46 protein-coding genes (1 of these 46 only partly in view) are annotated in these 57,671 nt (G+C 41.7%); 24 read left to right on the forward strand and 22 right to left on the reverse strand.

From position 1 onward, the window contains the following. Window positions 1-105 precede the first annotated feature (105 nt). Both C7475_RS00225 and C7475_RS00230 read right to left on the reverse strand, forming a co-directional pair. Entirely contained in the window at window positions 106-1,245 is a 1,140-nt protein-coding gene (locus C7475_RS00225; RefSeq protein WP_110049758.1) for a FecR family protein, read from the reverse strand. A gap of 14 nt (window positions 1,246-1,259) precedes the next feature. Then, entirely contained in the window at window positions 1,260-1,853 is a 594-nt protein-coding gene (locus C7475_RS00230; RefSeq protein WP_110049760.1) for an RNA polymerase sigma factor, read from the reverse strand. A 489-nt stretch (window positions 1,854-2,342) separates the two neighbouring features. On the opposite strand from C7475_RS00230, the gene C7475_RS00235 reads away from it, so the two are divergent. From C7475_RS00235 to C7475_RS00250, 4 genes are all read left to right on the forward strand, one after another. Then, a complete protein-coding gene (locus tag C7475_RS00235; protein ID WP_110049763.1) occupies window positions 2,343-5,699 on the forward strand; it encodes a SusC/RagA family TonB-linked outer membrane protein in 3,357 nt (1,118 codons plus the stop codon). 42 nt (window positions 5,700-5,741) lie between these two features. Continuing rightward, on the forward strand, window positions 5,742-7,268 hold the full coding sequence (locus C7475_RS00240) for a RagB/SusD family nutrient uptake outer membrane protein (RefSeq protein ID WP_158286369.1): 1,527 nt from the start codon (window positions 5,742-5,744) through the stop codon (window positions 7,266-7,268). Between the two features lie 933 nt (window positions 7,269-8,201). Further along, on the forward strand, window positions 8,202-8,660 hold the full coding sequence (locus C7475_RS00245; RefSeq protein ID WP_110049767.1) for a MauE/DoxX family redox-associated membrane protein: 459 nt from the start codon (window positions 8,202-8,204) through the stop codon (window positions 8,658-8,660). 151 nt (window positions 8,661-8,811) lie between these two features. Continuing rightward, window positions 8,812-9,309, forward strand: coding sequence for a peroxiredoxin (locus C7475_RS00250; RefSeq protein WP_110049769.1), 498 nt, complete (start codon window positions 8,812-8,814; stop codon window positions 9,307-9,309). 586 nt (window positions 9,310-9,895) lie between these two features. On the opposite strand, the gene C7475_RS00255 is transcribed toward C7475_RS00250, so the two are convergent. The 3 genes from C7475_RS00255 to C7475_RS00265 all read right to left on the reverse strand — a co-directional run bounded on the left by C7475_RS00255 (window position 9,896) and on the right by C7475_RS00265 (window position 15,719). After that, window positions 9,896-12,823, reverse strand: coding sequence for a S9 family peptidase (locus C7475_RS00255; protein ID WP_110049771.1), 2,928 nt, complete (start codon window positions 12,821-12,823; stop codon window positions 9,896-9,898). Between the two features lie 183 nt (window positions 12,824-13,006). Further along, complete coding sequence (locus C7475_RS00260) at window positions 13,007-14,377, reverse strand: thioredoxin fold domain-containing protein (protein ID WP_110049773.1); 1,371 nt, start codon at window positions 14,375-14,377, stop codon at window positions 13,007-13,009. Window positions 14,378-14,903: 526 nt separating this feature from the next. Next, window positions 14,904-15,719, reverse strand: a complete 816-nt coding sequence (locus tag C7475_RS00265; protein ID WP_110049775.1) for a site-specific DNA-methyltransferase — start codon at window positions 15,717-15,719, stop codon at window positions 14,904-14,906. Between the two features lie 997 nt (window positions 15,720-16,716). Here C7475_RS00265 and C7475_RS00275 point away from each other — a divergent pair. Next, a complete protein-coding gene (locus C7475_RS00275; RefSeq protein WP_110049779.1) occupies window positions 16,717-16,965 on the forward strand; it encodes a hypothetical protein in 249 nt (82 codons plus the stop codon). A 22-nt stretch (window positions 16,966-16,987) separates the two neighbouring features. On the opposite strand, the gene C7475_RS00280 is transcribed toward C7475_RS00275, so the two are convergent. Together C7475_RS00280 and C7475_RS00285 are read right to left on the reverse strand one after the other, a co-directional pair. Next, window positions 16,988-18,379, reverse strand: coding sequence for a RagB/SusD family nutrient uptake outer membrane protein (locus C7475_RS00280; RefSeq protein ID WP_233259736.1), 1,392 nt, complete (start codon window positions 18,377-18,379; stop codon window positions 16,988-16,990). Between the two features lie 23 nt (window positions 18,380-18,402). After that, on the reverse strand, window positions 18,403-21,729 hold the full coding sequence (locus C7475_RS00285) for a SusC/RagA family TonB-linked outer membrane protein (RefSeq protein WP_110049784.1): 3,327 nt from the start codon (window positions 21,727-21,729) through the stop codon (window positions 18,403-18,405). A gap of 352 nt (window positions 21,730-22,081) precedes the next feature. Between C7475_RS00285 and C7475_RS00290 the strand changes: the two genes are divergently transcribed. The 8 genes from C7475_RS00290 (at window position 22,082) to C7475_RS00325 (ending at window position 29,741) form a co-directional block, all read left to right on the forward strand. Continuing rightward, on the forward strand, window positions 22,082-22,645 hold the full coding sequence (locus tag C7475_RS00290; protein ID WP_110049786.1) for an RNA polymerase sigma factor: 564 nt from the start codon (window positions 22,082-22,084) through the stop codon (window positions 22,643-22,645). Between the two features lie 33 nt (window positions 22,646-22,678). Further along, window positions 22,679-23,833 (forward strand): FecR family protein, encoded by a 1,155-nt coding sequence (locus tag C7475_RS00295; protein ID WP_110049788.1) that lies wholly within the window; start codon window positions 22,679-22,681, stop codon window positions 23,831-23,833. A 346-nt stretch (window positions 23,834-24,179) separates the two neighbouring features. Further along, on the forward strand, window positions 24,180-24,404 hold the full coding sequence (locus tag C7475_RS00300) for a hypothetical protein (RefSeq protein ID WP_146217415.1): 225 nt from the start codon (window positions 24,180-24,182) through the stop codon (window positions 24,402-24,404). 463 nt (window positions 24,405-24,867) lie between these two features. Further along, window positions 24,868-26,442: a hypothetical protein gene (locus tag C7475_RS00305; protein WP_146217416.1), complete on the forward strand. Its 1,575-nt coding sequence runs from the start codon at window positions 24,868-24,870 to the stop codon at window positions 26,440-26,442. Then, complete coding sequence (locus C7475_RS00310; RefSeq protein WP_110049796.1) at window positions 26,439-27,167, forward strand: hypothetical protein; 729 nt, start codon at window positions 26,439-26,441, stop codon at window positions 27,165-27,167. Before C7475_RS00305 ends, C7475_RS00310 begins: the two co-directional genes overlap by 4 nt. Window positions 27,168-27,170: 3 nt before the next feature. Beyond that, window positions 27,171-27,419, forward strand: a complete 249-nt coding sequence (locus C7475_RS00315; RefSeq protein WP_110049798.1) for a hypothetical protein — start codon at window positions 27,171-27,173, stop codon at window positions 27,417-27,419. A gap of 106 nt (window positions 27,420-27,525) precedes the next feature. After that, window positions 27,526-28,965, forward strand: coding sequence for a hypothetical protein (locus C7475_RS00320; protein WP_146217417.1), 1,440 nt, complete (start codon window positions 27,526-27,528; stop codon window positions 28,963-28,965). Window positions 28,966-29,189: 224 nt separating this feature from the next. Beyond that, window positions 29,190-29,741 carry a hypothetical protein gene (locus C7475_RS00325; protein WP_110049803.1) on the forward strand — a complete coding sequence of 184 codons (552 nt, stop codon included), beginning with the start codon at window positions 29,190-29,192 and terminating at the stop codon, window positions 29,739-29,741. A gap of 1,230 nt (window positions 29,742-30,971) precedes the next feature. On the opposite strand, the gene C7475_RS00330 is transcribed toward C7475_RS00325, so the two are convergent. Further along, the gene (locus tag C7475_RS00330; RefSeq protein WP_110049805.1) at window positions 30,972-31,265 is read right to left on the reverse strand and encodes a hypothetical protein; all 294 of its coding nucleotides are present in this window, start codon (window positions 31,263-31,265) and stop codon (window positions 30,972-30,974) included. Between the two features lie 396 nt (window positions 31,266-31,661). Here C7475_RS00330 and C7475_RS00335 point away from each other — a divergent pair, with 396 nt between their 5' ends. The 3 genes from C7475_RS00335 to C7475_RS00345 all read left to right on the forward strand — a co-directional run bounded on the left by C7475_RS00335 (window position 31,662) and on the right by C7475_RS00345 (window position 34,110). Next, window positions 31,662-32,048, forward strand: a complete 387-nt coding sequence (locus tag C7475_RS00335) for a DUF6876 family protein (RefSeq protein WP_146217418.1) — start codon at window positions 31,662-31,664, stop codon at window positions 32,046-32,048. A gap of 111 nt (window positions 32,049-32,159) precedes the next feature. Further along, complete coding sequence (locus C7475_RS00340; protein WP_110049810.1) at window positions 32,160-33,248, forward strand: hypothetical protein; 1,089 nt, start codon at window positions 32,160-32,162, stop codon at window positions 33,246-33,248. A 58-nt stretch (window positions 33,249-33,306) separates the two neighbouring features. Continuing rightward, the gene (locus tag C7475_RS00345) at window positions 33,307-34,110 is read left to right on the forward strand and encodes a competence protein CoiA (protein ID WP_110049812.1); all 804 of its coding nucleotides are present in this window, start codon (window positions 33,307-33,309) and stop codon (window positions 34,108-34,110) included. A gap of 79 nt (window positions 34,111-34,189) precedes the next feature. On the opposite strand, the gene xth is transcribed toward C7475_RS00345, so the two are convergent. From xth to C7475_RS00360, 3 genes are all read right to left on the reverse strand, one after another. Beyond that, a complete protein-coding gene (gene xth / locus C7475_RS00350) occupies window positions 34,190-34,960 on the reverse strand; it encodes an exodeoxyribonuclease III (RefSeq protein ID WP_110049814.1) in 771 nt (256 codons plus the stop codon). Then, on the reverse strand, window positions 34,941-35,273 hold the full coding sequence (locus tag C7475_RS00355) for a hypothetical protein (RefSeq protein ID WP_110049816.1): 333 nt from the start codon (window positions 35,271-35,273) through the stop codon (window positions 34,941-34,943). The genes xth and C7475_RS00355 overlap by 20 nt, the downstream gene beginning before the upstream one ends. Before the next feature lie 112 nt (window positions 35,274-35,385). Then, window positions 35,386-35,748, reverse strand: a complete 363-nt coding sequence (locus C7475_RS00360; RefSeq protein ID WP_110049818.1) for a hypothetical protein — start codon at window positions 35,746-35,748, stop codon at window positions 35,386-35,388. An 821-nt stretch (window positions 35,749-36,569) separates the two neighbouring features. On the opposite strand from C7475_RS00360, the gene C7475_RS00370 reads away from it, so the two are divergent. Then, the gene (locus C7475_RS00370) at window positions 36,570-37,607 is read left to right on the forward strand and encodes a serine hydrolase (RefSeq protein WP_110049823.1); all 1,038 of its coding nucleotides are present in this window, start codon (window positions 36,570-36,572) and stop codon (window positions 37,605-37,607) included. 570 nt (window positions 37,608-38,177) lie between these two features. On the opposite strand, the gene C7475_RS00375 is transcribed toward C7475_RS00370, so the two are convergent. Together C7475_RS00375 and C7475_RS00380 are read right to left on the reverse strand one after the other, a co-directional pair. After that, window positions 38,178-38,639, reverse strand: a complete 462-nt coding sequence (locus C7475_RS00375; protein ID WP_110049825.1) for a hypothetical protein — start codon at window positions 38,637-38,639, stop codon at window positions 38,178-38,180. A gap of 292 nt (window positions 38,640-38,931) precedes the next feature. Beyond that, on the reverse strand, window positions 38,932-40,389 hold the full coding sequence (locus C7475_RS00380) for a S41 family peptidase (RefSeq protein WP_110049826.1): 1,458 nt from the start codon (window positions 40,387-40,389) through the stop codon (window positions 38,932-38,934). A gap of 315 nt (window positions 40,390-40,704) precedes the next feature. On the opposite strand from C7475_RS00380, the gene C7475_RS00385 reads away from it, so the two are divergent. Next, complete coding sequence (locus tag C7475_RS00385; protein ID WP_110049827.1) at window positions 40,705-41,136, forward strand: hypothetical protein; 432 nt, start codon at window positions 40,705-40,707, stop codon at window positions 41,134-41,136. A 25-nt stretch (window positions 41,137-41,161) separates the two neighbouring features. Here C7475_RS00385 and C7475_RS32735 read toward each other — a convergent pair whose 3' ends face one another. After that, the gene (locus C7475_RS32735; protein ID WP_146217420.1) at window positions 41,162-41,377 is read right to left on the reverse strand and encodes a hypothetical protein; all 216 of its coding nucleotides are present in this window, start codon (window positions 41,375-41,377) and stop codon (window positions 41,162-41,164) included. Window positions 41,378-41,462: 85 nt separating this feature from the next. Between C7475_RS32735 and eptA the strand changes: the two genes are divergently transcribed. Then, a complete protein-coding gene (gene eptA / locus C7475_RS00390) occupies window positions 41,463-42,992 on the forward strand; it encodes a phosphoethanolamine--lipid A transferase EptA (RefSeq protein WP_110049828.1) in 1,530 nt (509 codons plus the stop codon). A 151-nt stretch (window positions 42,993-43,143) separates the two neighbouring features. On the opposite strand, the gene C7475_RS00395 is transcribed toward eptA, so the two are convergent. Beyond that, on the reverse strand, window positions 43,144-44,265 hold the full coding sequence (locus C7475_RS00395; RefSeq protein WP_146217421.1) for a S41 family peptidase: 1,122 nt from the start codon (window positions 44,263-44,265) through the stop codon (window positions 43,144-43,146). A 573-nt stretch (window positions 44,266-44,838) separates the two neighbouring features. Between C7475_RS00395 and C7475_RS00400 the strand changes: the two genes are divergently transcribed. The 3 genes from C7475_RS00400 (at window position 44,839) to C7475_RS00410 (ending at window position 48,333) form a co-directional block, all read left to right on the forward strand. Next, complete coding sequence (locus C7475_RS00400; protein ID WP_110049830.1) at window positions 44,839-45,273, forward strand: hypothetical protein; 435 nt, start codon at window positions 44,839-44,841, stop codon at window positions 45,271-45,273. A gap of 54 nt (window positions 45,274-45,327) precedes the next feature. Then, a complete protein-coding gene (locus tag C7475_RS00405; RefSeq protein ID WP_110049831.1) occupies window positions 45,328-46,077 on the forward strand; it encodes a hypothetical protein in 750 nt (249 codons plus the stop codon). Window positions 46,078-46,452: 375 nt separating this feature from the next. Continuing rightward, the gene (locus tag C7475_RS00410; protein WP_110049833.1) at window positions 46,453-48,333 is read left to right on the forward strand and encodes an amidohydrolase; all 1,881 of its coding nucleotides are present in this window, start codon (window positions 46,453-46,455) and stop codon (window positions 48,331-48,333) included. A 205-nt stretch (window positions 48,334-48,538) separates the two neighbouring features. Here the strand turns inward: C7475_RS00410 and C7475_RS00415 are convergent, their stop codons facing one another. Both C7475_RS00415 and C7475_RS00420 read right to left on the reverse strand, forming a co-directional pair. After that, complete coding sequence (locus tag C7475_RS00415) at window positions 48,539-49,585, reverse strand: sialidase family protein (RefSeq protein WP_110049835.1); 1,047 nt, start codon at window positions 49,583-49,585, stop codon at window positions 48,539-48,541. 60 nt (window positions 49,586-49,645) lie between these two features. Continuing rightward, window positions 49,646-50,185 carry a hypothetical protein gene (locus C7475_RS00420; RefSeq protein WP_110049837.1) on the reverse strand — a complete coding sequence of 180 codons (540 nt, stop codon included), beginning with the start codon at window positions 50,183-50,185 and terminating at the stop codon, window positions 49,646-49,648. Between the two features lie 957 nt (window positions 50,186-51,142). Between C7475_RS00420 and C7475_RS00430 the strand changes: the two genes are divergently transcribed. Continuing rightward, a complete protein-coding gene (locus tag C7475_RS00430; RefSeq protein WP_158286371.1) occupies window positions 51,143-53,104 on the forward strand; it encodes a T9SS type A sorting domain-containing protein in 1,962 nt (653 codons plus the stop codon). Window positions 53,105-53,527: 423 nt separating this feature from the next. Further along, entirely contained in the window at window positions 53,528-54,067 is a 540-nt protein-coding gene (locus C7475_RS00435) for a hypothetical protein (RefSeq protein ID WP_110049842.1), read from the forward strand. Window positions 54,068-54,200: 133 nt separating this feature from the next. Here C7475_RS00435 and C7475_RS00440 read toward each other — a convergent pair whose 3' ends face one another. From C7475_RS00440 to C7475_RS00460, 5 genes are all read right to left on the reverse strand, one after another. Beyond that, window positions 54,201-54,857, reverse strand: a complete 657-nt coding sequence (locus tag C7475_RS00440) for a DUF4272 domain-containing protein (protein ID WP_158286372.1) — start codon at window positions 54,855-54,857, stop codon at window positions 54,201-54,203. Beyond that, window positions 54,844-55,110, reverse strand: coding sequence for a hypothetical protein (locus C7475_RS00445; protein WP_110049847.1), 267 nt, complete (start codon window positions 55,108-55,110; stop codon window positions 54,844-54,846). The genes C7475_RS00440 and C7475_RS00445 overlap by 14 nt, the downstream gene beginning before the upstream one ends. Window positions 55,111-55,351: 241 nt before the next feature. Continuing rightward, window positions 55,352-55,711, reverse strand: a complete 360-nt coding sequence (locus C7475_RS00450; protein WP_146217422.1) for a hypothetical protein — start codon at window positions 55,709-55,711, stop codon at window positions 55,352-55,354. A gap of 294 nt (window positions 55,712-56,005) precedes the next feature. Next, window positions 56,006-56,758, reverse strand: a complete 753-nt coding sequence (locus tag C7475_RS00455) for a hypothetical protein (RefSeq protein WP_146217423.1) — start codon at window positions 56,756-56,758, stop codon at window positions 56,006-56,008. Between the two features lie 227 nt (window positions 56,759-56,985). After that, window positions 56,986-57,671 carry the 3' portion of an NAD(P)/FAD-dependent oxidoreductase gene (locus tag C7475_RS00460; protein ID WP_110049853.1) on the reverse strand. The gene runs 601 nt beyond the window's last position, so only the last 686 of its 1,287 coding nucleotides appear in the window; its start codon lies beyond the right edge, outside the window; it ends in the stop codon at window positions 56,986-56,988.

Consider the following 57,671-nt stretch of genomic DNA (forward strand, 5'->3'; position numbering starts at 1 on the left):
AATCTGATGGCTATCCGACAGACTGTTTAACCTTACCTTATGAAGTCGGTTATAACCGCGGTGGATCCATGACTTGTTGTTTACACAAACCCATGTCAACAATAACTATTTTATGTGCAATACACCTTTCTTATCAAAATAGTACTTAGCGCCAGTGATCTTTGTTAGCTTGTCCAAAAATACAGTGATGGGCATTTTGCGATTAACTACACCGGTAAAAGTTTCCGTCATCAAAGCCGGGGAATCGAATTGTACCTCAACGCCAAACCAACGGGGGAGCACGCCAGATATTTCCTGAATGGTAGCATTTTCAAAATATAGTCGCCCTGACTTCCAGGCTAACGCTATGTCCTCATCAAATTTAGCAATGGATACCTTTTGATTTTTATAGACCGCCTCATAGCCAGGTGTAATGTTCGTTTCGGCCGATTGAGTCACAAGCCGCACAGAACCCTCCACTAAAGCCACCCTGGTAACCGCGGAATCGTACGTATTCACGTTAAAAGAGGTGCCGAGTACTCTAATCGTACTATTGGCGGCGTGGACCAGGAAAGGACGCGCTGCATCTTTAGCCACTTCCAGGTATGCCTCCCCATTTATAAAAATTTCGCGCGAACTTTTCTGAAATTTAAATGGGAATTTTATCTCCGTTTGCGAGTTCAACCATATTTTGCTGCCATCTGATAAGACGATCTTATAATCCTGACCTACAGGCACCCTCAAACTATTCATGGCAGTTAATACTGCCTCATTCCCCGTAGCATTATCAATCTTATAGGTCAGCGTCTTGGCAGAGTTTTGCAGCACACCGACATCCAATTGCTCACTGGTTGAATCACCTGTTAATGTATATACCTGGCCATTACTTAGTTGAAGCTGAATATTTCGGGAGGTGGTAGCCTGCGAAATGCCGGTTTTCTGAGGAGGAGAGGGCGCTTTAAAAATAGATATCGATACAACCACTGCACTGATTACGGCAGCTGCCAGCAATACGCTCCAGGCTATTTTTCTCCTATGGCTTTTGGGTTGAATTTCGTTAATATCCTTCCAGTTCCATTCATCTATTTTATTGAACCGGTTCTCGATATCTTCAGTTGAAATTCCCTCAACGGCATTTTTCCACTGCTGTTTAGCTGCATCGTTTGTTTTGAGTAACTCATCCAGTTGCTGAAGTTCAGCATCGGTCGCTTGGCCGGCGAGTTTTACGGCTATTAGATAATGAATATACTCAGTGGTCGGATGCATACTATCATAAAACACTATTTGTGAGATAACGGGCTATTATCATTCGAGATTTTTATGTTAAGATATTGCCTGAGCATTTTTAACCCCCGTATAAGATTATTCTTCACTGTGTTAGTGCTGATGCCCAGCTGATTCGCGATTTCTTCCCGCGACATACCCTGGAAGTATCTTAACTCTATGGCCTTTACACTCAAAGGCATTTGTTGACATGCGGCCCGAAGCGCATCGTTCAATGGTTCTGTGAAGTCCTGATCGTCCTGGTCTGAATCTGTAAGTTCATTAGCATTAAACTGGGCCAACATCTGATCATTTCTTCTCTTTTGGCGACCCGTATCCCTTATTAGATTTAAACAACGATTTCTGACACAATTGACCAAATAGGCTTTGAAACTGTAGGGTGCTTTTATTTTACGATATAGTTGGTGCTCAAAAAAGTCAATATAAAATTGCTGAACTAGATCCTTTGCAGCTTCTTCGTCCTTTAAGATCATGATGGCTGACACGGTCAGCAGTTTTCGATAGTTTTCGTAGATAAATGCAAAAGCCCTGGTGTCCCCGGCTTCCAAATGCTCTAAGAGCAGCTTCGCATCCTCTTCGTAGAATCTCATTGCAGATCAATTTATCTATCAAAATGGCAATACTTTCCATGACTAACGAACAGGATAAGGGGGATAAAGATATTTGATACAAACTTAATAAAAAAGTTATCAATAGATCAAAATAGAACCTTTTACTACGCTGGTGTAGTAAAAACGTATTCTATTTCGTAATAAATGAGGGAAGTGGAGGTTGGCAAAGCCAGATGTGCTTAAGTAGTTTGTCCCCGTTACACCATGTGGTTTGTTAGCTATGCATTAAAGTTAAAACATAAAATTGAATAAGTATGCAAACCGATTGTTAATGAGGTATTTATTGGAGCGTGGCTTCAACTGAGTCGTGCTGCAGAGGTGGATAATTTCAACCAAATAGCCCGGATTCGGTTTATTGGTGTTTTATTAGCAAAGGGAGCTAAAAATAGACCTACACCAACTATCAGGGAACAATGTAATACTGCCAGTGACAGTACAATAATTATTTATTGCTTAAACCAAAATCAAATGGCTAAACTGCTACAGGCCTGTAATATTTACAGGCTAATGCTACCGCTTATGTTATGCCTCATTTTATCATCTACCGCAAAGGCTACTACCGGTCAAAAAGATCCAACCATTACATTCTCATCCAAAGGTATCAGGTTGAAAGACCTGTTTAAAGAGATAAAGAACCAGACGGGCTTTTCATTGATGTACGCCAATCAGAAGGTAGAACTGGATCTGGACGAACGAGTAACGGTAAATTTTAAGAAATCGACTGTATCGGAAGTAATGGAATACCTGTTTAAGGGAAGAAATCTACAGTGGCAAATAGCGGACGAAAGTATATTACTAATGCCTAGAAAGGCAGATCGCAAAGAAAATAACATAAAGGTTGATACGGCAGGAATAATCCCCCTGTTATCCGGAAGGGTAACCGATGCAGATGGAAAACCTGTACAAGGAGCAACCGTACAGGTTAAAGGAACGCAACAAGGAACAACTACCGACCCAATGGGATACTTCATTTTAAAAGATGTTAAAAGGAATAATACCTTGCTTATAAGCTCAATTGGGTATGAACCAAGGGAATCGACAGTAAAAGATGGATCCATCCTGGTTAGAATGAATATTGATGTAAACAAGCTGGATGAAACTATAGTCATCGGTTACGGCACAACCACGAAGAGATTTAGTACAGGTAATGTGAGCGGTGTTAAAGCAAAAGATATTGAGAGGCAACCGGTCACAAATCCCATGCTAGCCATCCAAGGTCGTGTGCCCGGGTTATTTATCACACAAAACACAGGTGTGGCTAATGGCGCTGTGACTGTTCGTATTCAAGGACAGAACAGCATTAGGCCGGAAGCAAACGAGCCACTGATTGTAGTCGACGGAATCCCGTATCCTTCTGTGTTTACCAACACTGGCGGCGGAGGACCATTAACAGGTGGTACTAATACCGATGGGACCCCCTTAAGTTTCATAAACCCAGCAGAAATAGAATCCATTGATGTACTTAAAGATGCTGATGCTACTGCAATATATGGATCACGCGGAGCCAATGGTGTTATTCTGATAACCACAAAAAAGGGAAAGCCAGGTAAAACAAAATTGAGGATCGATTTACAACAGGGCTGGGGCAAAGTGCCTAAGAAAGTGAAGATGCTCGACTCCCGACAATATTTGGATATGCGCTATGAAGCTTTTAAGAACGATGGAATTGACTGGACAGATCCTTCTGTATCTGCAAATGATTTAAAACGTTGGGATACGACTCGCTACACGGACTGGCAAAAAACATTAATTGGTGAAACCGCCCAATACACTAACATCAACAGCTCTATCTCAGGAGGGACAGAAGGTGTACAATACCTTATAGGGGCAACTTATAATAAAAGTACGACTGTTTTTCCAGGGAATTTTGATGATAAACGAGGATCGGTACATTTTAGTGTGAACGCCGCTTCCCCGAATAAAAAATTTCAAGTTCAAATGTCAGGTAGTTATCTATTCGACGATAATCATTTACCTGAAATCGATTTAACGCAAAGAGCCATTCGATTAGAACCAGTTGCTCCGCCACTTTATAATACAGATGGTTCATTGAACTGGCAACTTAATCCTTCAGGAGCGGCGACATGGGAAAATCCGCTTGCTTATATTAAGTATAGAAAATATGAAAATAAAACGAGGAATTTGATAAGCAACTCAAAGCTGACTTATTTGATTTTTCCTGGGCTAGAGGTTGTAGGTAGTTTTGGATACAATAATTTACAATCAAGAGCATATACACCCAAACCTCTGGAAGCGATTCAGCCGAATAGACGTCCCACTACGCCCAGGTCTGCTTCATATGTAAATAAAGATATTAATTCATGGATTATTGAACCTCAAATTCTGTATAGAAAGACGTTGGGTATGGGAAAAATAGATGCCTTAATAGGTATGACAATTCAGCAAAATAATACTGAATTATTAGGCTTGTCAGCTTCAGGATATGCTAGTGATTATCAGCTAAAGAACCTTTCAGCAGCAACTACGATAGCAATTAGCCCTTTTGATGCTATATATAAATACAACGCTGTATTTGGCAGATTAAATTACAATTTCAGCAATAAATACATTGTGAATTTGACTGCTCGTAGGGATGGAAGTAGTCGCTTCGGTGAAAGAAACAGGTTTCATAATTTTGGAAGCGTGGGAGCTGCCTGGATATTTACCCAGGAAAAAATAATACAAAATAATATCCGTTTTTTGAGTTTTGGTAAGATCCGTTCGAGTTATGGAACAACGGGCAATGATCAGATCGGAGATTATTCATACTTAAACGCCTATTATAATACCTTTGCAGGCATTCCTTACCAAGGCACCGATGGATTAGGTCCTAATGCGCTTCCTAATCCATATATTCAATGGGAAGAAACACGGAAATGGCAGATCGGCGTAGATCTTGGTTTTTTCGATGATAGAATTATTGTCAACGGTACATATAGCATCAACCGTTCGTCTAATCAAATCACACAATTCCAACTACCGGACATGGCAGGTTTCCCTTCCATTATTAGTAATTTTCCTGCATCTGTTCAAAACACTAGTTGGGAGTTTTCACTCAATTCAACAAATTGGAAAACAAGAGAATTTATTTGGACTAGCAATGTCAATTTAACGATTCCAAAGAACAAAGTAATAAAGTTTCCCAACATAGAGGCGTCGCCTTACGCGTCCGGTTTTAATGGGGTCATTGTAGGTCAGCCGCTCGGAATCCAAAAAGTTCCTCGATACATCGGCGTTGATCAAGCAACAGGACTCTACATTCTGGCCGACAAAGAAGGTAAGCCGATTGGCGAACCAAATTATCCAGATGATTATATAGTTCTTGTTAACACTCTTCCGAGGTTCTATGGCGGTTTTCAGAACACTGTAACCTGGAAAGGTTTTGAAGTTGATTTTCTCTTCCAGTTTGTTAGACAATTGGGGGCAAAAAATTTGCTGTTTTCTAATGGTAGCCGAATTCCAGGATCGTTTTCCAGTTCATCAAGTAATCAACCCGTGACAGTGCTGAATCGGTGGCAAAAGCCCGGTGATAACGCTACGCATGCTCGTTACAATTCCGATCTTACGGTTATCCCCTGGGCAGAATATAGTGATGCAGGGAATTCATTTGCGGCATCTTATATACGATTGAAAAATATTTCATTGTCGTGGCGATTTCCATCCAAGTGGCTGGAGAAGGTTTCATTGCAAAATGTACAAATCTATTTTCAGGGGCAAAATATCGCCACAATCACAGACTTTACTGGTATAGATCCTGAGAGTAAGAATGCTTCAAGTCTTCCGCCGTTAAGAATAATGACAATTGGATTAAGGGTGGAACTGTGAAATATTTACGAGCAGCAAACTTTTCATTAAAAAGAAATGATCATGACTACGAATTGTATATTTAAGTGTTGTAGTTTTTTGATAATACAACAATGCAAAATTCGGGTAATATTGATTTGCTTTGCTATATTAGCCGAGATAGGATGTAAAAAACTAGTTGAGGTTCCTCCTCCTAACAACATTGTTGTGCAGCCCAATGTTTACACTGATAATGCTAGTGCTATTGCGACACTGACTGCTATCTATACCAATATGACCAACTCGTCCGGTTTCTCTTCTATTAGTAGCAGTCAAAGTATTTCACTACTTTCCGGATTGTCGGCCGATGAATTAACATTATATAGCGGAGTAACAAACCCAATTCATATCGGATACTATAAGAATTCATTGTCAGCAAATAATCTAACCAATGGCACGGGCTGGGAACACTGGACGCAGCTTTATAGTTTTGTTTTCCTTTCGAACTCAGCAATAGAGGGGTTAAATTCACAATCCGCTAACGCGTTGGACCCTGCTGTGAAAAAGCAGTTGATGGGTGAAGCAAGGTTCCTTAGAGCGTTCTATTATTTTTACCTTGTTAATCTTTTTGGCGACGTTCCGATAGCAATGACATCAGATTATAAGATAAATAGCTTGCTTGCACGTTCTCCAAAAACAGAAGTTTACAAACAGATTATAGCTGATTTATTAGAGGCCGAGCAACTGCTATCAGAAAACTACGTAGACGCCACGTTACTGAAAGGTTCAACGGAACGAGTTAGGCCAATCAAGTGGGCTGCGACAGCTTTGTTAGCGAGGGTGTATCTATACACCGGCAATTATTTAGGTGCTGAAGAAAAAGCGACGAACGTCGTTAATAACGCCGGCCTTTATAGTTTGCCTGCCTTGAACGATGCTTTTTTAAAAAATAGCGAAGAAGCGATCTGGCAACTACAACCCACAACATTATACTTCAATACGCAGGAAGCAATTACTTTCATCATCCCGTCTACCGGACCAACTGACGGCAATGATGCCACTAATCCTGTATACATAAGTCCTCAATTGTTAAATAGTTTTGAAGCAGGAGATGAACGAGGCAAAAATGGCAATTGGATTAATGTTACTACTGTTGGTACCAACACTTATTACTTCCCATATAAATACAAAAATGGAACTCAGGACCTTTCGATTACCAACCCTGATGCTCAGACTGAGTACCTGATGGTTCTACGATTAGGGGAGCAATATTTAATTAGAGCCGAAGCCAGGGCTCAACAAAATAATATTACAGGAGCACAAAATGACCTAAACGCAATCAGATCAAGAGCTGGTTTGATCGCCTCCCTAGCAAGTGACAAAGAATCTATATTGTCTGCCATCTATCACGAACGGCAAGTTGAGCTGTTTACGGAATGGGGACATCGATGGTTGGATCTTAAAAGAACTGGAACAATCGATGCTGTTATGGCAACAGTAACCCCGATGAAGGCTAACGGTGATCCCTGGAAAAGTTCGCAGCAATGGTATCCGCTGCCTCTTAGTGAGTTGCAAAGGGCTCCTAATCTCGTTCAAACTCCTGGGTATTAATGACTGCTGAATTCATCATTCTGTTAGCAGCTTTCTTCGGTGCTGGATTATCCCAATTATCGCACACCAATCAGTAGAAAAAAATAAAGGGCGGCCAAAATCTTACTTCGGGTCAGTCCTATGCCTTTCCGAGAAAGCAGTTACTCATACCTATTGCACGCGAATTGTGAAAAAGGAAATAATATAGAAGCATCGCGAGTCGCTCAAATTGCCGGGAACTGGCTGGATTCACTGAATCTGCTGGACGGAGACGATGGAAGTAATCGCGCGGATGCCCCCAATTGTCTACTATCTAGTTGTTGAATAACCGTTAGGACTGCTATTCAAGCAATCACTTCTGATACTTGCTATCAAATTGCAATAAAATAAGGACAATTTATGCCACTGCGGTTAGTTTACATTCAGCTACCCTTAGCTTTATAGTTAAATTGTAGGGGATAATTGCTAAAGGAATTTATACCAGTATCTCGATTAGGGATGAAATCGCAAAATTGACCACAACTAACGCTCCCTCGACTTAACTTTTGACCCAATTTATGGAGTATCTTTAAAATTGACCTATTGACGAACTAAATTTAAGAAGGTTTATGGCTATCGATCAGCTGGTATCCACGAATTAAGATCTTGAAATGGTGTTTGGGTTACATAGCTTGGCCCTTAAGCTATACGTCTTTGCCCATGCTCAGGCCTATTCAGATCTCAGCATTCTAATTCTAATATGCAAGAATCTGAAACGCGTCATTGAGTTGGAGTAGTGCCGGATTTCGTGTTGTATAACACAGGTTATCGGCGAATCCAAAAGTAGGTGTTTACATGCGATTATTACCTTCCAACCTTTCTCTGTCCCATAAGCTAAATACTTCTGGACGGACCTCCTCCGTTTTGCTGGTTCGATACAGTATCCAAATCAAATGATAACGAAAAGTACGTTTTATGAAAATAGGAAGAATAACAATTGAGGTTATCTCAGTTTTATACATAAGCCTTATGTTATACACTGCGGTCAGTAAGTTATCAGACTACAATCTATCCCGTGAAGAAATGGCAATGATGCCGCTTTTGACACCTATTGCTCATGTTGTATCCTGGCTGTTGCCATTCACCGAAATAGCTATTGCTCTTTTGGTTTTTATTCCAATAACCAGGATAAAAGGGCTTTACGTTGCAACGGCACTGATGACGTGGTTTACAGTATATATAATTTACATGATGACTAATTATGAACATTTGCCATGTTCATGCGGTGGTCTACTGCAAGCGCTTAGTTGGAAAGGACACCTGGTTTTTAATTCTATATTCATTGTACTAGGTCTAGTTGCCATTTTCTTATACAGGACAATACTGCAAGTAGATCAGGGACGCACATTACCTACTAGGTCTTCAGAAATTTGATCAAGTGTTTGGGATGACATTTCATCAAGACTGAAGGTTTGTCTGTTGTGTTTGTTTGTTGTGCTGATATCCTTTCAGTATATCATGGAGAATACATCTTTTGTGATAAGATTTAAACGGTTGTTGTCTCATTAATTTAAAATTAGAACAGATGAAAATAAAAATATTGGTTGTGATCGGACTGTGGTTTATTTCTTGCAAAGAAGAAGTTTACGTGCCTGTAAATACGGGGATGGAGAATGAACCTCTCACTGACTTCAGCATTTTACGGCCAGACAGTGTTACGTATTTTAATACCTCCAGTTTAAAGCCAGGAAAAAAGACAATTTTGTTTTGCTACAGTCCCACTTGTCCATACTGCCGGGCTCAGATGCGAGAGATGCTCAATAATATTGATAAATACAAAGATGCCCAACTACTCGCCGTTACCAGTGCAGATTTAAAATCCATGAAAAGCTTCATCAAATATTTCAAGTTAGAAAGTCATCCCAATATAATTAACGGGATTGATACAGGCAATGTTATGATAAAGATTTATAAAGCTTATAATGTGCCTTTTACTGCATTTTTTGACAAGGATAAAAGATTAACTGCAGCTTTTAGCGGCCGAATAACAAATCATACATTACTAGGCATTATTCATCCATAGACTTTTGTGCACACTAGTATAATAACAAATGCGGCTTGATCTACCTGTGTTTGTTGAAAAAATGGGGAAGCCGAAAACCTTAGAGTAGGCATAATTTTTAACTTTTAATTCCAAATAGTATGAAAAAATTCAAATTGATGTTTACTGCAGCTGCAGTATTCGCTATTGTTGGCACTGCTCTGGCTGTTAAGCCAACTTTCGGTACCAGGGTATGCCTTGCGACCATTCCTATGAGTGGTTCTTGCGCTAATGTAACATGCTCAGGAAGTCCTGTAATGAGAGATGTTGACGACGACACTAATGGAACACACTGCTACGCACAAGTTCCGTCAGGAAACTGTACTGGAGTAAGTTGCACGAGCGAAGCTATTATTTCAGTTGAAGATGGGAATTAAACAAAAATAGAATAGAAGTTGGCTATTGCACCAATCTTCAGATTGGTGCAATGTTATTTATTCACTTTAATGCTCCTACAACAGAATATATGTATTGTATATATACAGAACTGCCTACATTTCCAAAACCAAAATGTGAGTAAGTAGAAGGCATTTAACCATAATAATTATATATTGTCAGTCTAACCACATTAATTATCCTTCTTCTGTTTCCTCATATCACAGATCAAACAACTCTCACCACAGTTTGAAATCGAATCTAATTCATATCCATGTTCTAACTTTTTCGCTTTTGCGGGTATTCCATGTGTCATCCAGCGAGGTGGTAACTCATCTTTTAGGTAATGATCAAAAAATTGAGTGACGCGGATTGTTAAGTCTTTTTGATTAGCCACATTGTCTAAAGCATGGCCTTCTTCATCGTATTCCAGTAGCCAAACCCTTTTTTCCAAACGTCGCAGGGCAAGAAACAGCTCAACGGCTTGATGAAATGGAAGCGCCCAATCATTTTTACAATGAAATATCAATAATGGACTGGAAACCTTATCAGCTGTCATAATCGGGGACTGATCCAACCAGGACTTCGGATTACTCCATAGCGTACCCCTTCCTTCTTCATTGTCTGCATCATAGCGACTTGTATTGTCAGTCGGCTCACCTGTTAAGGATATTGTGCCACTTATCGCATCTGAGCCTCCTGCGCCCTCGAAAACAGCTGCGAAGATATTTGTATGTGTAAGGATATAATTAGTTAAACCACCTGCCATACTATGACCCGCTATCCCCATTTTTTGGCGGTCGACAAATGGGAATTGGGCTAGATATTCTGCAGCCCCTACGACAGTATTTAGGCCGCTCACTGAACGTGCACCCGGAGTGAAATAGATATCTGGCGTAAATACCAAATAACCGCGACTGACAAACCATGAAACTTGCACAGTACCCTCGTCTACTCGATATGGCGTCGGATACTGGTACAATCGGTGTGAAAGTTGTTTATAATAAGTAATTAAAAGCGGATACTTTTTAGTTGAATCAAAATTCTCCGGCTTGTAAAGAATGCCTTGGCTGGTTGTTCCATCCAATTGCTTAAATGAAATAAGTTCGCTAGTCAGCCAGTTATATTTTTGCTGAGGTGCTAAAAACGTCAGCTGTTTATAGTGCTTAAAATCTTTTGTCAAGTAATAGTTAGGAGCTTCGGTGGCATTTTCTCGTTTCACAATCCATATATCTTTCCCATTCGCTTTTTTAGGCGGCATACCTGCACGACCATTCAGATTAAAATGATGAGCATTGCCTGTCGTAAATCCAATACCATTAAGATCGAATATGTAGGGGCCCATGTAGAGTAATTCAGGATCACCAGACCTGTCGAGTTTTTTTCGAAAGAAACCATTTTGCTTACTTTTGATATTGTATGCCGTTAGTAATAGATGATCTGTAGAGTTTAATACACCTGCATTGTTATCCCGCGTAAGCCTAAATTTAATATTGTGAGAGCGGCCATATCCATTTGTGATGTTTACGGGTGCTTTTTTGCCTGCCAGGTCGACTTGCCATATGTCATAGCCGTCATAAATTAAAGCGGCCTCGTCACCAAGGATCCAGGCCGGAATCTCAGCCAAGAAATTCATTGCACGGGGATGTGGCAGGCTGTATTCATCTTCACCACCAAGCCGAACTGGAATAGTTGATGTAATATTTATCCGCTCACCGGTAATTAGGTTGTAGCTGAAGTAATTACTCCCTTGATCAATATCGAAGCCAATAGCATACTTCCCACCAGGTGAGAACATAAAGATTGGAGCCCTAGTGTCTAAATATTTTTTGGAGCCATCTTTGAATGAGATTAGCCAAATGCTATCCTTTTTATAATTTGATTTCCAAAACTGGTCACCAGCAACATCTCTCTGTACTATGGCGTAGTCTTCTGATATAGTTAGTATTTTTTCATAATCAGACGAAAGCATAACAACCTGACCACTGTTAACTCCTACTACAGCATAGGATCCTCTTTCGGGTCTTGATAGATGAGAAATTTGCGTAGGTTGCAAAATAGTATCTGCATAGCTCCAAACATTTATATTTGCGGCATTTTCAGGGATAGCACGCTTGTCTCTTTCTTTCAAGAGTGAAAAAGTAATGTACCTGCCGTTCGCAGTAAAACCAGGTGTGCCATAAATTTGAAAACCCGCACTAATACCAGCGGAAAGAGCATCAACCCTTTTGATAGCTTGCGGCATCGCAACATTGTAATACCATATAGAGTTGAAGTCCGGTTGACTGTCTTCGTGGACTGCAAATGTGATTTGCTTACCACTGTCATCCATTGCAACCCCAGTAATTCCAGTGTTATTTCCTTCATATATCGTTTTGACATTGTTATTAGCTAGGTTCAGCCATTGTAATTGTATCCTGTCATTTCCGTCGGTACTTACCTTTGTCTGTAACAATAGCACATCGCCTTCCTTACTCAAGGAGTAGCTAATTGCATCTTGAAAGCTCTGCTGCTTACCAGTAAGAAGGTTGCACAATATCACCTCATGACGTACAGTATTTAACTGCAACGCCAACCATCGACCGCGCTCATCAAAAGCATAGTTTTGAGTGGAATCAAAATGTTGCTCTCTGCCTGTCGGCATATGTCGCAATATAAGAGATGACTTATTTTTCGTTAAATAGGCCAGCCATTGGTTTGTATTCGCTTTCGGTTGACGCCAAGAAATAACATTATCAAGATACAGCGTATGCTTATCACCTATCGATAAAATACCTAGTGAATCATTAACATTGAATAAGTAATGCGCATTGTCATCCGTAAAATGCCCCTGCTTAGCGTTTGGAAACTCTTGTTTCCACGAATTATTAATTGCTTCAATTACCAGCGTGCTTCCATTCACCGGCACATTCATAAGTTCGTACACAAAAAAATTGCCGCTATTACTTATCTCCACTTCTTTAAAAGTAGATCTCCCTAGTGATGGCCAATGTTCAATAGCTGAAAAATCAACAGTTGGTTTTGTCGAAAATTGACCGTTATTAATCGAAGAAGTAGAAGTCTGAGAATATAGTTTCGCAATACAAAATATGAATATAAAACTCAGCAGCGGAAATTTCATTTTATGCAGTTTTTGTTGATATGCAAATGAGCAATGAGATACTACGCACTATTAACAATAAGAGAATTAATTAAAAGTTACGTAAAACTATCTTCGGACAAGGTATTAGAACGGCAAATAATCTTGTCCGAAATAGTCATTATCATGATTTAATAGAGCACATCCTAATACATTATCTAATACTTATAATGGGCGTTTCCAAGTGCGCTTGCCCTGTTTCATCATATAGAGACGTTCGCCTATTTCTTCTATGTCCGGTTTATAATTGTTTTTAACTGCTAATTCCAACGCTTTTTGTTGCCACAGGATAGCTTTCTCATTTTCGCCAACCTTATATAACAGGTTGGCATACGTGTCGGTGTAAAGCCCTGCGTAATCCCTTTTCACAACTTCCCGCATCCATTTAATCGCGGCTTTTAATAATTCCCTATCATCGAGCCATTTAAAGATTTCCCAGGCATAAGTATTTATCACCAGGTGCTCCATTAAGTCGATGTTGCTGCCTGGAAACATCTGAACGGTGTCAATACCATATTTTTCTAGCTTTAGGAAGTAAAATCTAGCCGCTTTTGGGAAATTTTTGTGTTGTAAATACCAGTTTTTCTTTGCGGTTATTAAATTTCTTTCTGCATAGTATTTGTTATACTGCTTTTTAATCGTTTTATATATATACTTCCAATCGGCCTCCACAGAATCCGTTATTTTTCCGTTCCACAGAACACCGCCAGGCTTATCTTCAATTCCATATTCTTTTAAAATTTCCTTATAGATTATCTGGTCTACAATTTTTGCTGCATAACCTGGATGACTCATGATTTCATCAACTCTTTTACCATCAGGATAGAATAATTTGAAGAATTTCGAATGGCTGTTAGTAATCGATGAAATAAATATAATGTTATCTTTTGTGTACCAGTTCTTATCGTCCGATTTTTCTAAATACATCTTGTAATCCTTATGCAGTTGCTTCGCTATTTCCAGATCATTCGTTTTTTTGGCTTGTTCAAACATGTAAAGCATCTGGCTATATTCCTTTTTACCCATTTTGTAGTCAGCTATGAGACTATCATATTTAGCAAAAGGGTCGTTATAGACTTTGCCTGGGCGCAAAGCGGTCTCGCCGATTTTAATTAAGTCCTGGGCGGGTTTATAGCCACTCTCTTTATGAACGATCAAAGCATCTGGGGATAGGAAAATAAAACTAGGAAAGATATCTATTTTGTATTGCTTAGTCAAGGCATCTGCCGTGTTGTACCATTGTTTTACATAATTCTCATCATTTTTAGTTTTGTCCATCTGTACTTTCACAGAAATGAAATGCTTATTAAAGTAGGCTCCCACGCTATCATTTACATACACCTCTTTGTCCATAGCCTTACAAGGCCCGCACCATGTTGTATAGCAATCAATAAAAATATATTTATTATCCTTTTTTGCTTGGGCCTTAATTTGCTCCCACGACAGATTTTCTTCGAATTTTATACCGGATGTATCTGTTTTGGCGAAAACGGTGGTGAAAGTTAAACACAGAATAAGCAGGGGATAAAAATTCATTCGTGCAACATTTTACGATTTGAAATACATGACAGTTCCATGGCTGATAATGACTTTCAACCTGATATCACATGACTTTTCAATATAACACCGAATTGCTGCAAGCGGGCTACTGGTCTGTTTTTTTAGTAAATGTTGAAGTGCGTAGTCCTTATTCTAATCATCGGTTGCCAAGCCTTCAACATGAATTGCATGATTAGGCCCGTGGAACAGGATTTCTGATGATCTTACACGAATCGCTGCAAAGATCAAGTTGAATTGTAATGAGAAGTGCGCAAATGTAACCCATAGCGTGCCTACCTACGGCTAATCCAGAACATTTGCAGACTGGCGATTTGAAAGAACAGTATCATAGACACTTTAACTCATTTTTATAACTTTTGCGATCTCCTATAGTCATACCAGGCTTGGACGGCACTATTAGATAAAGGGCTTATGGGGCTGCTTAGTCGACAAAGCGAAAACGATCTTCCGAATAGTAGATGCATTCACCTATCAAAAAACGCCCGATAGCTACCCTGGTATGTTACCGGCTATTTGCAGTTATGAACAATTTAAGTAAAGCCTCGTCATCACCTACTAATGAAAGCGGCTGAAATTTATTGATGCCAGATTCCAAGAAATAGACTATCCGCTCTTTTGAATACGACATTGATTTTTCTGAAATATCACAACCCATAAATAGGCAATGAAATTTGAGTGCAGCAATTGCTGATGAACCGCTGTCAAGAAACGGATCGCACACAACGAAATCCTTTTTTGCGCTGGCTATCAGCATCATTTCGAAAACTTCCGTAGGCTTCTGCGTAGGATACAAGGGCTTTACGACCCGTTTAATCTTCCAAATATCGGGTATGGCCTTTGAATTCAGCGCTCGTTTACCTTTACTGGAAAAGAGTATAAACTCGTGCCTTATACGGAAATAATGACCGAGGCCGATGTTTACTTTATCCCAACAAAGTATGTTTTTTACCTCGAATATGCCCCGGACAACCGGCGCCAGGGTCACTAGCGAATAGGAATCAAACATAATGTAGATGTGTCGATCATTCTTCAGGACTCTAAAACACTCCTGGAGGAAGATTCGATAATTATCCTCTGTATCGCGAAATTCCGCAAACCACTTTCCTTTATCCTTGCCCGCATCAGTATACCTTCCAAGGATTTTGCCACTACCTATTTTAAGCCGTTGGTTCATGCCTGAGTAGGCGGGATCGGTCACGATTAAGTCAACACTTTGATTCGGTAACTTTTTTGGAAAGCTAATTGCATCATTTTTAAAGAGTGAAATCCCTTGCTGTGCACATTCATAATATGGCTTATCGTCATTCGTATGCCCCATTCTGCAATCATTTTCTGCACACCCATTTCAAGCTGACCAGGCATTAAGAGGAGCTGCTTTTCAAAATTCGTTAGCAGACAATACTAAAATGGGAGTTTGGGGGACATACTAAAATTTCCGGGCTTTAGCGCGTGGCCGGTGTATGTTTATTTAAACATTTGTAAAAAGCTCAAATCGGAAAACGCGCCTGTAGGGTTACATATTTGGATCAAAGTCTTCGTGAGAAAGTTATCAAGAACCTAACGGTTTGTTTAACTGCGATGGAAACATTTGATCAAATGAATCTTGTTTCTGTGAAAATGTGCAGAGAATCAGCCTATCGTCCGATCAAAGCATACTTTGGGAAAGGAGAGTAGGAAGATAAATAGGATTACAAAGAATCTTATTTACCAGATGAACATCGCCATCAGATTGATAAAAAAGTTGATGTCGAAAAGAGGCGCGCAGCAAACCGCTCGCCTCTTTTCAGTTAGCCTAAAGTATATGTGGCGATATCAGATTCCCCCTCAATGGGAAATTATAAGTGATTTTAAAGAAGGGAATTTAGCTGGAAGTCAAACCATCGGCACATTGCCATCGGACAGTACATCAGTCGCCAAACCGTAACAAATAAAATCTCTCAGGCATTGAAGCTGCTCCGGGAACCGCTTAAGCATTTAGTTAGTGAATGCTCCGGTACATGTGCGCTAAAAATAATAGTCGTTAACACCGCATTAACGGAACAGTGCAATAAATTTCGTACCATGCATGCGGTAACTAACCACACTCAAAATACCGATTGAAAGTGCTTAATAGCCGTAAGAATCAATACAGCAACTAACCTTTGACGTAAACGACTGTTCATCTTCAGATTCTGGCATTAATGGCCGGGGGATCATACGCTGCATTTATTACAACTTGTCCGTTTCTTACATGAAGCGCCAGACCTCTTACCTTATGCCGGCCCTATGGCATTTACCTATCTAAAGTTTCACTCACCTTAAAATTTGAAACGACTATGAAAAAGATCAAGTTAATTATCTCAGCATGCGCATTTATCGCCGGTGCAGGCACTGCCATCGTTTTAGATGTACAAGCTGCCGCCGCACCTCAGATCTTCTATGACTGGATCGACTGGAATGGCAACACCATTTTATATGGCGTTACCCAGCAGCAGGCCCAAAGCCTTTGCGCACCTTCTATTGATGTGTGCCTGCGGGCCAAGGGTAATGTATTGATACATACCACTGGCATTTTACCCTGGTAATAAACGGACCGCTGGCGGCCGATTAATAATAGCCGTCGTTTTGGACCAGTGATGGGTTTAAAGCAATTTGTGCGTAAGGTATCGGCCATAATTCGCCCGTGCTTTTCCAGCCTTGCTTTAAAGGTTCCATTACCAGGTTTGCCATGCCCGTGCGTTTCAGATCGAGCCAGCGGTGACCCAGTTCTGCAAAGTACTCGGTTCTTCGTTCGTGCTGCAATACCTGCATAAGTTTCGTAGCCTCGATGTCTGGGTGGGTATGGGCAATCACGGGCAGGCCTGCCCGTGCGCGTACAACATCTATATCGCTGATAGCGGCGGGCAGGGCCCCTAATGTTATGTTACACTCGGCACGTAGCAGATAGAGTTCCGCTAAGCGGAGCAGGGAAGTGTATTCGGTAAGCACGAAGTTGGTATCGGCATCGGGCCGCTTCTTGTATTTGAATGGATAGTAGTACCGGACGCCATTGACGGTCTTGACATCTATCCAGCTTGTTTTGCGCCGGTCCCCTGGCTCAAATGTGTTGATCAGCGACGGGGTAAGCGCAAAGGATGGCCTGGTATTACCCAATGGTATAAACATAAAGCCATCCATGGTATGGTGCCGTTTATTGACCGGCTGCAACTGAAGTATGGCTTCTTTACTGGTTATTAAAAACACACTGTCCAGCGGCATTAGCCGGTACAGGCCACTATTGATAACGGCGGTGGCTTCCTGCTTTGCCAGCGCCCATTCTTTTTCGTACAGGTAATGGCGGGCTAATAATGCAGTGGCGCTCCATTTGTTTATCCTGGCTCGTTCTGCGGTAGGGTAGGCGGGCGTGAGCAGGTCTTGCGCATCCTTCAGGTCCGCAGTGATGGTTGCTTTCACAGCGCTCACCGGGCTACGTCCCATACGTTCGTTGGTAGCGGCATCCGTGCTGGTGATCAATGGTACTTCGCCAAAAAAATGCACCAGGTAAAAGTACAGGAGCGCCCGTAAAAATTTGGCTTCTCCCATTAGCTGGCCGCGCAGCGAAGCCGGTAGGGTTTCGCTGGCCGCCAGCCCTTCTATGCAGGCATTGGCGCGATAGATAAAATAATAACTGTTGTTCCAGAAATTGGTTTCCAGTAGGGCATTGCCCGAACTAAGGGTGCTGTTTCCAAATTCCTGCAGGGCTGCCTGCTGGCCGGTATATACCAGCTCGTCCCCATAAATACCGCCATACGCCGAGCCACCGCCCGCAAAAAAATTGGTGGTAGCGGCAATGCCTTCATAAATGCCGGTAACGGCGGCAGTGGCCGAATCGGCGTCTTCAAATATCTTGCGGCCAGCCGCTTCCTCCGGGGGCAGGTCTGCCTGCAGCAGGCTGCAGGCGTGCAAAAGAAACAAGATGCAGCCCGTGAGGAGCATACCGGGTAGTTTGGAGTGTGTCATTACTTGTTAGCTTTACAATGCAGTTAATAGGAAAATTTAAACCCCAACGAGAAGGACCGGAGCGTTGAAAGCGATAGCACATTGCCCACTTCAGGATCACCGCCTTTGTACGGGGTGATGGTAAAGAGGTTGCGGCCAATTATGAAAAAGCTGGCCTGGCGGCAGCGCAATTTGGACAGGATCTGCTCGGGCAGATCCACCGCGCACGTTACTTCCCGCCCTTTCAGGTAGCTGGTGCTGGCATAGGCCAGATCGGAAATTAGAATCAGGCTTTTATTGCTGTTGATTTCTCCGCCCGGTGTGGCAGATACTTTTTGGAAACTGGCCGCGTCGCCCTCCCTTTGCCAGTAATCTACCGCAGTGCTTTGGTTACTGAGCCCACCGGGGTACAGGTCCGACATGAGCATGGGGTAGAGATAGGAAAACCCTTTCTGTTTTCGGTAGTCCAGCTTTAGCCCGAGCCTTACATATTTCCAGGTCAGGGTAAGCTCCATGCCGGCGAGTAGTGTAGGGTCTGTACTGCCAATGCTGGTATAATCAGCTACGGTATAACCGGGTTTACCGTCCCGGTCTTTAAATACGTAGCGCCCAGTGGGCCCCACGCCGCCGGATTGCAGTTTATTGAGCACAGTTACCGGTTCATTCAGCAACAGTACACCGGCATAGGGCGACTTATCCAGGCTGTCGAAAGCGTGTAATTTATTGCGGGGCAACGCAACATTGGCCGCTACTTGCAGGTGTAGCTGGCCGGACTGGATCACGTGTGCCATCAGCACCATTTCAAAGCCGTAGTTCCAGATTTCTGCATTATGGTTGCGCAACATGGCGGGGAAGCCGGTTTGGGCGGGCAGCTCTGTTTGTAAAAGCTGGTTATAGCTTTTGTTATGGTAATAAGAGATACCACCCTCTATGCGTCCACGCAGTAATTCAAAGTCAAGCGCCAGCTCCCGTTTTAAACAACGCTCCCACGAAAAGCCGGGATTATACGGTGACCGTGGAATAAGCCCCTGGATGCCCTGGTAAGGGTTATTACCGGGGTTGGTGGACCACACGGCCTGTGTCTGGTTATCGGCTACCTGGTCGCTGCCGGTAAGGCCAACACTGCCCCGCAACTTGCCAAAGTGCAGCAAGGGCAGGCGGTTTTTAATGGCCGCTAATTCAGAAAAGATCCAGCCAGCGCTGATGGCCCAGAAATACCCGGAGTTATTATCGGGGCCAAACTGGCTGCTGGCATCGCGTCGAAAGCTGATCGTAGCGAGGTACTTGTTATACCAGTTGTATTTCACCTGGCCGAACAACGCCGTATAAAGATAGTCGGTGGGCTGATAAATGAGATTGGTGAAATAAGGCGCTTTTTCCAGCACTAGATTATTGTCGTTGCTAAAGCCCTCACCGGTAACAATGCGAATGCTGTTAAACGTACGCTGGTAAGAACCACCCGCTACCACCGTAAGCTCACCCGGCAGGTTGGGATTGTATTCAGTTACCGGCTCTATGAGATACCCCAGGATCTTTTTACCCGCCTGCGTGGTACTGCCCACCCGGTTGGGCGTAAGCCAGGGGTTTTGGCTGGCGATAGGGTGCCGGTCGCTTTCGTTGGTGGCAAGCCCACTTACGGCCAGGCTGGTTTTAAATAGTAAGTTGGTCCAGGGCCGCCACTTGGGTATCAGGCTAAACTGGTAGTTCTTTTTGGCAAAGTAGTATTCCTTGAGCCTTTCTGCATATGGATGTTCTGCCCCGTCCTGCCACAGCGGCACACCGTTACTATCAAAGGCCGCATCCGCGTTTTCTACGGTAAAAGCAGCTTTGGCAGAACCTACATACGAGTTTTGATGGTCGGTGCTATAGCTTACTTTACCGGCTAATTGAAAGCGTCCATTTTTAGTAGTGTGGTCCACCGAGAAGTTAAAGCCTGTTCTGCCAAACAGCATGTCATCGCCTGTTACGGCAGTTTCCCGGTAAAGACTACCGTCTAACCGCAGGCGGGTTTGCTCGGTCCCGAAATTAAATGCAATGTTCAGGTCAGTTATATGAGCCGTTTTACCCAGCAGCTTTTCTTGCCAATCTGTATGTTTGGTACTGTCCCATACCGTGAGGTCCGGCGCGTAGTTGGGCAGGCCGGGTATGTTGCCCGGCACCAGCCCATCGTTTGCAAAAGCTTGCTGCCGCATGTTACGGTACTGCGTGGCGGAAAGCAGATCGTATTTACTGGCTACGGCGCCAAACCCGCGTACCAAACTTACCTCTACTCCGGGGCGACCCACTTTCCCGCGCACCGTGGTGATGATAATAACCCCGTTCGCGCCTCGGGAGCCGTAGATGGCCGTTGCGGCGGCATCTTTTAAAACAAGGATCGATTCTATTTGCCCGAACATTTGCAAACAGAATGGACTTACACCACCATACAGATTTTGCGATGAAATAGACAGCAGCAGGTTCGCCGTTTGGGACATAGGTACATAGGGAATCCCGTCTACCACATACATTGGGCCGGCGCGGTTGATGATAGAACTGCGGCCCCGCATTTGTACGGAAATAGCGCCACCAGGCATACCGGTGGTTTGCTCTATTAATAAATTGGGCACCTGCCCTTGAAAAGTGGCCAGCGCATCGCTGGTGCCCATCTGCTGTACGTGTGTAGGCGCTATATACTGCACCGCGCCCGTTTCCAGGCGCTTAGACCCTTTGCCATACCCGAGAACATAAACCGAATTCAGATCACGGCCCGATGATTTTAATAGTACAGTAATGATCCGCTGACCGTTCAGTGGTATCTGCTGCGTTTCAAAGCCCATATAACTCACCTCCAGTGTCGCCGGCCATTGATTCACCGGCAGCGTAAACCGACCTGCAGCATTGGTTTTAGTGCCTGCGCCGGTGCCCATCACCTTTACCGTGGCGCCGGGAAGCGGCTCGCGTGTTTCCATGGTTACAAAGCCACTGACCGTTATAACGGCGGATGCTGTACGGTTAGGCGCCACTGCCGCCACAGCGTCCGGGTCTGGCAGCAAGGTATCAGGCTCCTGCAAAATAACTTCCGGCACCCGGCCCTTATTAATCCGCCAGGTGTAACCTCTTGGCCTAAACTTTTTTTCCAGGATCTGCAGCAGGGTGACAGATTCCTCGTCCACATTAAACAATGGCCGGTGGCGAAAGGTGGCGGAAATGGGAATACCCGTTTTAAGGATCAATTGCCTTATCAGGGTGTCTGGCGGTACATTGATAAGCTTAAGCGCTATGCGCTTGGATTTCAGTGGTGACCTCTTTTTTTGAGCAGCTAGTCGGGTGTTGATCAACAACAAAGCAAGCACGAGTAGATATAAGCCACTGTGCCAAGTAAAGTTTCTCATACGTTCAAAGAATAAATACTAATAATAGAGCCCCTTGTAATATTGTTCCCCTTAATAAGACAAAGCAAAACCAGCAATTGGATAAATATTAAAAACAAATATCTGTGTTGGGTTAGCAAACCTGGATACTATAGTGTTGCACTGGAAGGGCTGTTGGCACATGTAAAACCCCGGTTGGTAAACTTTTTTTTAAAAAAAAATCCGGTATTTTATCCAAATGACAATTTTGGTTTGTCTTATTGTTGTAGTCTCCCTCGAAATAATGGCTGTCCTTTTTTACGATAGTAGTAGTGACCGATCAATGTGCTTTTGTTTAGTCGCTTTTATAAATTCTTAAATCACCATTTTATCGATGGAAAACACCGAAGAAGCAACATTACTTGATCAATTAAACCAGGGAGATGAATTGGAACAAACAAAAGCCTATACCGTCATTTATGAGAAGTATAAGCGGAATGTGGAGATGTATTTACAAGTGTTTGGCACCAGCCCGCAAGATGCACAAGATATTGCACACGATGCCTTAACGCAGCTATGGATTAACAGGGGGCAACTGCCGATAATGACCAGTTTGCAGGGGTATTTAAATGTTACTGCGCGTAACAGAAGTATTAATGCCATTAAAAAGCAGCAGAAGATGGAAAAAAGAGAGGTTATACACGAGGAAAGGCTGGACCACTGCACAGTGAACGAGCAGGCCATCCGGGATCAACTCAATTACTATCTGCATAAGGCGAACGCGCGCTGGAGTGAATTAGAAGAAAGTGTATTTATGGATGCCCGCATCTATGAAGAAAAGCACCGGGATATAGCCACCAAACATGATCTCCCACTTGTTCGCGTCAAGAATATTTTAGCCAAATGTGCGAAATCGCTGGCAAAATTTAAAAGAAATAACCATGAACCCAATCAATAAACCACATTTACTTCTTCCCTAAAAAGTTTTATTATGAAAGAGATTACCCACTATATAACTACACTCATTATTGCACGGATAACTGGCACTATAACTCCACGTGAAAATGCATTGCTGGACAGGCTAACAGAAGAATTTCCAGAGGTAAAAGAATTAACGGAGTTTCTGAAGCAACATCCGCCAAGTCCGCTAGTGCAGGATCCAGCCATCCTGGAACAGGAAGCGCTGGAAATTATCAGGAAATCACGGGCTGCCGCCAAACCAAAACGCATGAAGTCATTAAAGATGGTCACCATGGCCGCTGCTGCCTGTATCTTCATCCTCATAGTGCTGATCGTTAAACCACTCGTATTGCAACCGTCACAGAAACAACCTGTAACAACCATCACGGTTGCTTACTCCAAAGATATTACCCTTATAAAGGGCAGCGATACACTCACGTTAACGGGTAAAAAACTAACAGCCGACGCGGGCAAAGGACTACTCATAGACGACAGCATGCCGATCACACGGCTGAAACACGGTGACCCTGACGAAGAGGCCATATTAATGATACCTGCGGCCAGAACCTATCTGCTTGCCCTAAGCGACGGCACCCAGATAAAACTCAATGCAGGCACTAAAATCCGCTTCCCGACATTGTTCAGGGCCGGGGAACGGGAAATACAGATAGAAGGTGAAGCCTACTTAAAAGTTGCCGGAAACGCAGCTAAGCCTTTTATAGTTCATTTACCCAACGCCACTGCCAAAGTGATGGGCACGGAATTTAACGTAAATACTTACGCGGATAACCAGAGCCGGATAGCCCTGGTGGATGGAGCACTAACAGTAACCAGCGGTCAGCATACTCAGTTGCTAAAGCCCGGTTACGCTGCCACGGCCACCGGCAATAACCTGGAAGTAGGGCTATTCAATAGAGAGGAAGAAATGGGCTGGCTGGAGGGCTATATACCGGTAAAAAACCTGGGCGAAAAAGAACTGATAGCCTTGGCCGCACGGTATTTTGGCGAAAAGCTCACCATCGACAGCTCTACCGATTTTCGCATAATAAGTTCCGGAATGGAAACTGAACTGCCACTCCAATCTTTTCTGGAAAAGATCACCGATCCTAAAAATATTTATAAAGCTGCAGATGGTTATCATATTAAGATGGTTGGAAACCCTGTGAAAACCCAACATAAAGATTAAGCACAAGCTATGTATGTTAACCCGGTTAGTTTCATGAACAGGCCAGTAAGTCGTTACTGGCTTATTTTTCTTTTCCCTTTGTGCCTGGGAGCTAGGGAGTTGGGAAGCTTATTCTTCAACGCTAAAATGATAACGTGCTGTAGTCTACGGTGATTCCTTTCAGTGATTTTGCAGGTGATGAAGTGATGCTATACTTCTGCGACGGAGTCTTATGGCTGCCTTTAGAATACTAGCACAAGGGGCTTGGTCCTTTTAAATTAGTTGCCGTCCAAACTCTTCCCCCGTTTCGAAGCCTCCGCCCTGAATGGAGGTTCGCCGGGAATTTTTTTGCTACATTGCGGCTGTGATGAAGATTGAATTTGAGGCGCATTTCGGTCATGAGACAAAGACAATTGAACTGGTGGCGCCCAGCGGTGGTGGCCAAGGGTACCAGCTGATGATTGATAAATACTACCAGGGTAGGCTGATTAAAACACAAGGCAAATGGGTCGGAAAATTTAACCCAGGATGCGACCTGACAGTAGATGACATTAATATTTTGGGCGAAATGATTGACAACGCGCTGGCATAGAATTTCCCGCTCTATTCAGTATGATGTCGGTTGAAGCTGCGTACAATTTAAAATTTCAGAATGCAGGCGTCACTGGGTGATGATCTCATAATACTATGGTGCCAGATTTTGCATATACCCACCAATAAAAAATACCAACTAGTTTGTATTTTTTAAATTGTCCAACTATATTAACTTGCTCCAATTAAACAGACACGCATCATGGCGACTAAACGCTGTTTCAGGCGCAACGTCACCTGGCAGAACCGGAATTAACCCGGCTTTTGTCACGATCTGCCGTATTATCAACCCAGTATTATTGTATCGTCTGTAGTTTCCTTTGCATATCCTTTCTAAGTGATGATCCGCTGGAAATGAATTTTCTGTCCATTAATATGGTGATGAAGCGTGCGTGAGAAAAAGGGTGAAAACACCTGTTTTACAGCAGACAACTAATTTTAAATTGGTCCCATAAAATATGAACATGTCCCTGGCTCGAAACCTGATCACATTTTGTGTCTTGCTGCACGCGCTTACCAGCTCTGCCCAGACCCCGTTTAAATCCGAAACAATTATTAAGTATGACGTTAGTAACCATACAACGGATAAGCCTATTCCGTTTGACCGGCCTTTTACACTTGTGGTCGAAAAGGTTAATGTAAAAGATCCCATTGCGGTACATGCCTATGAGGCACAATATCAACATGGAAATCGATCACTTCACTATATCAGTTGTCCCGGAGGGTCGCAAGCTGTTTATGATGTGGCCCTTCAATTTACCGCAGATTCCGGAACGCTCAAGATATTTTTCCCTGCACTGAAGCCCAATAAATTGTTTGATATTAATATTATGGGCCGGCTCTCTCCAGCAGATAAGGAAAAACTGTTTGAGGTTAATACGTTTTATAAGTTGGGAAAGGGGCCTGAAGCAACAGAGGCGTTCAAACAATTAAGAGAGCGCCTTACCGATAAATTCCTGCGTAGGACTTATTTGGCGCTGAGTGCTGGGGACTACAGGGCATTCTACGATGATAAAATGGCTTCAAGCTATGATTTCATGGCAGATGCTTCCAACTTTTCTGAGGCGACGGGATTTACGTTAGAGCATTTGCAGGCGGTAGACCTGGCATCCTCGCACTCAAGGGTCGATTATCATGACGCCCATTTTCTGGCGGAAATACTGAAAAAGTCAGCACTCAAAGATGTCCAGTTTGGCTTGGTAGATATCTCAAAAGCCTATGCCGATAATAAAGCAGAACTAGCTGCCGGTCATATCCGTTTGAAGAACCTTGAGTCCAATTTGAAATTTTTTGACACGCTGCAGCGACAAGTGGACAGGCTAATTGCGAAAAACGAACCTCCAATAACGATCGGCGCAGTGTCTGTTTCATTTAGTGACGTACGAACAAAAGTACAGGACATCCGAACCAAGCTCACAGAAAATCAGAAGAAGCTTAAGGAAAAGATGAAGGCCGTTACAAAGGCGATCGATGAAAATGAACTGATACTCCAGGGTCTCTACCTGGCTGGCAACACGGTTTCCAGTGATCTCAAAACCGCAGGGGGAAATGTCCTGTTCATTGACGCCGGTCTGGCCAATATATTAATGCCCGGCTTAACGGGAAAGGCTACTTATATTCCAAGATTATACTGGGGCGTGAGTATCTATTTCCGGCCGATCGATAAAAATACCCGGCGCAGCCGGTTTCCTGCCAAACGTGACCTCGATGCAAATCAAACGGATGGCCCCGACTATAATATTGTCACCAGGCGATCGGTTTGGCAGCATCTCTGTTTAAATGTAGGCATCACAGTGGGTGGAAGTTTATCCAACAAAGACTTCGATAACTTTTATAACAATACTTCCCTTTTGGTCGGTCCGGCATGGCGCTTTGCCAGGGCTTTTAAAATTAGTGCTGGTGGCGCCCTGATGAAACGCAGTTCAAAAAATCCCCTTGTATCAGATAAAAAAGTGGTCCCCGGTGGCTATGCTTCATTATCAGTTGATATCGATTTTATCCAAGGTTTAAAAGACATCACGTCAATACTATTTAAATGAAAAATTTATATACCTCCATACTAACTATTTTTTTGCTGGCAGGCTGCACCAAGACACCGGATATCAGATCGGTCATTACGAAATTGGAACTAAGTAAACGTCAGCTCCCGGCTGATGGACAATCCTCAGTGGAGTTGAGTGTGATCCTGGACAGCAAAGCAAGCAGCGACAGGCGTTCGGTCATATTTTCTGCGTCAGCCGGGTCCTTTAGCAGTGGAAATGATAAAGTGACCGCCAAAGCCGAATTTGATAATGGAGTCCTGGTGGCTAAAGCAACATTGAAAGCCCCCTTTGAGCCGGGCACTATCATGGTGACTGTCCAACCTGAGTTCGATAGTCCCATTACAGAATTTGTCCTGACTGATTCTATTACAGCAACCTTTTCTGAAGCTGCTACAATTACGCTTAATCCTTCCTCATTTGGCATTGGATCCAATCATTTAAATGAAATCCAATTGACCGCCCGGATAAGGAATATTGACAAAAGGAATGTATCTAAAGGCGTTAATGTGTTGTTGGAGGATTCTTTGGTCACAGGTGGGCCTGCCTTGGGCAGTTTTAGAGACAGGCAAACCATGACAGCAGACAGCTCTAAAGTCAGTGCATGGTATTCTGCTGCTATGTATCCAATTGGTACTGCCATAAGAATTAGAGCTACAGTACTGGACAAAGACCTTCAAAAAACAGGCATTTCTGATGCCATTACCATCACCGTAAATTTATAATCTATGGCATACATAACTGAATCCCAAAAAAGCAAACTTAACGCCGTCATCAGCGAAAAAGGACTGGCATTGATGATTAATCAATACCTGCTTGAAAATGGACTGCCCGAACTGGAAGTAAGAAAGTTGCACTTGCGTCCAAAGCGACAGAACATGGACTTAAAGGCTGCAGTACCTCGGTGTGTTCACGGAAAGCCAATGGTAGAAGTTTGTACAATGTCGGGAATTTGCAAATGGGAATGTGATCATTAGCCATTGCAACATCCATATGGGCAATTGAAGTAATGGCTCAAATCCGAACTTTCCTCTTTTATAGAATTTGGTATATGACCAACTAATAATGACCCAAAAACCTGTTATGACAAAGTATCTTCTACTGACGGTATTGGTTGTAGTCACGCTCCCCTCCATAGGACAAGATTTATCTCAAACAAATTGTGAGGCATGTTACAAAACGGTCAACGATGCAATTGCACCGAATATGGCCCGACTGTTTAATTTCACCAACACTTCTGACATCAAGGAGTCTTTCAAATCATGGTTTTATAGCGACGATTTTGAACGGTATATTAAAAATAGTAGCACCGGCTTATCCATTCCTTTTTTCGATGATGTATTAAAGTTTTCTAACAGCTCCAATTCAGATTGGCAGAGAAGAAAAGTAATTAAATCTCAGGAAAGTTTTGAAATTAACGACCATTTTTTTACAAAATTTTGGAGCCTCAATCCAGATATTTCGATGGCAGGAGAGTTCAACAGAGCTTTGCAAACCTGTAATGAAGGGGCGTGTCAAGATAATCAGGGACGCGTGGTTTTTTTAGGTAAGGTGGTTAGGACGGAAAATAGCGTAACCATCCCGTTTAATTTCGTTAAATCGGACGATACGCAAAGCTATCCTGTTGTAGCGGACATCGAATATGACAAAACCTTATTTTCCCTGGAGGAAAAAAAATGGCTGGGCAAAAAAATAAACACAACAAATGCAATTGTACTGAGGAAGAAACCAGGTAACAAATGGCCCAGAAGTTTTTTTGGAATAAGTTTTAAGAATGGCATCAAAGGAATCAGTTTTTATATAGATGGAGAAATTACTCCAGGATTTGTAATTTACAAAGCATTTTCAGGCGTTAAAGTGCCCTCTTGTCAGCCTTACTCATTGCCTACGTTTACAAATGAGGGAAATCATTACAACCGGCTCGGTCGTGCGCCATTTAATTTAAAAATCGGTAGAAAGATTGCAGAAGGCGGTGACGACAATAATGGCCGTGTTGAAGTGATTTATACCACAGAGCCGACGTCGAACGAGGCCACCTTGCTGGTCCAAATTACCCTACCGATATTGGCTGACGGCCGCAAGTATCGGGACATCCGATTGGTCCGACAGGGTGAACACGATGCCCGTGTACACGATTTTGTTCAACCATACATAGATTACTATGAAAACGGGGTCTTGAAACCTGGTCTGGTTGAGTCCAATCACGTTAGAGTTAGGGTGTACAACAGAGCCGAATGGGTTCGATTTAGTGTGAGTGGATTAACCTGTTCTTATTCTGACCAGGAGGTTACTGGTGAACTGGATGTGTCTTTTGATACCAATAATACAGCGATAGTCGACCTGCCGTCAAATTGTACATCTGGAATTGTTAGGGTTGAGAAAAATGGGATACGTTACCGACTAGATCTATTAAATCCTTCTTCCAGCAGCTCTAGTGTTGCAGGGCTTAACGTACTGAATCACTTTGCAATAACAGCACCGGCCCCAGGGCAGCATGTTTATACAATAAAATACCGTTTATAGGTGGATATGCAACCCAGGATGAGTTTATAGGCGTATTTGGCAACTTTTTTAGAACGAGGAATGCGGGGCTGCTGAAGAATGCTAAATCCTATCATATTAAGATGCATGCTTCCTTGGGTGTAAATTTAGTTGACATAATCCAATCGAAAATTTTATTTCGAACCTACGCATAACTGTTAAAAAAAATAAATCAACTTTTTGATCATTGGAGAAATTCTTTTCCAATGCAAAAGTTATTAGCTATTTTAATGTATGCGGTTATTGTTTCATCTTGTACCGATGAAGGTTTGTCGATTGATAAATGGCGACCGCCGGTCGATCTCAAGCCAATACCACCGACGGCTCCGGTTCGGCCGTTTCTTTTCTTGCCTAACACCATCACGAGCTTTCAAAACATACGCTGCATTTACAGTTTTGATGATGTTGTCTCGGCGCTCGGCAGTACGCATGTTCCAGTTTCTAGCTTTGTTTTGGCAGATGGTTCTATCGTCCCGGTTGCGCCTCCTTTGGTGCGGGCTGAGTATTCCGTGTATTCGGCTGACGAGCCAGGTAGCCTGTTCCACTCACTGCTGACCATCGAGCGCCAGGAAGGATCGGGGGTTCGAACTTATACCGCCGATGTATGGTCGCTTGGATGTAGCAAGCCGATAGGGGACAACGAAGAGTTGACCAATATTATGGCTGGAAAAGTGTTAGTTAAACTGAATACAAGATTTTTCTTTCACTTTCCTCCGTACACTCCGGATGGCATTCTAATAAAATATCTTGTGTTGTAGCCAGACTTGCCAATGTCAACCCTTGTGTAAGTACCTTGGGTAGGAGACCAGCAAGGATACTGGAGTGCAATTAGTACTACATCCCGGCAGCTTTGGCGCCGGGATGCTCTCATTTATAGATCCCATGTTACTTGCTTTTCCATAGTCCGACTGTAAGCTATGCCCTGGCGCTACCCCTAATTTGAGCGTTTGTAATTTCGATACTGTATTTGCATGCCGCCAGCCCCCATGATATGAGATCTGTTTTTCTTTTTAATTTAAAACGGATTAACCCGGACATAATCTGCTAAGGGTCGCTGGACAAATATAGGGACTGGACTGTTTTTTGTAGGAAACGAGGCGCATTATGGTTTTTGTGTAGCCTGAAATAAGGGATTTTATTCCTTTGAATTTTTTTGAACGTATTTTATTAGTATTTACCTTTATTCCATAAGCAATTTACGCCCTCAACACACTTCACAATTTACCAGCCTTATCCCCCCTGAGCGTGTCTTATCCTATTATCCATCCAATGAATCGAAGGGGAGCCGTTATTAAATGCTTTCCAAAGGACATTACTGTCGTCTGAGTGTAAACAGCAAACGTTGAGAATGTGTACTAATCACATCTTCAGGACTATTTGTTCATTTCTTCACCTGAAGAAAAGAATAAAAATAGTAATGGTATAGTATGCGCTATCCGTCACGAACTAACGAAGTTTGGTAAGGTGGCAAAAAGTTTTAGGTAATTGTAACGAAAATAGATACCTATTATTTAACCTTAAAAATTGTCATGTATGACAGCAAATCAAAGACTTATTATTGGAGATTGCCCTAACTGCTTGCCGAATCGATCTCAGGGAGGCAGGAAATTTATGTTGTTGGTGTTTGTCTTAATAATGGTCTTTTGTGTCAAGGACGCAAAAAAATGGGAAGCGTATTGCAAGTATGTCGGAGTTCTTTATTTAAGCTTACTAGGCAGAAAGATAAAGAATAGACAATAGCCCTGAACGCGCTCCCATTATTCCTGGGCAAGTTAATGCCTGGAATCAGTTTGAGTTGGCTAGCCTTAATGCTGGCCAACTCTTCCTATTTGTAAGATTAAAGATTTTCACTGAAACTTGCAGCGTTTTCAAGATACGCTTGTTATTGTCTAATGGTAAAATCCTACTTGCACCCTCGCTTTGTGTTTGGTTTACACATCGCTCCGGGACGCTAACCCATTATACCAACAATTTTTAAATAGTTGCATTTATGAAATGGCACTAATAGTAATAAATGCACCATAATTACTCTTTTGTTTTGCCAGCCAGGCCCAATAAGTTTCCTCAGATAACATAGAAATGTCAATATCATTAAATCCTGGATACTGCTTTAATATTTCTGGTTGACAATGACTCTGGAGCACGGCTTCAATTTCATTGGGTTTAACCTCCTTTCCGATTACAAAGCTGCATAAATCCAATACGCCATATTTATTGGCCGTCAGCGCTCTGTCAAGAGCAACTGCGAGCACGTTTTCAAGAGGAAATAGTTTATGTTTCATAGTTGCAATGTACACACAGGCACGTAAAGAACATCTGCTGAAAATACCGGAAAATCACTGTTTTTTTCTCAAAAGATTGGCGATGATTCAACCAAGCGCAGGTGGGTAGGGGAGTAGCCGGTTTATGCTTTTTTAAACGATTATCTCCGGCCAAAACGCACAAAGATTTTAAAGAATTTCCACGTAAAACCGGTGCTGGAAATCTGGCGTCTTATTTTTTAGTCAAATCATTATTACTCAAATTTCGGGTTTGTTGCTTCGGGCAGCCAAAAGACTACGGCATAAACGTCTCGCGCCCTGTGTCTGCAAGCTCGCCTTTATTCCGTTTCCTTTTGGCTTTACTCGCAAAAACCCGTGGACGGTTCCATAATTCTTTCACTTAAAAAAATGAAAATTATGGAACAGACAAACTTTCGCAACGTTAATCGTGAATTATCCGGATTTACGGGCACTTCTCAGTATTACAAACATTTTTTAGGTAATCTCTTCACCGATGGCATTTATCATCTAAGGGAAAAGTTTCAGTGTTTTTGGTTGGTTGATGATATAATGGCTTATGTCAAAACAGCTGTTACTGATGAATTTCAAGTTTGGCGACTTAAAAGAAAGTTAAAAATGGAACACGACATTGTAATCGAAAGAACAGATCGGTTTGATCTCATTTGCGAAGACGGAAATTACAACGTGCTGTTTTCTACGGTCATTCCTTTCAGTGACTTTGAAGGTGACGAAGTGATGCTATACTTCTGCGATGGCGTCTTATTGCTGCCTTCGGAATACTAGCAAAAGGGGCAAAGCCCCTTTTTTTGTTCCTAAAATTCATCTTTTGGATCGCTGGGATATTACAGTATTGCGGAAAATGGCGACCTTCGTATACATTCAAATATATGATGTATGCCTCTGGAGTTTTTTCTGAAATCTGAAACAGATAGGCAGCAGCTTATCAGCTTTCTGAACATTTACCATGCACAGTGTGAAGTGGTTTGTCCTGAACAGCGGCCAAAACGATCGCCAATAAAGGGGGCGCAAACGTGTAGATATTGTGGCGCCACATCATTGAAGCGCTGGAAAGAAGCGCATACCTTTTCACATGCTTTGGGCAACAATACGTTGTTTTCATATGATGAATGCGACGTTTGTAATGAACGCTTTTCTACATGGGAGACAGATCTGGCTGCATTCCTTGGGCCTTCACGCACCTTAAACCAGGTGCGGGGCAAAAAAGGCATTCCCAAGTCAAAGTCTGCCGACAGGCAAGTAGAAATCGTAGGTGATGACACCTGGGAAGGGCAAACGGAGCATATCAAAATTGAAAGGACAGCGCTTGAAAAGGATGCCATTCGCATTGATGTCGAAAAAGGTGAAACTGCCGTGACTTTTGTTAAGGAGACGTACCGGCCGTTACATGTTTTTAAAGCACTTATAAAAATGGCGTATGCTATTTTGCCGCAGGATGATTTGCCGTTTTATGAGGTGACCAAACAATTCCTCAACAGTTCCTCACTGGATAATGAGCTTGCGCATACTGCGACAATTAATAAGATTACTTTTACTTTTGGTGTGGGCACGTCTTCTCCGTTTTTGCTATTGTATAAAAAGAAAGATCTGAGCCTGCCACATCCCACACATGTAGCCTTGTTATTCTGGCAGAATTACGTTTTTCAATATGGTATTCCTTATCACAGCGCCGATATCGAGAGGTTTGGAAAAAAGCCTATGAGTCAACCACAGTTGCCCCCTTTCTTGTTCTTTGAAGGTAAAAATGTGAAGTCATTTGCCCGCATTGTTTCGCTTTCATCCCGGGAGCCGCTGAAAGGTGAGAAAGAAACCATTGAATTTTTTCATGGTGCTGGTATTCCATCGACAGTGTATGACACGGACACAGGAGAGTTAATTGACGCCAAGCTAAATCCAGACGATGTTAAGTTTATCCATCTTTCAAGAGAGAAAATCATTTATCCCGGTAAAAAAAAGGGTATTTAGTATATCCTGGTTTATAGAAAGTACAAAACCTTAGAAAAAAACCTTTTCAACTAGAATCATGCGCTTTGCTTACGTAAATTCAAACTTGGTTGAGTCGGAACCTGGATTACAGGGTCTTTGTCCCGGCTGCGGCCAGCCTGTCATTGCCAGATGTGGAACGGAAAGAATAAGCCATTGGGCACATCGCCAGGCAAAGAGATGCGACAGCTGGTGGGAACCAGAAACCGAGTGGCATCGGACCTGGAAAAGCAATTATCCGCTAGCCTGGCAGGAAAAATTCCTGCCAGATCCCAACACTGGCGAAAAGCATATGGCGGATATTTATGCCAGTGATGGGCTTATTATAGAATTTCAACACTCGCACATTAAACCGGAAGAGCGCGTGGCGCGGGAGCGGTTTTATCGAACAATGGTTTGGGTAGTGGATGGGACACGGCTGGAGCGGGATTATCCCCGGTTCTTGAAAGGCAAATCAGCTTTCAAGAAAAAAAGTAAGCCGAGAGTATTTATCAGCGAATTTCCTGATGAATGTTTCCCATCCGCCTGGCTTAAAAGTTCCGTTCCGGTTATTTTTGACTTTAAGGGAATTCAATTTGGAGAACAACCTGAAAATGAACTAGACAATCTTTATTGTTTATTTCCTAATAAAGACATACTCGATTCCCTTGTCGTCGAATTACCTCGAAGGGCTTTTATAAATATGACCAATGCTGGCGAATGGTTATCGAGGATTGGTCGTTTCATGGACGAATTGGCTGAAGAAGAAGAGAAGCACAAAAAACAAGTAGCGGAACAACAACGTCGGCAAGCCAACCTGATTTTTCAGAGCATGATTACACACGAAAGAAGGCGCCGCTTTTGAACGGCGTTCATGACTAGCAAAAAGAGACACTGGTAGTACCGGCCAAGGGCAAGACAAACATCATAACACCTGCGCAAGCTTACTTCAGGATAATCCAGGCGGGTGCGTGGTCACTGGCCTTGTCCCAACCTCTTACTGCTTTGTCGACGCCAGCGTTTCGAAGTCGAGGTACAAGGTGTGGACTTAATAAGAAATGATCCAGCCGAAGACCTGCATCGCGTTCCCACGCGCTATAGAGGTAATCCCAGAAAGTGTATATACTTTTATGTGGGTGAAGGTTTCGAATCGCATCTGTCCAGCCTTGCTTCAACAATCGTTGATATGCCGCTCGCACTTCTTTTCTATATAATGCATTGTCAAGGTACTTTTCTGGCTTATAAACGTCGATATCGGTGGGCATGACATTAAAATCGCCCACCAATGCTACTGGGACGTCATGTGCCAGCAGTGTTTTTGCGCGGGCTGCCAAACGTTTGAACCATTTCAGTTTGTATTCAAACTTCGGTCCTGGATATGGATTTCCATTTGGCAGGTAGAGGCAAACGATCACCATTTTGCCGACGATCGCCTCCATGTACCTGCTGTGCTCGTCCCCCCGGTCGCCGGGTAATATACGTCCTACTTCTTGTATGGGCAGTTTTCGGGAAAGTATAGCCACCCCGTTCCATGATTTCTGTCCGTGCCAAATTGCCTCATATCCAGCTTTCCTTATCGCGGCAATCGGAAAGCGCTGATTCGGTGATTTCAGTTCTTGTAGGCAAACAATGTCAGGCTGAGCTTCTTTCAGCCATCTCAGCAGCACGGGGAGTCGCCCGTTTATGCCATTGATGTTATACGTGGCTATCTTCATCGTCTGACTTTGCACGGCTTCTTTTTGTCGAAAGCGGTTTTTTCCTCGACTTATTGGCGTTTTTGTTCGAGAAGGTTTCACGAGCGCGTTTAAGGCCAGTCGCAATAGCCACACCTTCCGGCATGCCTTCTGCAAGTAGGGCATTGGCAATTTCTACAGCTTTGTTGCGCACCTTAACCGGTTTATTCTTATAAGAGGGTGGGTAGTCACCGTTGTACCAGGGCATATATCGCTTTTCTATTCTCCCATCAAATATTGCTCCATCCTCCAAATGAGCGAAATCTTGTTCCAATGGCTGAATTGCGACCAGCAAATGGTTTCACCTGGTCAGCTTTTTGGATAAACTTTGACGCTGTGATTTGCATTACTGTCAGCATGATGCTTCGCTCTATTGACAGCAACCTGATGATCTGCTTCCCAGTTACCTAACCATTTACCCTCGGTTTCACAGAGGCTCTAAAAAATGTTGCATCAGTTTCTTCTTCACGATCTTCACCCTTACTCTTGTTGATGTTCACTGCTTTTGTAATGCCAACGTAACGCCCATAGGGATTCTGTGGATTGTCAAGTGGCAAAGTTTCACCCGGGAATACGGTTGTGCTAGTCTCAACCTGTGCAAGAACAACACTGGTCCATACCAGCGTTACTCTAACCGATGATGTGCTACTGTTATGCAGCAGCGCTGACGTTAAATATCCACCTGAGAAAATTTCTCTTATTGAAACAGAGCTACAGGCATTACCTGTGCAGTTTGGTGCAACATACTCTTTGCTTGTTTCTTCTTTCATTTTTTTAAGGTTTTTATGAAAAATCGGGATTAAAAGCGCATCGGTATCTTATGTTTCATTGTTTATATAAATTCACCGATGATAAGGTTTTTTTTGATGACCTTTTTTTGACATTCTGTTGTAGTCAACCCACTGATCACAAAAAAGCTTGATGTAATATTAAGCCAGGGTCAAGTAGAATAATATAGTAGACGACTATGAAGATACTTTAAATATGATCAACTAAAACGGACAATCACGCATATCTCCAAGACCTAAATTTCTGGGATCCGTTATCCAGCATTTAATGCGCCAAAACTTGCTTCTAGCGGTATCCGCATCGTTGACAATAATATTGAAAATAAATGCTAGTAGTCGTTCCAGATGCCTAAAATGTCTTGATGAGTACATGTTGGATCCCACTTTTTGTTTCGTTTTCGTTTTTCTTTTAAGATTTTTCGAAATGGCAATTCATCAGCTAGAACTACTCACAGAAAAGAGACAAAAAAGCTTAAAGAAATATTTTTTTATCACGAAAAATAATTTTTATTTTACATCGATAACGAAATCGAAGCTGGGAAAATGTGGGGTAAAATCCGATAAAACTCAGTACTGACGCAGGTTTGACACATTTTATTTGTAAGAAAAAGATTACCAAATAATATTCGGTGCCTGTTCTGGGCACAAAAATAGAAATCCGCTCTAGTAGCGGATTTTCTATTTTACGGTATTTAAAGCCGTTTCGTAAGTCATTTATAATCATGCTCCTGTAGGTTCGATTCCGATTTCTCACTCACCTCTTTTATTATTAAAAATAACTATGTCAGATAAAAATTCATAAAATGAGGACCTGGTATTTTGTTCTTTTGTTATTAGTACTGCCTGCCTCGCGCGCAGTCTGTCAGTCGCTTGTTAATTTACCCGACGACTCAACTCTGAAGGCGCTCATGCAAAAGCATAAAGTGCCGGCTTTAGGTACTGGAGTTATTGAAAATAATGAACTAAAAAGTACAAAGGTTTTGGGTGAATTGAAATCAGGGGTGCCGGCGCCTTCCAATACTATCTTTCAGGTTGCATCGCTTACAAAACCTATCGTAGAGATGACCACATTGCGATTGGTAAGCAAAGAGCTTTGGTCGCTGGATGAACCCCTGGCCAGATATTGGATTGATCCTGATGTGAAGAACGATCCAAGAAATGAACATTTAACCACTCGCCATGTACTTGCACATCAAACCGGTTTCGTTAATTGGCGGTGGCTCCATGCAACCGGCAAACTCACCTTCGATTTTGAACCCGGTACTAAAACACAATACTCCGGTGAGGGGTTGGAATATCTTAAACATGCATTGGAAACTAAATTCAAGATGCCGCTTCCTGAGATCGTAGACAAATATCTTTTCAAGCCGGATGGTATGACGGACAGTCATTTTTTTTGGGATGGCAGTGTATCGGAAGACAGATATGCCGTAGCGCATAACAAAGAAAATCAACCATACGAAGTTAGAAAGAACAAAGAGGCAAGCGCAGCAGATCTGCTAATGACAACCATCAGCGACTATACAAAGTTCGGTGCAAACATTTTAAAGAAAAGAGAATTAAGCGATAAGATCTGGCAGGACATGATACGCATACAATCAAAAGATCAGAATGCAAGCTTCGGGCTTGGTTGGGCAGTGTATAATGATCTGAAAGGGGAGGAACTGGCTTTACTACATACCGGTAGCGACCCTGGCGTAAGAACAGCAATTGTCCTTTTACCTAAGTCGAAAAGAGGTTTGGTGATTTTTACCAACAGCGATAACGGCATTCCACTTATTAAGGATATCATAAAAAGTGCGCTGAATATCGGAGAAGAATTACTCGAAAGAACAAAATAGTGTTTTTGTTAACTTCAACTTCTTCTCAAAATAACGAACCGATGCAAGACCTGCACAATGGCTGAGATTATCAAAATGTAAATGAGGAATTAGTAAAGCGGACTTTGGAAATTTAGTAGAAATAATCCTCCTGGATAATGGCCTTAGCAAGATGATAAGTTTTCGGGTTAATATGAAAGGTATTTTCTTCAGAAGAAGGTATAGAACCATATATAAATAGCCCAATCGCTTACAAAGCCGGGGACGACGCAACCGCCGTGCCGTTCCCCGTTGCCCTCCCGGCGTGGTTCCAAACAATGCTCCGAGTATTGCAGCTATACTTGCCCATTCAATTCTGAGAAAGTGACAATTGAACAAAGGAACGAGCTTACGCATTTCTATCACCAAAAAGAAATACCGTAAAATTCGTCAGCCCTATTTAACATCATTTTCAGCTTCTGTTACTCCTGGGATATTTATTCCTAGTGAACCCAAGTAGATTGTTACTTAGGTTGTCTGACACTTTTGAACCAGAAATTCGAGGGAGTATTTTCATCAGTAATATTTCATGTTATCTAAATAGACTATTATTTATTTTCTAAGCTCCTTTAAAACGGAATCTATCTCACCAAGATTAATTAAAACTTCGTATTGAGACTTGATATCATCACCAACAGGCAAGTTGAATATCTCCTCTATTAGACCTGTAGTATCTTCTTTTAAGGTTATACCGTTATTGTATAATATTACGTGGTGCGCTGTACAACAATCGGTAATTTCTCTTCCAATTTCTGATTTACAGATACATACCAGGTTAGGCAATCCGTTAGATGAGGCACCACAACATCCTTCCATTCTAGTACGGTCGTGATGATATGATAGGTGATGTTTATCCAATACTGAAATATAAAAATCACCATTACAGCCAATTCCATATTGGCCTACGGGTAGCAGCTCTTCTTCAATCTTTCCTAAAAAATCCAGTGCTATTTGGTCATCAAGCAAATTGGAAATTCGTTGACCACAGGTATTGCAAACAAGAAACCTTTTCATTGTTGTAAATTAAGAATTATGGTTTGAACTATGAATTCTCTATTCGTAACAAATTAGAAAATCTTAGTTTACTTAGTAACGCATAGACAAGAGTAATGGGGCACTATTGACGAGAAATACATAACTTCTTTATTGTCAACATTATTGGTTCGAAAATGATTCGCTACTGGGCTGTTTTATTTTCGCAAGTGTCGGATTTTCACGCTTTTTAGCACTTTCTTCTACTATTTACTACACTCAGATGACACCCGCAATGACACTCCGTTTTGCAGAAACTCAACCGGCTGTTTTGTTATTTTCGCCCATTGATGTATTTTATTGTGAAATCCAAAATTTCATCGGTTCCCGTAAAAATATTATCGCTTACAATTTTATCTGGAGTCACGCCTTTAAGAGCTCTTTTTCCATTTGGTCTTACAACAAATGCCTTTGGATAAGAAACGTATAGCTGTGAATTAGGCAATTTGAACTCATGAGTAGCCCCATAACTTGAAGCAACATCAGCTGTTGGCTCGCCAATCACAACTCCGAAGTTATAATCCTGAATTATTGCCGCAACTGATACAGTATTTGAATAACTATACCTATCTACCAAAACATATACGTTGCCATCAAAATGCAAAGAATCTGTTCTTGGAGAGTAGTTCTGAAATGAAACCTTAAATATCTCTCCGTCTTTTTTTGTAAGTATCTGGTTCTTTAAATCTTGAAGTGAGGGATCTTTTACATCCTTCCAGAACTGCTTTGTGATACTGCTTGTCTTAACGCTAAATTCTGAGCAGAACCAAAAAGGTTTTGTGGCAAAATATGCAATCATAGGGTCACTGAAGGCATTATCACCCCCGGGATTTCCTCGTAAATCAATGATGAGGCAACGAGATTTGGCTTTATGTATTTCTCTGAACGACGAGTCAATAAATGATAGAAACTCATTTGTTTCAAAAGTTTTATGTTCAGAAGTATTTCCACTAGATTGGTTGTTTATAAATATACCCGGATGTAAATATGCAATAGCCCCTATAAATTTAAATTCTCTGTTTAAACTAAATACAGATTTCTGTTTGCTTGCTCTTTGTTCATAATCTGAGGCTTTCATGCTTTTGATTATTACGCTTTCAATACTTCCTTCTTTATGCTTTATTCGGATTAAATATTGATTACTGTTACCATGTATCCACCAATATACCCTAGAAAAAAGGAATAAATCTAACAATGTATTTTTTATATCAGTCCCCTCTCCCGATAAAAAATCATACACTTCTTTTAATTTAACATTTATGGGTACACTATCAATTGATAAAACTTCATCACCTTTTTGAATGGAAAAATTGCTTGAATAATTGTCAATAATAAAAACCCGATTGTTTGTGATAGTAACATTAAATGGAAATAAAGTGGCACTACTTTGATTGTTTTTGTCAAAGTAAAGATTCCAGGGAAAACTAATATTACAATGAGCAAGCTTAGAAAGTGCCGCAAATGGCTGAAACAGCCGTGTTATTTGAAGTAGTGTTAGACTATCGTTTATAGAATTATAAGTTTTTTCATATTGCCTCTCAAATACCTCTTTTTTTGTATTCACATAAAGGTTATAATGAGTTTGTTCAAGCGTTTTATAAAAATACTCAAAATCTTCTTTTACCTCTGAGCCAGAAAATTTTGTTCTTTGTTCAGATTGATCACTTTGAGCTGAACATATTGATGAACTTGACAAAGTAATTAAACAGGTTAAAATAATAAGTCGAGTCATTGGTTTAATATTTTGTACGAAAGTATTCGTATATTGTGAAAGAAAAAATACTTTTGCTTAATTAAACCTTTCTTTTGTGGAAATGTGAGACTTTTGAGGGGCTAAATCAGTCAATAACTTGACTTACTAACAATCAATACCATTTGGTTCGATAATCTACCGGTAGTGAGCGCTTTGCGAAAGGCCGGAGGTACTGTCTCCAGCCTTTCTTGTTTCATTACGTCTGGATTTGCCCTATTTTTTTAATTTATTTCTCATTACTTTAACGTTGCTACAGAGTTATCTGATTTTTCAACGTTTTGGTAATAAAATATTATGAAGATCTACCTAATTATATTGCTACTCGTTTGCGCTTTGTCGTGTGGCGACGCCGGGGATGCAGCAACATCTACTGACCAGGAAAACATACAAGGAGCCTGGCTGGGGCAAACAGAAAGCCTGAACGGCATTCAAAAGGATGTGTCTTTCCTGTATGTCTTCAAAGGTGATACTGTTAGCTTCACAGACGAAACCGGGAAGGAGATGAGGTATTCGTTCAAGTTGGACACTACCGGCAACCCCAGGTTGCTTATTATTCGGTCAGAGGATACCCTTACCAATCCCACGCCTGTGAGTGTTGGTTATGAGCTGAACGGAGATTCGCTGAAGATTGTAGTCGCACCTCCTGGTTTGCGCCCAACAGAAATATCAGACAAAAACGATCAGGAGTTGATTATCTGCAAGCGAAAGGGTTCAGGAAAAACCTAACCAAATTGCTTCCGAAAAATCATAGCTATTCACGTCTTAAATGACTTAGCAATTCCTGAAAATCATAGCCCATTTTAACCACATTGCCGTCCGGGCAATGTGGCCATTCATAAACATTAGCATCCGAATAATCATGTGCATTAAGTAGCCAATAATCTTTACCTCCATTGTCTCCAATAACAACATACTCGCTTCCTATATCGTCTGACTGGCAGGAATCTTTATTCTTGTTTTGTGTCATTAATCAGCCAGGTAATCGATAAAAAATTAATAATATTATATTTTGTATTAATTTGCTTAATCGTTCCATTTTTATAAAAGGGTTTATGCGTTTATTAAAAGATAATATAAAAATCGTTCACTTTTCTTTATTAATAAGTTGTCTTAACTTCTTGTTCTTTCATTTCCCCTTTTTCAAATTCATTTTTAATAATGTTGATTATAAAAGTTTCAATGGCATTACCATTATTATTTGTTTTATTATTCTAATGCTGGTTGCAAATGCTTTTGCCTTTTTTTTGATGTTATTTCTATTACGCTTTGTAGGAAAAACTATCTTGATATTATTCTTTATTGTCAATGCAATTGCAGTTTACTTTATTAATACTTACGGTGTTATAATAAATGCAGAAATGATGGGTAATGTGGTGAATACCAATTATGCTGAGGCATCTGGTTTTTTTTCCATAAAATTACTACTCTATATAATTTTGCTTGGCGTTATTCCTGGCATTATTATCATTAAAGCCAAAATAGTAAATGTAACATTCAAGCGATTTTCAGCCATCACTTTAGCTAGTTTATTATTTATGTTAGCTGTAGTATTTGCCAATTCTAAAAATTGGTTATGGGTTGATAAAAATTCACCAGTATTAGGTGGGCTTGCAATGCCATGGAGTTATACAGTAAATCTTTCTCTGTTTTTTGTACATAAACACCAGGAAAATGAAAAAGAAATATTATTGCCAGATGCTACCATAAAAGATAACCGGAAATCGGTTGTAGTCTTAGTGATAGGAGAATCCGCCAGAAGTGAAAATTTTTCTTTATACGGGTACAGTAAAAATACAAATCCATTTCTTTCAAAAACCCCTGGTGTATTTCATTTTAATGCTACCTCTTGCGCCACCTACACTACTGCAGGTGTAAAGTGTATTTTAGAACATAAAAATACCGGCGAGTTGTATGAGATCTTGCCCAATTATTTATATAGAAATGGCGTAGAGGTTGTCTGGAGAACCACAAACTGGGGAGAACCACCCGTTCATATAAAAAATTACCTGAACAAAGAGGCGCTGATGAAAGATTGTAAAGGCGATGGATGCTATTACGATGAAGTTCTTTTGAATAACCTGAAAGAGCAAATAGCGGCAAGTACAAAAAATAAGGTATTGATAATATTGCACACAAGTACCAGTCATGGACCTGAGTATAGCAAAAAATATCCGCCTCAGTTCGAAACTTTTAAGCCAGTCTGTAATAGCGTTGAATTGGCAAAATGTTCTAATACAGAACTGGTCAACGCTTATGACAATACGATTGGTTATACCGATTATATTTTATACAATGTAATTGAAGATTTAAAACAATTAAAGGAATATAAAAGTGCAATGATTTTTGTCTCCGACCATGGCGAATCTTTAGGAGAAAAAAATCTATACATGCATGGTTTGCCTTTAAGCCTGGCGCCGAAACAACAATATAACATTCCTTTTATAGTTTGGACATCTGATAACAGTTTAAAACAACTGAAGACAGAAAATTCATTATCACAGGACTATGTATTTCACAGTGTCTTAAATTTTTTGAGCATACAAAGTCCTGTTTATAATGAGGAATTGAACATTTTTAAATAGCGGACGACTATGATGAATTCCGATTGACGTGGAAGATAACCTGTTCGCTTCTTCAAAATAATGTGCTACCAATATCCTTTATTGATTTGGACGTATATCTAATTAAAAGAGAGCTATTAGCCATGTAATAACTTTAATAGCAATGGTTATTTTAATAACCTGACTTTCTCTTCACCCAGTCCAATATATATTGATATGCATCAACATCCGCCGCAATACGCACATCAGGCGGAAAACCTACATTATCGACTGTTACCTCAGATAGACGGCATGATCGCTGGGTAGGAATGACTAGTTCCAGGAAGGGAAATCCGGGTGGATTCAACCACACAACATCCCCATAGTCTACCACTCCCCGTGTGTTGTCACCAAAAACAGTCACCCGCTTGCTCTGTCTTGCCATACTTACAAAATTCTCTGCAGAACTTCCGGTAGCTCTGTCAGTGATAATACTAACTCTCTCCGGGTGGGAAAAAAACTGTTCCATTTTAATGGTGTCGGTACATTTGCCCGCAAGATTGACAAACCCTGTCCTTCTTTCCTCAAGTAAGGCGATAGCACGATAAAAAAACGTTTTCATTTGCTCTCCGATGTCCGGATTATCAAGGGCTTCTTTGTATAACGCTATAGCGTCAGGAGATACCCTTACCTCACGGTAGTATACAACAAATGGATTACTATAAATAAACGGCATTAATGAGGTATATGTCATGTCATACCCGCCGTCATTATTACGCAAGTCAACTATGAGATGAGGTATTGTCTTGAGCAGCGTCTCATTCGATTTTACAAGACTATCGATGATTGCCTTGTACTTTTGCTCAAAAGATGGTAGCGTTAACAATACGGTACTATCATCTATCTGCTTAAAAGCAGTACTGTTGCTGATATGTGAAGTTAGAACATTCCCGTTGTACATCACTTTCTTCAGGGAATCCATCCGCTCACGGTGCTGACGGACATATTCCCAGTTATATTGTGTTCTGATATGTGCATCCTTAAAAAAAGCAGTATATTGACGGGTCAGCAAATAACAACTATCTACGGTATGTATTGCGGAGGACTGTTTAATAAGCTTCTTCAATAGCTGATCATACCCCTTTTTATTAGCCGCAGTGACCTTGTTAGGGAATCCGGCATAAACAGTTTCTGTTTTCTGCTGCACAAAACGCATAATGCTGGTACAGTTACAATTTTCCGCCTTTTGCGCAAAGGCCTTACCCGCCAATATGAATAGAAAGGTAAGCATGATGCTGGTAAATCTGGATAACATACGTGGAAATGGGTTAATGGTGGAATTAAAATACCCGATAAAGATATTATTAGTTTCGTAAAATGCAAATACGAAAGGCACTACTTTCCGACTCTATTTTGCGTATTGGCATTGGTGTAAGAGCGAATACGGTCTGAAGTAGTATTTTTCAAACCAATAAGCTGATATTCTTCGAAACTGCGGATGAAGAGTTGGCGAAAGATAGTGTTTTGCCTGTTGATGTTTTCAACAATACTATTTATTTACCATACCATGCACTTTCATCATCCTATATAAATGTTCAAATGTTGGAATTTTCAATGGCTCCATATCTGGTGGCCATCGTTAAACAAACTAAAAAAGGAAAAGATAAACTGATTCATGAATGCGACGGGAAGGGTAAGGGCATAGTCGACGAAGCGCCCATTGCTACAAAAAATATTCTAATATTGTGATAGGAAACCGGTTTTCTATTTCGACTGTCTGCGCTAACGGGCTACGGCTCCCTTAAACAATGTATAAATACCCGTTATATAGTGGGGACCGAAAAATAGAGAAGCCGCTATAACCAATAAGCATTAGAATGATAATTATATGGAAGTTTTCAAGGATCTACAGTTAAAGGACGGTTGTATGTTTGGATACCTTAATCTACCGGAGTCGGTAAAAGTTGCCGCCGAATTCGATCTGGAAGAGGAGGATGATCCCAAACCGTCTGACTTTGCCGCGTTAATCTCAAGCGCAACCGACTGGGCAACAGGCTTAAGCGCCGGGACTTTTGAAGTGCTGAAAAAACAGATCGCCAGAGAACTGACCGATGCTGCTTATGGTGGAGCTGGTTATCAACCTTCAGAGAGTGACTATACAGCTCTTGAAGCATCACTGCTCGCAATACGCCTGTGTTTCTATCCTGACAATGGGGTGGTAATGATCTTTGAGGCTAAACAAGAGTATCCGGATATGGAGATCTATTGTCAGCTTGACGAATCCTATCAACTAGAGGACATCAGCGTTGAGGAAAGAGATTAACTAAAAATTTTTATGCGCTGTTTGAGTTGATGTGTCTAAAAGCTTTTTGATACAATGAGAAGACATTTTCTTTCGATAAATCTGATACTTGTTAACCTGATCATTCCAGGAGGCTGCATCGGTCAGACCTTTGGGAATTTCGCCGACCGGTCAAAGGCTATCAACCCGATATCTGTTCAGGTGCAAGGTCCCGCTTCGGGAAAGGCAGTCATTCCCGTTCTCCCGGCGCCAAAAGGGTACCGAATTGTCGGGCGCATCGAGGGCGATCTGAATAAGGATGGAATACAAGACAGCGTTCTGGTTGTGAAAGCAACGGCAAAAAACAGATTGGAGACCAACGCTGATGGTAGGGTAGTGGATAAGAACCGCCGTGGGCTGATCGTGTTCTTAGGAATGAGCGGGCAGTTTAAGAAGGTGTTAGAAAATTTAGATTGTTTTTCTTCTGAGAATGAGGATGGCGGAGTATATTTTGCCCCTGAACTTTCTGTTGTAATTGACCGCAATAAACTCTACATACATTATACGCACGGCAGGTATGGGTATTGGAAATATACGTTCAGACTTAAAGGTTCGGATTTTGAGCTCATCGGCTATGACGCGAGTAACAATACAGGCCCGAGAGTGGACCGGCAAGTAAGCATCAATTTTCTGACTAAAAAACGATTGGAGCGGGTCAACACTAATACTTCAGCAGAAGGTGGAGATGAGGTCTTCGAGGAAAAGAGGTCCGATATTTCTCTTGAAGGTCTAGCCAAACTCTCACAGATAGAAGATTTTGAGAGCCTCGGGGAAGGTGGCTGGTAGACGGCGCTATGAAATTACTGCTAAAATATGAGTGTTAATGGAACCAGTTAGTTACGTTTCCAATATTGGTGAAGGTTAGAAGTAATAATTATGAATATTCTTGACTTAAAGATAGCTATCCGCAATTTCATAAAAAGGCAAATGGTATAGTTTGTTAAATATTATAGGATCGGCTTTGGGGTTGTCTGCATTTATTTTCGTTACCTTATTTGATAGCCGCAATATTATTCAGCCGTTTTCGTTCGGACAAAACGCTCTATCCCGGGTGTTTACCTACATTTAACAAAGGGAAATAAATGTCCGGTGAACAAAAATTCTAATCCCGTGTTATATCCCATGTGCTTTTGAAGTAGAATAACCAAACCCTCAAATCATATGGAACACCATCATCACCACGGATGCACGCATTGTGCATGTAGTAACCCTATTTTGAAAATATTAAAAGATGAGCTCTTCACTCCTGAAAATTTCGCAAAGCTCCCAAAACAAAAGACATTTAAAAAAGAAGAACAGACTCAACCATTCATGGTCACCGGTGGCATTATCCGGCCTATGATCAATGGAGCCGTTGAATCTGTAGGTGCTATTGGCTTTGCAGAAGGCGTTGTAGTAAAGACAGGCACCAAAGAGGAAGTAGCCGCATTTATGAACGATACCTACCCCGGCTATACCAGCAGGGTACTGGAAGAGGGCCAAACCTTACTGCCCGGTCTGATTGAACCACACATTCATCTCGTTCCTACAGCTATGTTAATGGGCTGGACAAACCTGGATGCATTTGAAGGCCAGGTACTGAAACCCGACTACAACATTGACACCCTGGGCAAAACTATTGCTAAAGAGGCTGAAAAACTAGCCGGCCTGGATCCTTCGTTATGGTTCCTGGGTTCAGGCCTTGATCCGGCGCTGATGCCTTTATTAAAAAATAATAAAGAGCTGTTAACGATAGACATCGACCTGCTGGACAGCATTACTACAGATGCACCGGTGTGCATTATCGCAGCATCTATGCACACCTTGTATGTAAATACAAAAGCACTGTGGCTGATCTGGAATTTCCCGGACAATATTGACCTGTTAAACACCTACTCTTCCTTCAATGACTACAAAGAGAAAACAAAGGGCCAGTTACAGGAAAGCGCTGGGATGACGCCTGCATTGAAAGCCATTCCGCCATCGCAGAAAGCAGACTTTTTCCTGAAATCATTCATCTATTTAAAACAGATCTTTGACACTGCTAATTCCAGAGGCGTCACCTTCATGCATGATGCGGGCATGAATAAGGGGCAGCAGGAAATACTGGAAGCATATCTGGCGGTGAACAAGGGAACTGTTCGTATCGGCGCAGCCGAAGTATGTAATTCGATGGATGATCTGAGCAAAATAAAGGATTTCCCTGTTCCGCCAATCGTATACAAAGACATCTACAAGAGTCATGTGAAAGTAATCACTGATGGTTCTAACCAGGGCTTGACAGGGTATCAGTCCGATCCATATTTATGTAATCCTGCTAACAACTACGGCGTGTATAATTTCGCAGACAAGTACGATGATAAGCCGTTGATTCCTCCAAAGGATTTCCGGCAGCTGATGAAGGAGATTGTAAGCGTTAAACAATGGCCGGTGATGATCCATGCGAATGGCGATCGTGCCGTTCAATTTGCGATAGACGCATTTAAGGAATTTATTCCTGATCCTTCTTCAGGGGTGCGACACAGAATAGAACACTGCTCCTTAGCAACACAGCAAAACCTGATAGACATGAAAAATCTGGGGGTCTCTCCAAGTTTTCTGATCGGACACGTGGGTTACTGGGGATATGCTTTCCAGGAGGCTATCTTTGGGGAGAGATCAAACATGCTGGATCTCTGTAACAGTGCTCTGCAACAGGGCATGCGGATCACGTTGCATAGTGATAATTCGGTAAGTCCGCTGGGACCATTGAGAATGATGGAGCAGTCTATCACAAGGAAAATGGAGGCGGATGACGAAGCAGGCGTACTGAATGGAGCAGAATGTATCACGCACGAACAGGCGCTGAAGGCTATTACTTATGACGCGGCATGGCAATGTTATGCAGAGCAGTGGACAGGCTCGCTAAAGGCTGGGAACTTTGCGGACTTTGTCGTACTGGCGCAGGATCCACTGACGATGAAGAACCCATTTATGAATATGCGAAATATCGAGGTGGTGGAAACCTGGGTAGCAGGGTTGAAAGTGTATAGTACGGTGCTGGAAGAAGCAGGTATGGCATGATAAAAGAAAGGAAATATAAAACAGCCTGATTTGACTATACGGCGGAATACAGTTTGTTAACAATCAATACCAATTGAAGTGCCCCTAAAAGTTAGACACTTTTAGGGGGCACTTCAATATCTCCGACCTTTTGCTTTCCAGGCAAGACCCGGGCAGACATGAAGAGTACACGTGCCAAGGTGTAGAATAAATGTTAATCCGAATTTCAACATCCTCCCTTGCTGGGTACTGCATAGATAACGTTGCCTGAAATAAATAAACCGAAGAACTTCTTTTCTATAGAAGGAAGTAATAACTCCCATGTTTTTCCCTCGTCTGATGATCTGAAAATGCCGTCAGGATGAGAACAAAGGAAGGTTTCACCAACGCGGGTAATTGAAGTCATGAAGGCCTGCACACGAGGGCGATCATTCCAGGTCCGCCATATAGAATCACTAAAAGCTTTGTCCTGAGGACTGGCATCAATGGGCTGCCAGGTTTTACCACCGTCGTAGGATGTCTTTAGCCTCCTGGTATTCGACGCTGGACTGGAAGTGATAGCAGCGAACCCACCTTTGATCTGTTTTACATCCCAAGCCACAACATCCTCACTGCTCACCACCGCCCAGTTTTCGCCATCATCGGTCGATCTTATTATTTTGCTCGTACTGGTCGTTACCAGTGCGCCATTCAACTCAGCCAAATTGCCTACCATGTCTCCGGTAAGGACCTGTTTCCAGGTTTCTCCACTGTTGACAGTTTTAAAAAGGCCTTTGTCGGTGGCGAGGAAAATCGTACCTCCGGCAGTTTCAAAAGTGCTGCGTATTCGTGGCTGATAAGAAATTTCGAATATTGGCGACCATATATTCGTTCCGTTTGTTTTTTTCAAATTTGCATTCCAGTAATTGTAAGCAGATTTTCCGGGCTTACCAGGGGTAATGCTGCTATGTTCGTCAGTCAAAATCTCTTTGGTCCAAAAGGGAGCTGTGGCATTGGGTGTATTGTGATATAGTTCGTTTCCAATCCTTAAAAACAGCCCTTTATCATTTGCAAAGACTTTATTTCCCTTGATATTATCTTCCCGCAAATTTTCTGGCAGCCCTGTGCTGATGTCTTGCCATGTTTGTCCGCCATCAGTAGATTTGAAAACGATGTTTACAAGCCCTGATTTATTTCTGATTACTTTGGCCGGATCCTTTTCTTTTAGCACAAAGGAATATAATATAAATAATACCAGGAGGGTAGCTGGGACAAACACAAATAGTCTTTTCATTTTTTTATAATTTAGAGTAAAACATATTGATTAAGAATTAGCAAAAAGTAACTTATTTACTCAGCAATTGCCTTTGCGGGGGACGCGTTTAAAAATTACTTTACTATCTCGTTCCGCATAGTCGCACGATATTATTGGATATGAATACTTAGGCGCGTGAGATACGTTATGGCTTCTTATAATTATTTTGTCGTTAACTTTCAGGCTTTGCAATTGCTCAAGTTGAGACTTTTCCGGCTCAAATTTTACAATATAATCGTCACCATTAATCCTGACCATCACTCCGAAACCTAATCTTGAACCAGGAGGAAGAGAAAGAGAGGTTACAACTCCCTCCATATTGGTATAATCTTTAATGTGGGTCCTTATTTTAGCTTCAGCGGCATACACTTTTTTACCTGCGGGAGACGCTTCCCATTTTTTGTACATTATACCAGCGGGGGTAGCCTCCCATTTTTTCATTTCGGCTTTCCTTTCAGCAGCAGAAAGCGGCTTTGGGGACGGCTTCTTAGTAGGTTCATTCTTGATTTCATGATTAGCAAATACAAGTCCGCTCGCTACAGCCAGCGGTAACATCAGCGCATAAATTACCTTTTTCATAATTTTTTCCGGGTTTATTAAATTATATAGAGTCTCTTGATAAGTCAGATCGGATAAGACATACTTTTATTTCATATGCTATCAGAGTTGATTCAGCAATATTACTTTGATATTTTTCGGCTGATGAGAATGGATTGTAAATAAAAATGTAACCTTTGTAAATAAATCGTAAATACCTCTGTTTGATAATATAACTTTGTGATAATCAATGCTATTTGGTTCTTTCAGCCCAAAAAGAAAGGGAGAAAAGGCACTTACCCTTTCTCCCTTATAGCTTGTGATTCCGGATTATTAAACGTGTAATTTTTCTTTCTTAGCGAGCAGTTCTGCTTCAGTCTCCCGGTACATTTCATCTGTTACACAACAGTCTACCGGACATACATTCGCACATTGCGCTTAAGTCGTCTGGTAGGAATATCAGATTAGGTGGCCACTGTCTCTCTTCGCCTTGATAAGGAATAATAATAAATAATTATAGGCTACACCATATTTTATGAGTGTTAGATCTCAAAAAAACTATTTTATCGATTATCTTCTCATCGGTTATAACCCTATTCTATATATTAATTTCCTGTAAAAATGCCAATATATAGCCCGCTGTATTCCCTATAACAATCAACCCTTTGATAACCTATAATTTCCCTCATTATGAAAACACTCTACTTTTTAAGCCTTTTATTTTTTGCTGTTTTTTCTGTACATGCCGGTACAGATCCAATTCTGAAAAATGATCAGTTACAACAAATCCAAAAGCAAATTGAACGAACGGAATATTTTATCCGGAAAAATGACAATGTTAGCAGCTATCGAAGTCCTAACCGAAATAACGACCTAAACGCTACTTACACAGCAGATAAGCTTTGTGTAACTCCCCAGAATATCACAGAGCAATGGAGTTTTAGCTTGACAGTAAAAAGCGTGGGGGGCTACGTGCCAGTAGGGCAACCGCTGGTCAGCATGCATGAAAATACGGTACAATTCAATCATGACGATCATTTTACGGTAGTATACGATAACAATGAAGCTGGCATTGGACAGCACTTTATCATACAGCAACCAGCAACAGCCATGAGTATGCTGAAGGTACAGTTACAAGCCGGAGAAGGATGGGATGCAATCTATCAGAGCACGAGCGGCATTGCGTTCAAAAATAAAGATCAGGTGATCCGTTATAATGACCTGCAGGTACTGGACGCTAAGAATAATAAGCTCCCCGCACATTTTAACATCCGGCATAATCTAACAGAGATAGTTGTGGATGCAGCAAATGCTGTGTACCCTCTTTCAGTTAAATCTATCGTTGGCTCATATGTAGCAAGAAATGCGAAGTCGCTGCTACAACCTAACCAGATAGGGGCTAAGATGGGTACTTCTGTGGCAGGTGCAGGAGATGTGAATGGTGATGGATATAATGATGTAATTATTGGTGCTCCGTATTATACCAATGGACAATCGCAGGAAGGAGCCGTATTCGTTTATTATGGCAGTGCTCCCAACGGTATCAATCCTAATTTCTTTACCCTATTGGAGAAAAATATTCCGAACGGCCGATTCGGCAATTACATTGCCGGCGGGGGAGACGTGAACGGAGATGGCTTCGATGACGTAATTGTAGGAGCTCCCTATCGTACTGATTCATCTGCCACTGATACTGGAGCAGTGTATGTTTATTATGGCTCGGCATCAGGAATGACCACCACACCTGACATTATTCATTCCATAAGACAGGGTGATCATTTTGGGATCAGTGTGGCTATTGTGAAAGATGTTGATGCTGACGGTATTGATGATATTGCCATAGGTGCTGATAATTCTGATGGATATGTTACCATTATTTATGGAAGTACCTGGGGTGTTCTGAATTCATTCTCCACTGAGATTGCTATACCCGGAACTACCGGTTTCGGAACAAGGGTAGCGGACGGCGGTGACGTAAACGGTGACGATGTCAATGAAGTTATGGTGGTAGCAGGAGAAGATCTGTACATCTTTCGCGGAGATTATCAAAGGGGCATATCTGCTGATCGATATCAAACCATACTTCGCCCGAACGGGGCGGCCGGTTTTGGTTGTTCAATAGCTGGCGGTGGGGATGCGAATAATGATGGTTTCGACGATATACTAGTTGGCGCAAAGGACAGTGATGACCCTGAGGAAGGCTTTGTTCAATCAGGCACCTTTTATGTTTTTCTTGGCAGTGATACAGGAACCATTAGCGTACCAAGTCTGATAGCCCCGGGAAAAGCGGATTCTGCTCACTATGGATCACAAGTAGCATTTGCAGGTGACATTAATAATGACGGCAACGATGATGTATTATCTGCTTCCCCGAGCAAGGAAACCAGAGCCTCACTACAGGACGAAGGAGTCGTATTACTTTATTATGGCTACAATGCCGATCCTGGTGTAAATTTCTGGGTGACAGCAAGCATACGGGCAGACCTGGCCAACGCGCAACTGGGTTCGTCTATAGCTGGTTTAGGCGACGTGAATGCGGATGGCTACGAGGACTTTGTTATAGGCGCGCCTCAATTTGCCATCAGGGAAGCAAACGAAGGAGCTGGTCTGGTTTTCCTGGGAGAGTCGTGGACATCAGGGCGCATGGCAGGACCTTCAAAAGATAGTGTTGTGGCAATAAAACCAGCGACAACTACAAAAGCCAATCCTAGTGCGGTTGTAAGGCTATTCCCCAATCCGGTAATGGATAATGTTTCCGTGCAGTTTGACAACCTCAATGCTGCTAATAATACCTCTATCCAGTTGATGGATATGAATGGTGGTGTCGTGAAGACTATCCAGTTAGGAAAGGTAAATAACGGAAACCAATCTATTGATGTAAGCACACTCGTACCCGGTACATATGTTGTGCTTATACAGAACGGAAATAAGGTGGTTCGTCAGAAAATAATTAAGCAATAGCTTCATGGTCGGAGATTTATTGTCTCCGACCTTCTTTTTAAGATCCTGTAAATCCTAATAAAGATGAACACTTGGGATCTGTATGTTCAGCATACATTTCGGAACGTCCAAATAAGACAATTTCTATATCCGATGCTTCTCGCATAGCAGTCCTGAACCGAATGGTTTTGACAATCCGGGAATTCCATGAATATAACCTCCGCTCGTATAGTCAACCCTTCTAAAAGGGTCCAATAGGCTTTCTATCGGCTTCATATAAGGCTGCTAAAAGGTTACCAAAAGGGTATTAAGAGGTCATTTATATATCAAATCGATATTGAAGTGCCCTTAAAATGATCTTTTAATGACAATTTAATGTACTTATACGTACCTTAGAGAAACGACACAGGAAACTTGTATTACTAACCTCAAAACGACCTTTTTATGGCCATTGTTAAAGACAATATCCTCATGCAACTTGTCAGGGGTTCTCTTGGCAAGCAAATCACGATCTACGAAAGGAATGGGCAGATCATTATGGCGAAGAAACGCGGCCCATCAAAGAAAAAGCCCACACAAAAGCAGCTGGAGGCAAGGCATAAGATGACCATTGCTTCGATGCTTGCGCAGCAAATGCTGGAAGATCCACAGATAAAGGCTTACTATCAGTCGCTGGCAGGACCAGGGCAAAATGCCTATAATATAGCTGTGAAAGATGCTTACCGCAGTCCTGAAGTCCAGAATATCAGGTTAGAAAAGGAGGAAGTGGTAGTGACTGCCCAAAATGAGTTCCGTGTAGCAGAAGTGGAGGTAAGGGTGATAGACGCAGAAGGAGTTATCACAGAAAGTGGCCGGGCATTTTTGGGCCGGAATGGAGTAGATTGGTATTATAAAACCACTGTATTGCCTGCGGTTGGTAAAGTCATTGTGGTAGCGAAAAGTTTGCCGGGGATTCAAACGGTGAAGGAGTTGCTGCTTACATAAAGACCTCCTCACTGCACAAATGGCCTCTTTCCGATTGGGGCTCATTCCAGAGTGCGCATTAATTCTACAGCCGGTTTGAATTATTTTGATATGTGTTATTCCGCGTTAAAAAGTGGATAGGCGTAGCCGTAACTTAACAATAAATAGAATTACATTCAACACTATCCCAATCAACTGTTTGTGTCAGCCACACTAGTGCATATCTTCTTTCATAGATCATCGCGGAGTCAAAGGGGCATTCCAGGTTATTTATTTTACACCAATCACATATATAATCGAGGCGTGAATAGATGTCCAGCATTTTAATGATTTCAGGAACACTTCTGACTTTGAATACCGGGTTTTTTAGAAACTTGTCCGGATCGGTGTCTGTATTGAAAAAAGGATATCCTTTTTCGCTTGCGTTCAGATTACATAGATCGGAAAAATCTTCCAGGTTCTCAACGATAGAAAGCGCCCATAGTAATGTATAAACACACTCAGATTTCCATGTTTCATTAGTTTTATCCTCTTCAACTGCATTTTCAAGGAACCATCTTTCATTTTCTGTGAGGAATGTTTCCAGATTATTAGAACAGATGAACTCCAGGGCATCGTTCGGATTTACGATATCAAATGATACCTGCACTATTATTGCCAGGATAAAAGCTCTTACTTTAATTTCCTGTTCATTTCTTATTTGAAATGAATTATCAAGAGCTGGCAAAAAACTGAAATCATAATCATTCCAGATTTCTGCAATTCTTCTATCGTTTTCAGTCTTAGTTTTAACAAGATTAGTCTTCTGCATGTATGTCATACTTTAATATCCAAAGATCCTCAATCGATTCTCTTTGAATCAGATGATTCTTTTTTAGTTCAAGAACATGCTCGATAGAAGGATCATAGGCTAAAATTTCATTGAGGGGTATCAATGCCGGTTCATCGTCATGTGCTTCGCCACATAGGAACTGAAAATATTTTTCGGTCCGGATTACCAATAGAATATCCCGTTCTTTATCAAGAATGTGGCTGCAGCAGATTTGTTTTTTTGAACCGATCATCCATTAAATTTAGATATAATAAAATAGGTTTCAAAGCCCGGATATTAATTAAAAGTCTGCGTCCGGGATTATTTTACAAATAGAGCCAAATGGCTTTCATAACCTGCTAAGAATCAGACTGACGTGGTTCGCAAAAGCTCCGCTACCGGCAACAAAATAGAAGACCCACTCTTAGAGCGGGTCTTCTGTTTTATGTTACCTCTTGGTAATTAGCTGTTGGAGCAAATAGGAAGTATCATTCTTAATTGCAAAATGGATAAAGAGGGCAGAGTTTCAACTTAGCTTTTTTGATAGATTCTATACTAACTTCAAACTCTTCGGTATTGTTCGTTTTAGGTGTTTGTGCACCTTTGATTTCTGTCAATAATGCTCTGTAGCGTTCAAGGATCTTAGCGAGATTTTTACTTGATCCATCTTGCTGGTACGCCTCAGTTGCTTTTTGCGTTAAGACATCAAACGCCTTATTCGCGTTGTCGTTAAAAGCGACGTTCGCCAATATCTCACGTTTGGCTTCAGCGAGCTTTGCATTCAATGAATCTTTGGATTGTGCTTTGGTTTGCAGACTGAAAAGCAGTAGGAATCCACATAATAGTTTGTACATCTTCATAAGATTTAGTTAAGGAGGAATTAAATGATCGTTCTGCAAGCAGACTAAATAGTAGCGTCTGGTGTTTACTCTTGCCAGGCATCTAATCCCCGAAGTTGTAAAAATACCAACTACTTGGTAGTTTTACAAACCCTCTTACCGTTTTTGGGGGCCAAATTCCCGGATTTAATGAATGACCTGTATAATTGGCTTGTTCCGACAAGTTTATGGCATTAATGCCCATTAAATAGGTATTTTGATAATAATACCGGTACTTAGCCCATTTTGTAAACAGTTCTTTGTAAGTCATTAATGAGTACATCCTTCCCAATGTATGAATCTCATGTTTTCGTCAATGGCATATGCATAGGTTGTATTCTGGCCATTTTCTGTATTGTTGATCCTCACCATATAGCATGTTTTCCCATTCTCGGTCCACTCATTTTCTAATTCAATTGTATCTCCTTCAAAATTTAGGTCCTTAGAAAGGGTTACTTCCTTTTTAGTTTGAAACATCCCTTTCGCGAAAATCAACTTGGGGATATAAACAGCTTGACTTTTTTCAATCTCGTGGAGGCTGTCCAAGCGAGCTTCGTAGGTCTTCTTGTCTATTTGCCTCTTTAAAAAATATTGGCCAAATAGTTGAGTTAATGGTTCCGATAGTGTTGGCGTCGAGTTTTCTATTTGAAAAAGTGAATCTTTGCGATAGATAAACGTCGTTTGATGATAGGTAGAAACATATATTCGTCCATCATCGTCAATACTTTTTACAAACTGAGTTATACCAAAGCTTTGATTTTTAATGGTTTCTTTGAACGCTTCAAGACTCTGATACCAATCACTGCCAGATGTCCATATTTTTATTGTGTCCCCGAAATTGCCTCTCATAAAAAGTAATGAGTCACAGTTATAATAAACACGGAAGCCGGCAGGAGGGGTCACTGTATTTAATTTAATTCCTTGCTCCCGGAGGAAATTCATTGTAGCGCCAAAATCTGTGCTGTTTTGCGAGTATAAGAATACTGGTGTAAGCAGGCATAATATCAGAAGTCGAATTTTCATAAGGATTGTATATAAAGGAAAACGGTTTGCAATGTGTGGGCATTCCGTCTTACTTCAGTTTAGGCAAAGATATGCGGTGAAATCAAAAAAACAAATGACGCCTGATTGCGGTTGCAACCCCGCAGTATCTTGCCTGGCAAGTCTGCGGGGTTTATCTTTTTACTTCCTTAAACTTCCATGCCGTTCTGAATATAATGCCTCCCATCGCAATAACTCCCTCAACCGCGCTAATGCTTTTCTTTGGAGAAAAATATCATCCTGAGTGCCTGGTCTTTGGTCAGATAGGCTACGATCCAGCTATAAAGTGTCTTGAGCTTATTATTGTAATTTACTAATGATATCAGGTGGATGAATAGCCAGCTGAATAAACCCAGAAAACCGCTGAGATGAAATTTATGTTTGAACAGATCGGCTACTGCCTGGTTTCTACCAATAATGGCCATGTCTCCTCTGTCAAAATATTTGAAAGGAATTAGCTTCTTGCCTTTTGCCATCCTGAGAAGGTTCCGGGCAAGCGCTTTCCCTTGCTGGATCGCGGGCTGTGCCAGTTGCGGATGGCCCTTAAGATAATCGGAGTCGGTATACTGAACGGCAATATCTCCAATGGCATAAACATCCTCTAATCCGATAACTTTGCTGAAGGCATCTGTATGCATTCTGTTCCCGATACCGAGACTGCTCTGCGGAATCCCGTTAAAAATATGCGCCGTAACGCCCGCACACCAGATTAACGTCCCTGCTTCAATGACCTTGCCGTCCGAAAAGGTAACAATACCGTTCTCGTAGCTTTTTACATGTGTATTCAATTTGATCCGGACGCCCAGGCTATAAAGTGCATCATAAGCCTCCTGGTGGGTCTTTTCACTCATCGGGGCAAGCAACACCGAATTTCCATCAACAATATAGATCCTGC

The sequence above is a fragment of the Chitinophaga sp. S165 genome, from assembly GCF_003182155.1.
In the GTDB taxonomy this organism is placed as follows: Bacteria; Bacteroidota; Bacteroidia; order Chitinophagales; family Chitinophagaceae; genus Chitinophaga.

What these genes read in the sequence shown, in the direction of transcription:
- C7475_RS00440 (WP_158286372.1), bottom strand. Translation starts at nt 54,857, where the DNA reads ATGCAGAAGACTAATCTTGTTAAAACTAAGACTGAAAACGATAGAAGA.
- xth (WP_110049814.1), bottom strand. Translation starts at nt 34,960, where the DNA reads ATGAAGATAGCCACGTATAACATCAATGGCATAAACGGGCGACTCCCC.
- C7475_RS00430 (WP_158286371.1), top strand. Translation starts at nt 51,143, where the DNA reads ATGCATGAAAATACGGTACAATTCAATCATGACGATCATTTTACGGTA.
- eptA (WP_110049828.1), top strand. Translation starts at nt 41,463, where the DNA reads ATGCGTTTATTAAAAGATAATATAAAAATCGTTCACTTTTCTTTATTA.
- C7475_RS00435 (WP_110049842.1), top strand. Translation starts at nt 53,528, where the DNA reads ATGGCCATTGTTAAAGACAATATCCTCATGCAACTTGTCAGGGGTTCT.
- C7475_RS00345 (WP_110049812.1), top strand. Translation starts at nt 33,307, where the DNA reads ATGCGCTTTGCTTACGTAAATTCAAACTTGGTTGAGTCGGAACCTGGA.
- C7475_RS00395 (WP_146217421.1), bottom strand. Translation starts at nt 44,265, where the DNA reads ATGTTATCCAGATTTACCAGCATCATGCTTACCTTTCTATTCATATTG.
- C7475_RS00340 (WP_110049810.1), top strand. Translation starts at nt 32,160, where the DNA reads ATGCCTCTGGAGTTTTTTCTGAAATCTGAAACAGATAGGCAGCAGCTT.
- C7475_RS00260 (WP_110049773.1), bottom strand. Translation starts at nt 14,377, where the DNA reads ATGAATTTTTATCCCCTGCTTATTCTGTGTTTAACTTTCACCACCGTT.
- C7475_RS00300 (WP_146217415.1), top strand. Translation starts at nt 24,180, where the DNA reads ATGAAGATTGAATTTGAGGCGCATTTCGGTCATGAGACAAAGACAATT.
- C7475_RS00370 (WP_110049823.1), top strand. Translation starts at nt 36,570, where the DNA reads ATGAGGACCTGGTATTTTGTTCTTTTGTTATTAGTACTGCCTGCCTCG.
- C7475_RS00420 (WP_110049837.1), bottom strand. Translation starts at nt 50,185, where the DNA reads ATGAAAAAGGTAATTTATGCGCTGATGTTACCGCTGGCTGTAGCGAGC.
- C7475_RS00375 (WP_110049825.1), bottom strand. Translation starts at nt 38,639, where the DNA reads ATGAAAAGGTTTCTTGTTTGCAATACCTGTGGTCAACGAATTTCCAAT.
- C7475_RS00410 (WP_110049833.1), top strand. Translation starts at nt 46,453, where the DNA reads ATGGAACACCATCATCACCACGGATGCACGCATTGTGCATGTAGTAAC.
- C7475_RS00320 (WP_146217417.1), top strand. Translation starts at nt 27,526, where the DNA reads ATGACAAAGTATCTTCTACTGACGGTATTGGTTGTAGTCACGCTCCCC.
- C7475_RS00335 (WP_146217418.1), top strand. Translation starts at nt 31,662, where the DNA reads ATGGAACAGACAAACTTTCGCAACGTTAATCGTGAATTATCCGGATTT.
- C7475_RS00245 (WP_110049767.1), top strand. Translation starts at nt 8,202, where the DNA reads ATGAAAATAGGAAGAATAACAATTGAGGTTATCTCAGTTTTATACATA.
- C7475_RS00315 (WP_110049798.1), top strand. Translation starts at nt 27,171, where the DNA reads ATGGCATACATAACTGAATCCCAAAAAAGCAAACTTAACGCCGTCATC.
- C7475_RS00360 (WP_110049818.1), bottom strand. Translation starts at nt 35,748, where the DNA reads ATGAAAGAAGAAACAAGCAAAGAGTATGTTGCACCAAACTGCACAGGT.
- C7475_RS00310 (WP_110049796.1), top strand. Translation starts at nt 26,439, where the DNA reads ATGAAAAATTTATATACCTCCATACTAACTATTTTTTTGCTGGCAGGC.
- C7475_RS00240 (WP_158286369.1), top strand. Translation starts at nt 5,742, where the DNA reads ATGACTACGAATTGTATATTTAAGTGTTGTAGTTTTTTGATAATACAA.
- C7475_RS00250 (WP_110049769.1), top strand. Translation starts at nt 8,812, where the DNA reads ATGAAAATAAAAATATTGGTTGTGATCGGACTGTGGTTTATTTCTTGC.
- C7475_RS00385 (WP_110049827.1), top strand. Translation starts at nt 40,705, where the DNA reads ATGAAGATCTACCTAATTATATTGCTACTCGTTTGCGCTTTGTCGTGT.
- C7475_RS00255 (WP_110049771.1), bottom strand. Translation starts at nt 12,823, where the DNA reads ATGAAATTTCCGCTGCTGAGTTTTATATTCATATTTTGTATTGCGAAA.
- C7475_RS00225 (WP_110049758.1), bottom strand. Translation starts at nt 1,245, where the DNA reads ATGCATCCGACCACTGAGTATATTCATTATCTAATAGCCGTAAAACTC.
- C7475_RS00405 (WP_110049831.1), top strand. Translation starts at nt 45,328, where the DNA reads ATGAGAAGACATTTTCTTTCGATAAATCTGATACTTGTTAACCTGATC.
- C7475_RS00380 (WP_110049826.1), bottom strand. Translation starts at nt 40,389, where the DNA reads ATGACTCGACTTATTATTTTAACCTGTTTAATTACTTTGTCAAGTTCA.
- C7475_RS00450 (WP_146217422.1), bottom strand. Translation starts at nt 55,711, where the DNA reads ATGTACAAACTATTATGTGGATTCCTACTGCTTTTCAGTCTGCAAACC.
- C7475_RS00295 (WP_110049788.1), top strand. Translation starts at nt 22,679, where the DNA reads ATGAAAGAGATTACCCACTATATAACTACACTCATTATTGCACGGATA.
- C7475_RS00235 (WP_110049763.1), top strand. Translation starts at nt 2,343, where the DNA reads ATGGCTAAACTGCTACAGGCCTGTAATATTTACAGGCTAATGCTACCG.
- C7475_RS00280 (WP_233259736.1), bottom strand. Translation starts at nt 18,379, where the DNA reads ATGACACACTCCAAACTACCCGGTATGCTCCTCACGGGCTGCATCTTG.
- C7475_RS00265 (WP_110049775.1), bottom strand. Translation starts at nt 15,719, where the DNA reads ATGGGGCATACGAATGACGATAAGCCATATTATGAATGTGCACAGCAA.
- C7475_RS00415 (WP_110049835.1), bottom strand. Translation starts at nt 49,585, where the DNA reads ATGAAAAGACTATTTGTGTTTGTCCCAGCTACCCTCCTGGTATTATTT.
- C7475_RS00445 (WP_110049847.1), bottom strand. Translation starts at nt 55,110, where the DNA reads ATGATCGGTTCAAAAAAACAAATCTGCTGCAGCCACATTCTTGATAAA.
- C7475_RS32735 (WP_146217420.1), bottom strand. Translation starts at nt 41,377, where the DNA reads ATGACACAAAACAAGAATAAAGATTCCTGCCAGTCAGACGATATAGGA.
- C7475_RS00455 (WP_146217423.1), bottom strand. Translation starts at nt 56,758, where the DNA reads ATGAAAATTCGACTTCTGATATTATGCCTGCTTACACCAGTATTCTTA.
- C7475_RS00230 (WP_110049760.1), bottom strand. Translation starts at nt 1,853, where the DNA reads ATGAGATTCTACGAAGAGGATGCGAAGCTGCTCTTAGAGCATTTGGAA.
- C7475_RS00400 (WP_110049830.1), top strand. Translation starts at nt 44,839, where the DNA reads ATGGAAGTTTTCAAGGATCTACAGTTAAAGGACGGTTGTATGTTTGGA.
- C7475_RS00305 (WP_146217416.1), top strand. Translation starts at nt 24,868, where the DNA reads ATGTCCCTGGCTCGAAACCTGATCACATTTTGTGTCTTGCTGCACGCG.
- C7475_RS00290 (WP_110049786.1), top strand. Translation starts at nt 22,082, where the DNA reads ATGGAAAACACCGAAGAAGCAACATTACTTGATCAATTAAACCAGGGA.
- C7475_RS00330 (WP_110049805.1), bottom strand. Translation starts at nt 31,265, where the DNA reads ATGAAACATAAACTATTTCCTCTTGAAAACGTGCTCGCAGTTGCTCTT.
- C7475_RS00275 (WP_110049779.1), top strand. Translation starts at nt 16,717, where the DNA reads ATGAAAAAGATCAAGTTAATTATCTCAGCATGCGCATTTATCGCCGGT.
- C7475_RS00285 (WP_110049784.1), bottom strand. Translation starts at nt 21,729, where the DNA reads ATGAGAAACTTTACTTGGCACAGTGGCTTATATCTACTCGTGCTTGCT.
- C7475_RS00325 (WP_110049803.1), top strand. Translation starts at nt 29,190, where the DNA reads ATGCAAAAGTTATTAGCTATTTTAATGTATGCGGTTATTGTTTCATCT.